General features: G+C 64.8%; 54 protein-coding genes (2 of these 54 running past the window's edge). 29 read left to right on the forward strand and 25 right to left on the reverse strand.

The annotated features are described in order from the left end of the window. The 4 genes from RAD04_RS30190 to recQ form a co-directional block, all read left to right on the forward strand. Positions 1-883: the 3' portion of an O-acetylhomoserine aminocarboxypropyltransferase/cysteine synthase family protein gene (locus RAD04_RS30190; RefSeq protein ID WP_461626716.1), read on the forward strand. 419 nt of this gene lie to the left of the window's left edge; only the last 883 of its 1302 coding nucleotides appear in the window; the start codon falls outside the window, past its left edge; it ends in the stop codon at positions 881-883. 12 nt (positions 884-895) lie between these two features. Further along, the gene (gene metA, locus RAD04_RS30195; RefSeq protein ID WP_461626717.1) at positions 896-1894 is read left to right on the forward strand and encodes a homoserine O-succinyltransferase MetA; all 999 of its coding nucleotides are present in this window, start codon (positions 896-898) and stop codon (positions 1892-1894) included. Between the two features lie 105 nt (positions 1895-1999). After that, positions 2000-2743: a polysaccharide deacetylase family protein gene (locus tag RAD04_RS30200; protein WP_461626718.1), complete on the forward strand. Its 744-nt coding sequence runs from the start codon at positions 2000-2002 to the stop codon at positions 2741-2743. Positions 2744-2912: 169 nt separating this feature from the next. Then, positions 2913-4778 carry a DNA helicase RecQ gene (recQ, locus tag RAD04_RS30205; RefSeq protein WP_461626719.1) on the forward strand — a complete coding sequence of 622 codons (1866 nt, stop codon included), beginning with the start codon at positions 2913-2915 and terminating at the stop codon, positions 4776-4778. A 215-nt stretch (positions 4779-4993) separates the two neighbouring features. Here recQ and RAD04_RS30210 read toward each other — a convergent pair whose 3' ends face one another. Continuing rightward, positions 4994-6010 carry a 1-aminocyclopropane-1-carboxylate deaminase gene (locus RAD04_RS30210; RefSeq protein ID WP_461621309.1) on the reverse strand — a complete coding sequence of 339 codons (1017 nt, stop codon included), beginning with the start codon at positions 6008-6010 and terminating at the stop codon, positions 4994-4996. A gap of 158 nt (positions 6011-6168) precedes the next feature. On the opposite strand from RAD04_RS30210, the gene RAD04_RS30215 reads away from it, so the two are divergent. The 3 genes from RAD04_RS30215 to RAD04_RS30225 all read left to right on the forward strand — a co-directional run bounded on the left by RAD04_RS30215 (position 6169) and on the right by RAD04_RS30225 (position 8509). After that, positions 6169-6633 carry an Lrp/AsnC family transcriptional regulator gene (locus RAD04_RS30215; RefSeq protein ID WP_461626720.1) on the forward strand — a complete coding sequence of 155 codons (465 nt, stop codon included), beginning with the start codon at positions 6169-6171 and terminating at the stop codon, positions 6631-6633. Positions 6634-6676: 43 nt separating this feature from the next. Further along, positions 6677-7840, forward strand: a complete 1164-nt coding sequence (locus RAD04_RS30220) for a PLP-dependent cysteine synthase family protein (RefSeq protein WP_461626721.1) — start codon at positions 6677-6679, stop codon at positions 7838-7840. Between the two features lie 108 nt (positions 7841-7948). Then, on the forward strand, positions 7949-8509 hold the full coding sequence (locus tag RAD04_RS30225) for a carboxymuconolactone decarboxylase family protein (RefSeq protein WP_461626722.1): 561 nt from the start codon (positions 7949-7951) through the stop codon (positions 8507-8509). Positions 8510-8525: 16 nt separating this feature from the next. Here the strand turns inward: RAD04_RS30225 and RAD04_RS30230 are convergent, their stop codons facing one another. Together RAD04_RS30230 and RAD04_RS30235 are read right to left on the reverse strand one after the other, a co-directional pair. Beyond that, on the reverse strand, positions 8526-10109 hold the full coding sequence (locus RAD04_RS30230) for a sensor domain-containing diguanylate cyclase (protein ID WP_461626723.1): 1584 nt from the start codon (positions 10107-10109) through the stop codon (positions 8526-8528). Between the two features lie 233 nt (positions 10110-10342). Beyond that, the gene (locus RAD04_RS30235; protein WP_461626800.1) at positions 10343-11215 is read right to left on the reverse strand and encodes a hypothetical protein; all 873 of its coding nucleotides are present in this window, start codon (positions 11213-11215) and stop codon (positions 10343-10345) included. 218 nt (positions 11216-11433) lie between these two features. Here RAD04_RS30235 and RAD04_RS30240 point away from each other — a divergent pair, with 218 nt between their 5' ends. Beyond that, the gene (locus RAD04_RS30240; RefSeq protein ID WP_091966051.1) at positions 11434-11679 is read left to right on the forward strand and encodes a hypothetical protein; all 246 of its coding nucleotides are present in this window, start codon (positions 11434-11436) and stop codon (positions 11677-11679) included. 9 nt (positions 11680-11688) lie between these two features. Here the strand turns inward: RAD04_RS30240 and RAD04_RS30245 are convergent, their stop codons facing one another. Beyond that, a complete protein-coding gene (locus tag RAD04_RS30245; protein ID WP_461626724.1) occupies positions 11689-12624 on the reverse strand; it encodes an alpha/beta hydrolase in 936 nt (311 codons plus the stop codon). 119 nt (positions 12625-12743) lie between these two features. On the opposite strand from RAD04_RS30245, the gene RAD04_RS30250 reads away from it, so the two are divergent. Next, entirely contained in the window at positions 12744-13631 is an 888-nt protein-coding gene (locus RAD04_RS30250; RefSeq protein ID WP_461626725.1) for a branched-chain amino acid aminotransferase, read from the forward strand. 104 nt (positions 13632-13735) lie between these two features. Here RAD04_RS30250 and RAD04_RS30255 read toward each other — a convergent pair whose 3' ends face one another. Both RAD04_RS30255 and phaR read right to left on the reverse strand, forming a co-directional pair. After that, positions 13736-14353 carry a class I SAM-dependent methyltransferase gene (locus RAD04_RS30255; protein WP_461626726.1) on the reverse strand — a complete coding sequence of 206 codons (618 nt, stop codon included), beginning with the start codon at positions 14351-14353 and terminating at the stop codon, positions 13736-13738. Between the two features lie 285 nt (positions 14354-14638). Further along, entirely contained in the window at positions 14639-15235 is a 597-nt protein-coding gene (gene phaR, locus RAD04_RS30260) for a polyhydroxyalkanoate synthesis repressor PhaR (protein WP_461626727.1), read from the reverse strand. A 317-nt stretch (positions 15236-15552) separates the two neighbouring features. On the opposite strand from phaR, the gene RAD04_RS30265 reads away from it, so the two are divergent. From RAD04_RS30265 to yddG, 3 genes are all read left to right on the forward strand, one after another. Next, a complete protein-coding gene (locus RAD04_RS30265; RefSeq protein WP_461626728.1) occupies positions 15553-16731 on the forward strand; it encodes an acetyl-CoA C-acetyltransferase in 1179 nt (392 codons plus the stop codon). 252 nt (positions 16732-16983) lie between these two features. After that, complete coding sequence (gene phbB / locus RAD04_RS30270; RefSeq protein WP_461626729.1) at positions 16984-17709, forward strand: acetoacetyl-CoA reductase; 726 nt, start codon at positions 16984-16986, stop codon at positions 17707-17709. Positions 17710-17823: 114 nt separating this feature from the next. Next, positions 17824-18693 carry an aromatic amino acid exporter YddG gene (gene yddG / locus RAD04_RS30275; RefSeq protein ID WP_179732221.1) on the forward strand — a complete coding sequence of 290 codons (870 nt, stop codon included), beginning with the start codon at positions 17824-17826 and terminating at the stop codon, positions 18691-18693. 49 nt (positions 18694-18742) lie between these two features. Here yddG and RAD04_RS30280 read toward each other — a convergent pair whose 3' ends face one another. Both RAD04_RS30280 and gloB read right to left on the reverse strand, forming a co-directional pair. Further along, a complete protein-coding gene (locus RAD04_RS30280; protein WP_104465135.1) occupies positions 18743-19165 on the reverse strand; it encodes a cupin domain-containing protein in 423 nt (140 codons plus the stop codon). A gap of 37 nt (positions 19166-19202) precedes the next feature. Then, positions 19203-19970 (reverse strand): hydroxyacylglutathione hydrolase, encoded by a 768-nt coding sequence (gloB, locus tag RAD04_RS30285; RefSeq protein WP_461626730.1) that lies wholly within the window; start codon positions 19968-19970, stop codon positions 19203-19205. A 108-nt stretch (positions 19971-20078) separates the two neighbouring features. On the opposite strand from gloB, the gene RAD04_RS30290 reads away from it, so the two are divergent. Continuing rightward, positions 20079-20825 (forward strand): methyltransferase domain-containing protein, encoded by a 747-nt coding sequence (locus tag RAD04_RS30290; protein ID WP_038972812.1) that lies wholly within the window; start codon positions 20079-20081, stop codon positions 20823-20825. Positions 20826-20918: 93 nt separating this feature from the next. On the opposite strand, the gene RAD04_RS30295 is transcribed toward RAD04_RS30290, so the two are convergent. Together RAD04_RS30295 and prmC are read right to left on the reverse strand one after the other, a co-directional pair. Next, entirely contained in the window at positions 20919-21707 is a 789-nt protein-coding gene (locus RAD04_RS30295) for a DUF4167 domain-containing protein (protein ID WP_461626731.1), read from the reverse strand. 460 nt (positions 21708-22167) lie between these two features. Continuing rightward, complete coding sequence (gene prmC, locus RAD04_RS30300; protein ID WP_461626732.1) at positions 22168-23064, reverse strand: peptide chain release factor N(5)-glutamine methyltransferase; 897 nt, start codon at positions 23062-23064, stop codon at positions 22168-22170. A gap of 91 nt (positions 23065-23155) precedes the next feature. Here prmC and RAD04_RS30305 point away from each other — a divergent pair, with 91 nt between their 5' ends. Further along, on the forward strand, positions 23156-23581 hold the full coding sequence (locus RAD04_RS30305; protein ID WP_091966062.1) for an HIT family protein: 426 nt from the start codon (positions 23156-23158) through the stop codon (positions 23579-23581). A 26-nt stretch (positions 23582-23607) separates the two neighbouring features. On the opposite strand, the gene RAD04_RS30310 is transcribed toward RAD04_RS30305, so the two are convergent. The 4 genes from RAD04_RS30310 to RAD04_RS30325 form a co-directional block, all read right to left on the reverse strand. Next, the gene (locus RAD04_RS30310; protein ID WP_461626733.1) at positions 23608-24306 is read right to left on the reverse strand and encodes an ABC transporter ATP-binding protein; all 699 of its coding nucleotides are present in this window, start codon (positions 24304-24306) and stop codon (positions 23608-23610) included. Next, positions 24303-26141, reverse strand: coding sequence for a branched-chain amino acid ABC transporter ATP-binding protein/permease (locus RAD04_RS30315; RefSeq protein WP_461626734.1), 1839 nt, complete (start codon positions 26139-26141; stop codon positions 24303-24305). Before RAD04_RS30315 ends, RAD04_RS30310 begins: the two co-directional genes overlap by 4 nt. A gap of 3 nt (positions 26142-26144) precedes the next feature. Then, entirely contained in the window at positions 26145-27020 is an 876-nt protein-coding gene (locus RAD04_RS30320; protein WP_461621325.1) for a branched-chain amino acid ABC transporter permease, read from the reverse strand. A 100-nt stretch (positions 27021-27120) separates the two neighbouring features. After that, on the reverse strand, positions 27121-28455 hold the full coding sequence (locus tag RAD04_RS30325) for a substrate-binding protein (protein WP_461626735.1): 1335 nt from the start codon (positions 28453-28455) through the stop codon (positions 27121-27123). A gap of 390 nt (positions 28456-28845) precedes the next feature. On the opposite strand from RAD04_RS30325, the gene RAD04_RS30330 reads away from it, so the two are divergent. Both RAD04_RS30330 and RAD04_RS30335 read left to right on the forward strand, forming a co-directional pair. Next, on the forward strand, positions 28846-29325 hold the full coding sequence (locus RAD04_RS30330) for a hypothetical protein (RefSeq protein WP_461626736.1): 480 nt from the start codon (positions 28846-28848) through the stop codon (positions 29323-29325). A 121-nt stretch (positions 29326-29446) separates the two neighbouring features. Continuing rightward, positions 29447-29917 (forward strand): MarR family winged helix-turn-helix transcriptional regulator, encoded by a 471-nt coding sequence (locus RAD04_RS30335; protein ID WP_461626737.1) that lies wholly within the window; start codon positions 29447-29449, stop codon positions 29915-29917. An 8-nt stretch (positions 29918-29925) separates the two neighbouring features. On the opposite strand, the gene prfA is transcribed toward RAD04_RS30335, so the two are convergent. From prfA to RAD04_RS30350, 3 genes are all read right to left on the reverse strand, one after another. Continuing rightward, positions 29926-31011 carry a peptide chain release factor 1 gene (prfA, locus tag RAD04_RS30340; RefSeq protein WP_461626738.1) on the reverse strand — a complete coding sequence of 362 codons (1086 nt, stop codon included), beginning with the start codon at positions 31009-31011 and terminating at the stop codon, positions 29926-29928. A 57-nt stretch (positions 31012-31068) separates the two neighbouring features. Next, positions 31069-33336 (reverse strand): phosphoenolpyruvate--protein phosphotransferase, encoded by a 2268-nt coding sequence (ptsP, locus tag RAD04_RS30345; protein WP_461626739.1) that lies wholly within the window; start codon positions 33334-33336, stop codon positions 31069-31071. Between the two features lie 376 nt (positions 33337-33712). Further along, positions 33713-34969: an aspartate kinase gene (locus RAD04_RS30350; RefSeq protein WP_461626740.1), complete on the reverse strand. Its 1257-nt coding sequence runs from the start codon at positions 34967-34969 to the stop codon at positions 33713-33715. Positions 34970-35116: 147 nt separating this feature from the next. On the opposite strand from RAD04_RS30350, the gene RAD04_RS30355 reads away from it, so the two are divergent. The 4 genes from RAD04_RS30355 to RAD04_RS30370 all read left to right on the forward strand — a co-directional run bounded on the left by RAD04_RS30355 (position 35117) and on the right by RAD04_RS30370 (position 38108). After that, complete coding sequence (locus RAD04_RS30355) at positions 35117-35584, forward strand: PH domain-containing protein (RefSeq protein WP_018320543.1); 468 nt, start codon at positions 35117-35119, stop codon at positions 35582-35584. A 14-nt stretch (positions 35585-35598) separates the two neighbouring features. Beyond that, positions 35599-36372 carry a bifunctional 2-polyprenyl-6-hydroxyphenol methylase/3-demethylubiquinol 3-O-methyltransferase UbiG gene (gene ubiG, locus RAD04_RS30360; RefSeq protein WP_161966326.1) on the forward strand — a complete coding sequence of 258 codons (774 nt, stop codon included), beginning with the start codon at positions 35599-35601 and terminating at the stop codon, positions 36370-36372. A 97-nt stretch (positions 36373-36469) separates the two neighbouring features. Next, positions 36470-36751 carry a GIY-YIG nuclease family protein gene (locus RAD04_RS30365; RefSeq protein WP_461626741.1) on the forward strand — a complete coding sequence of 94 codons (282 nt, stop codon included), beginning with the start codon at positions 36470-36472 and terminating at the stop codon, positions 36749-36751. Between the two features lie 457 nt (positions 36752-37208). After that, positions 37209-38108: an EamA family transporter gene (locus RAD04_RS30370; protein ID WP_461626742.1), complete on the forward strand. Its 900-nt coding sequence runs from the start codon at positions 37209-37211 to the stop codon at positions 38106-38108. Here RAD04_RS30370 and RAD04_RS30375 read toward each other — a convergent pair. Genes RAD04_RS30375 through RAD04_RS30390 form a run of 4 tightly spaced genes read right to left on the reverse strand, consistent with a single transcriptional unit; the run spans position 38105 to position 40579 of the window. Further along, entirely contained in the window at positions 38105-38587 is a 483-nt protein-coding gene (locus RAD04_RS30375) for a DUF1178 family protein (protein WP_461626743.1), read from the reverse strand. The genes RAD04_RS30370 and RAD04_RS30375 overlap by 4 nt on opposite strands. Further along, positions 38584-39462, reverse strand: a complete 879-nt coding sequence (locus tag RAD04_RS30380; RefSeq protein ID WP_461626744.1) for a carbon-nitrogen hydrolase family protein — start codon at positions 39460-39462, stop codon at positions 38584-38586. The genes RAD04_RS30375 and RAD04_RS30380 overlap by 4 nt, the downstream gene beginning before the upstream one ends. Next, positions 39459-39734, reverse strand: a complete 276-nt coding sequence (gene grxC / locus RAD04_RS30385; protein ID WP_461626745.1) for a glutaredoxin 3 — start codon at positions 39732-39734, stop codon at positions 39459-39461. Before grxC ends, RAD04_RS30380 begins: the two co-directional genes overlap by 4 nt. Positions 39735-39769: 35 nt before the next feature. Beyond that, complete coding sequence (locus RAD04_RS30390) at positions 39770-40579, reverse strand: ComF family protein (RefSeq protein ID WP_461626746.1); 810 nt, start codon at positions 40577-40579, stop codon at positions 39770-39772. A 225-nt stretch (positions 40580-40804) separates the two neighbouring features. Here RAD04_RS30390 and RAD04_RS30395 point away from each other — a divergent pair, with 225 nt between their 5' ends. After that, positions 40805-41674: a methyltransferase domain-containing protein gene (locus tag RAD04_RS30395; RefSeq protein WP_461626747.1), complete on the forward strand. Its 870-nt coding sequence runs from the start codon at positions 40805-40807 to the stop codon at positions 41672-41674. Between the two features lie 133 nt (positions 41675-41807). On the opposite strand, the gene mutT is transcribed toward RAD04_RS30395, so the two are convergent. Beyond that, positions 41808-42218, reverse strand: coding sequence for an 8-oxo-dGTP diphosphatase MutT (mutT, locus tag RAD04_RS30400; RefSeq protein WP_018320552.1), 411 nt, complete (start codon positions 42216-42218; stop codon positions 41808-41810). Between the two features lie 136 nt (positions 42219-42354). Between mutT and RAD04_RS30405 the strand changes: the two genes are divergently transcribed. Continuing rightward, positions 42355-43680, forward strand: a complete 1326-nt coding sequence (locus RAD04_RS30405) for a TadE/TadG family type IV pilus assembly protein (protein ID WP_461626748.1) — start codon at positions 42355-42357, stop codon at positions 43678-43680. Positions 43681-43871: 191 nt separating this feature from the next. Here RAD04_RS30405 and argJ read toward each other — a convergent pair whose 3' ends face one another. Then, the gene (gene argJ, locus RAD04_RS30410) at positions 43872-45113 is read right to left on the reverse strand and encodes a bifunctional glutamate N-acetyltransferase/amino-acid acetyltransferase ArgJ (RefSeq protein ID WP_461626749.1); all 1242 of its coding nucleotides are present in this window, start codon (positions 45111-45113) and stop codon (positions 43872-43874) included. 130 nt (positions 45114-45243) lie between these two features. Continuing rightward, positions 45244-46158 (reverse strand): peptidylprolyl isomerase, encoded by a 915-nt coding sequence (locus RAD04_RS30415; protein WP_018320555.1) that lies wholly within the window; start codon positions 46156-46158, stop codon positions 45244-45246. Between the two features lie 352 nt (positions 46159-46510). Here RAD04_RS30415 and secA point away from each other — a divergent pair, with 352 nt between their 5' ends. Further along, the gene (gene secA, locus RAD04_RS30420) at positions 46511-49351 is read left to right on the forward strand and encodes a preprotein translocase subunit SecA (protein ID WP_461626750.1); all 2841 of its coding nucleotides are present in this window, start codon (positions 46511-46513) and stop codon (positions 49349-49351) included. A 385-nt stretch (positions 49352-49736) separates the two neighbouring features. Here secA and RAD04_RS30425 read toward each other — a convergent pair whose 3' ends face one another. Beyond that, complete coding sequence (locus tag RAD04_RS30425; protein WP_461626751.1) at positions 49737-50180, reverse strand: MarR family winged helix-turn-helix transcriptional regulator; 444 nt, start codon at positions 50178-50180, stop codon at positions 49737-49739. Between the two features lie 37 nt (positions 50181-50217). Between RAD04_RS30425 and RAD04_RS30430 the strand changes: the two genes are divergently transcribed. The 6 genes from RAD04_RS30430 to RAD04_RS30455 all read left to right on the forward strand — a co-directional run. Beyond that, entirely contained in the window at positions 50218-50469 is a 252-nt protein-coding gene (locus RAD04_RS30430; protein WP_461626805.1) for a hypothetical protein, read from the forward strand. After that, a complete protein-coding gene (locus RAD04_RS30435) occupies positions 50360-51544 on the forward strand; it encodes a substrate-binding domain-containing protein (protein ID WP_165637814.1) in 1185 nt (394 codons plus the stop codon). The genes RAD04_RS30430 and RAD04_RS30435 overlap by 110 nt, the downstream gene beginning before the upstream one ends. 166 nt (positions 51545-51710) lie before the next feature. Next, a complete protein-coding gene (locus tag RAD04_RS30440; protein WP_461626752.1) occupies positions 51711-53225 on the forward strand; it encodes an amidase in 1515 nt (504 codons plus the stop codon). Positions 53226-53257: 32 nt separating this feature from the next. After that, positions 53258-54115, forward strand: a complete 858-nt coding sequence (locus RAD04_RS30445; RefSeq protein ID WP_028141883.1) for a branched-chain amino acid ABC transporter permease — start codon at positions 53258-53260, stop codon at positions 54113-54115. 2 nt (positions 54116-54117) lie between these two features. After that, positions 54118-55335: a substrate-binding protein gene (locus tag RAD04_RS30450; RefSeq protein ID WP_461626753.1), complete on the forward strand. Its 1218-nt coding sequence runs from the start codon at positions 54118-54120 to the stop codon at positions 55333-55335. A gap of 6 nt (positions 55336-55341) precedes the next feature. After that, positions 55342-55863 carry the 5' end (the start) of a branched-chain amino acid ABC transporter permease gene (locus RAD04_RS30455; protein WP_461626754.1) on the forward strand. Its footprint extends 579 nt past the window's final position, so the window shows 522 of its 1101 coding nt (coding positions 1-522); its start codon is at positions 55342-55344; its stop codon lies beyond the right edge, outside the window.

The following is a 55863-nucleotide window of genomic DNA, read 5'->3' on the forward strand; positions in this document are numbered from 1 at the left end:
CGACGAGAACACCCGCGCAGTGTTCGCCGAGACCATCGGCAATCCCGCAGGCAATGTCTGCGACATCGAGGCGCTGGCGAAAATCGCGCATGCGCATGGCGTGCCGCTGATCGTCGACAACACCGTCGCAACCCCGATCCTGCTCAAGCCGTTCGACTACGGCGCCGACATTGCGGTGCATTCGCTGACCAAGTTTCTCGGCGGCCACGGCACCACGCTTGGCGGCGCCATCGTCGATTCCGGAAACTTCCCCTGGGCGAAATACGCCGACCGTTTCCCGGCCTACAACAAGCCCGACGCCTCCTATCACGGCCTCGTCTATGCCGAGCGCTTCGGCCGCACCGCCTATATCGAGCGCGCGCGCAGCGTCTATCAGCGTACCATGGGCTCGGTGCTGTCGCCGTTCAACGCCTTCCTGCTGCTGCAGGGCATCGAGACCGTGGCGCTGCGCATGGAGCGCCATGTCGAGAACGCGCGCAAGGTCGCCGAATTCCTCCACAAGGATCCGCGCGTCGCCTGGGTCAATTACACCGGCTTTCCCGACAGCCCCTATTATCCGCTGGTGCAGAAATATCTCGATGGCAACGCCTCCTCGCTGTTCACCTTCGGCATCAAGGGCGGGATGGAGGCCGGCAAGTCCTTCTATGACGCGCTGAAGCTGATCACGCGCCTCGTCAATATCGGCGATGCCAAGTCGCTGGCCTGCCATCCGGCTTCGACCACCCATCGGCAGATGTCGGCAGAGCAGCAGCGCGTTGCCGGCGTGCTGCCGGAGACGATCCGTCTGTCGATCGGCATCGAGCATGTCTCCGACATCATCGAGGACATCGACCAGGCCCTGGACAAGGCCTGTCGGGCGGCGCGCCTCGAGGCCGCGGAGTAGGCGGTCTCGCGAATGACGATCTTGATCGACAGGGATCAAGTCATCTCGAGCCCGGCGCTGGTGCCGGCCGAGCGCGATCTCGCGCGCGATCACGGCGCCGAACTCACGATCGGGCTCGTCAACAACATGCCGGATCCGGCGCTGAAGGCGACCGAGCGTCAGTTCTTGAAGCTGCTTCAGGCTGCGGCCGGTCCGCGCCGCATCCGCTTCCACTGCTTCTCGCTGCCCAGCGTGAAGCGTTCGCCGGAAGCGAAGTGGCATGTCGAGAGCGAATATTCCGACCTTTCCGATCTGAAGCGCCAGAAATTCGACGGGCTGATCGTGACAGGCGCAGAGCCCATCGCGCCCGAACTCGACCAGGAACCGTACTGGCGCGACCTCTCCGACCTCATTGACTGGGCCAAGACCAATACACGATCGACCATCTGGTCGTGCCTTGCCGCGCATGCGGCGGTGCTGCACCTCGACGGCATCGAACGGCGGCGGCTGCCGGCCAAATGCCACGGCATCTTCGATTGCGACGCCGTGACCAGCGATGCCCTGACGCGTGCCGCGCCGGCCCCTTTGAAGGTGTCGCATTCTCGCCTGAACGAGCTCGCGGAGAGCGACCTGGTGCAGGCCGGTTACCAGGTACTGACACGCTCGGCCGAGGCCGGCGTCGACGTTTTCGTTCGCCAATATGCCAGCCGGTTCGTGTTCTTCCAGGGGCATCCGGAATATGACGCGCTGTCGCTCCAGCGCGAATATCTGCGCGACATCGGCCGCTACCTTGCGCGGGAGCGCGAGAGCTATCCGCGCCTGCCCGTGAGCTATTTTGACGCAGCGACGGAAGAGAAATTGGTCCGGTTCGAGAAGAAGGCGGCGCACCAGCGCCACCCGGCGCTCACCAACGAATTGCCCGGGCTGAATTTGCGCGCCGATATCGGCGCTGGCAGCGCGGCCGCGGTGCTTTTCCGCAATTGGTTGCAATATCTCAGTGTGGAAGCCGAAGCGCCGGTCCTTGCGCGTTAGCCGAAGGATGTTGGTTCCGCGTTAGGATTACCCAGGCGTTAGGCTTGCCTCGACCAGCGCGCGAATGTTTCAGTACAGACATACGGAATCACGGGAAACGCAGTCGTGTGGTCGGCACTCCAGGGACGCGTGAGCAATCGGCTGGCCCGGCATTTCCGAGCCGCGCCGCACCGGCTGCCCGCGCATGCGCCGATCGTGAGCTTCACCTTCGACGATGCCCCGGATAGCGCTGCAGGCGAAGGCGCCGCGCTCCTGGAAGAGCATGGCGGCCGCGGTACGTTCTATCTCGCCGGCAGCCTGATCGGCCAGCCGTCGGACCATTGGCACGGCCTGTCGGATGATGCGATCGTGCGGCTTCACCGCGCCGGTCACGAGATTGCCTGCCACACTTTCTCGCACCAGAGCTCGGCCAGGCTCGACGAGGCCGCGATGGCGCGCGAGATCGAGCGGAACCGCACTTATTTTCGCAGTATCGATTCCTCGATCAATCTGGAGAACTTCGCCTATCCCTATGGGATCGCCTCGGTCTGGCGCAAGCCGCAGCTCGCCAAGGCTTTCCGTTCTGCGCGCGGCATCCTTCCCGGCGTTAACAGCGACGTCATCGATCTCCAGTTCCTGCGTGCGTCGCCTTTGGTCAATTGCGAGATCGACAAGGCGGGCGTCGATCGCTATTTCGACGAGGCGGTGACGAGCGGCGGGTGGCTCATCTTCTACGGCCACGACGTCGCGGACGCGCCCAGCCCCTATGGCTGCACCCCCGATCTGATGCGGCATGCGCTGGAGGCCGCACAGAGACGTAGCATGCCCATTGTAACCGTTGCCGAGGCGCTGCGGCGAATCGGGGCGTAGGTGTTTCAGCTCTCCCCGCTTGGGGGAGAGGCTCACCCCAACCCTCTCCCCGTAAGAACGGGGAGAGGAAGTGGAAGCAGCGGTGTGCCCCTCAAACGGCCTTGCCACGCCCGCGCCAGCATGCGACTGGCCTTGTGACGAATCTCACGGCCCTGGTTCCAGCCCTCTCATGCCAGCCCCTTCCACCGCCCCGCGACCTGCGCCGGCCAACGGCCGCGACGCGCTGTCGGTGCTGCATTCGGTATTCGGCCTGCCGGGCTTTCGCGGTTCGCAGGGCGAGATCATCCGGCACGTCACCGACGGCGGCAATTGCCTGGTGCTGATGCCGACCGGCGGCGGCAAGTCGCTGTGCTACCAGCTGCCGTCCCTGCTGCGCGAAGGCTGCGGCATCGTGGTGTCGCCGTTGATCGCCCTGATGCGCGACCAGGTTGCCGGCCTGCTCGAGGCCGGCGTCAACGCCGCTGCGCTGAACTCGTCGCTGACGCTGCAGGAGGCCTCCGACATCGAGCGGCGCCTGCTCGCGGGCGATCTCGATCTGCTCTATGTCGCGCCGGAACGCCTGGTGACGCCGCGCTGCCTGTCGCTGCTGGCGCAGGCCAAGGTGGCGCTGTTCGCGATCGACGAGGCGCATTGCGTCTCGCAATGGGGGCACGACTTCCGCCCCGAATATGTCGGCCTCTCCATCATCGCCGAGCGCTTCCCCGACGTGCCGCGCATCGCGCTGACCGCGACCGCTGACGAGTTGACGCGCAAGGAGATCGTCGCGCGGCTTCAGCTCACCGACTCGCCGCAATTCGTCTCCAGCTTCGACCGGCCCAACATCCGCTACGAGATCGTCGACAAGCGCAGTGCGGTGTCGCAGCTGAAGGAGTTCATCGGGGAGCGGCATGCCGGGGACGCCGGCGTGGTCTATTGCCTGTCCCGCAACCGTGTCGAGGAGGTCGCCGCCGCGCTCGACGAGGCCGGCATTGCGGCGCTGCCCTATCACGCCGGGCTCGACAGCCAGGTGCGCTCGCGCAACCAGGACCGCTTCCTCAACGAGGACGGCATCGTCATCGTCGCGACCGTCGCGTTCGGTATGGGCATCGACAAGCCCGATGTGCGCTTCGTTGCCCATCTCGATCTGCCCAAGAGCATCGAGGCCTATTACCAGGAGACCGGCCGCGCCGGTCGCGACGGCAAGCCGTCGGCGGCCTGGATGGCCTACGGCCTCTCCGACATCGTGCAGCAGCGCCGCATGATCGACGAATCCAGCGCCTCCGACGAATTCAAGCGGGTCTCGATCGGCAAGCTCGATGCGCTGGTCGGCCTTGCGGAAACGGCGCACTGCCGGCGCCGGCGGCTGCTCGCCTATTTCGGCGAGATCGTGATGGGCGAGAGTTGCGGCAATTGCGACAATTGCCTGACGCCGCCGAAGATGCGCGACGGCAAGGTGCTGGCGCAGAAGCTGTTGTCCTGCGTCTATCGTACCGGGCAACGTTTCGGCGCGATGCATCTGATCGATGTGCTGGTGGGACGCCTGACCGAGAAGGTGACGCAGTTCGGCCACGACAAATTGTCCGTGTTCGGCATCGGACGCGAACTCAACGAGAAGCAGTGGCGCACCGTGCTGCGGCAATTGGTGGCGATGGGCCATTTGCAGAGCGACAGCGAAGCCTTTGGCGCGCTGAAGCTGACCGAGTCCGCGCGGGGCGTGCTGCGCGGTGAGACCGAGGTGTGGCTGCGCGAGGAAGCGCCCGGCACGCGCACTCGCGCAAGCCGCGGCAAATCCCGTCGCGGCGACCTCGCGCCTGCGACCAGCGCGCCGCAAGGCGATGTCGATCCCGAACTGCGTGCGCGGCTGCGGTCTTGGCGTTCAGACATTGCGCGCGAGCGCGGCGTGCCGGCCTATGTGGTGCTGCACGATGCCACCATCGACGGTATCGTCCGGGCCTGGCCGACGACACTCGACGAGCTTCGCAACGTGCCCGGCATCGGCGACAAGAAGCTCGAGCATTACGGCGACGAGCTGCTGCAGATCGTCAGGACAAGGTAGGGGGCGGGGAGGGTGTTGGTGCGCCCAACTCCCTCAACACGTCATCCCGGACAAGCGCGCCTAAAGCGTGCGCAGATCCGGGATCCTTAACCACAGGACGAAGTTGCTACCACACGCTGGCAACTACGAGACTTCGCAAAACTATTGCTGCGGCGTATGGGTCCCCGCGTTCGCGGGGACGACAGCGGTGTACGAGGTGCGAGCTACGCCCTCGCTCACCCATTCCGGAACGCATATGCGTACCCGTTCAGCGCGGGCGCGCCGCCGAGATGCGCGTACAGGATCTTCGCGCCCTTCTCGAAATAGCCCTTCTGCGCGAGGTCGATCAGGCCCTGCATCGACTTGCCCTCGTAGACGGGGTCGGTGATCATGCCTTCGAGACGCGCGGTGAGGCGGATCGCTTCCTTGGTCTCTTCCGAGGGCACGCCGTAGGCGGGATAGGCGTAGTCCTCGATCAGCACGACGTCGTCAGCGACGAGTTCCTTGCCGAGCTCGACGAGTTTTGCCGTGTTCTGCGCGATCTCGAGCACCTGCGATTTCGTCTGCGCCGGCGTGAAGGACGCATCGATGCCGATCACCTTGCGGGCGCGGCCGTCGGCGGCGAAGCCGACCAGCATGCCGGCATGGGTCGAGCCGGTGACGGTGCAGACGACGATGTAGTCGAACTTGAAGCCGAGCTCCTTCTCCTGCTTGCGCACCTCTTCGGCGAAGCCGACATAGCCGAGGCCGCCGAACTTGTGCACCGAGGCGCCGGCGGGAATGGCGTAGGGCTTGCCGCCCGCGGCCTTCACCTCGTCGATCGCCTGCTCCCAGCTCTTGCGGATGCCGATGTCGAAACCGTCGTCGACCAGGCGCACGTCGGCGCCCATGATGCGCGAGAGCATGATGTTGCCGACACGGTCGTAGACCGCGTCCTCGTGCGGCACCCAGGCTTCCTGCACCAGGCGGCACTTCATGCCGATCTTGGCCGCGACGGCGGCGATCATGCGGGTGTGGTTCGACTGCACGCCGCCGATCGAGACCAGCGTGTCAGCGTTGGAGGCGATCGCGTCGGGGATGATGTATTCGAGCTTGCGCAGCTTGTTGCCGCCATAGGCGAGGCCGGAATTGCAGTCCTCGCGCTTGGCATAGACCTCGACATTGCCGCCGAGATGTTTTGACAGCCGCTCCAGCTTCTCGATGGGCGTGGGGCCGAAGGTCAAAGGATAGCGCGGAAATTTGTCCAGCTTCATGGGTCATCCCGATTGGCGTTGGTGTTGGCAGCTGCCTAGCATTGCGTCGGAAAAATGTGCTCTCGAATATTGCGCCCATATTGCGCGACTTCTTGCGCAAATAGCGCCAAGTTCTAATAATTCTTCCAGAATATCATCCGTTAATGGAAGTTCCTTTCATGGCTGCTCGGCTCGACCGCACCGATCTTAAGATCTTGAGATTGCTGCAGAATAACGGTCGGCTCAGCAATGCTGAGCTGGCCGAAAATGTCGCAATCAGCCCTGCCACCTGCCACCGCCGCACCCAGCGGCTGTTCGAGGATGGCTTCATCGCCGCCGTGCGCGCCATGATCGCGCCGAAGAAGGTGGCGAAGGGCACGCTGGTGATGGTGGGGGTCGTGCTCGACCGCTCGACGCCGGAGAGCTTCGCCGTCTTCGAGCAGGCGATCGCCAGGCTGAAATTCGTGCTCGACTGCCACCTCGTCGCCGGCGACTTCGACTATTTCCTCAAGATCCGCGTCGGCGACATGGAGGATTTCAACCGCATCCATGGCGAGCAGCTGATCGCGCTGCCCGGCGTGCGCCAGACCCGCACCTTCTTCGTGATGAAGGAGGTCGTCGACAACGCGCCGCTGGAATTTTGAGCGCGCCCTTGATGCGCAATGCGTGTCGTGAGAGATTCGCTCGATGCAGACATTTCCCTTCCGCCAGCACAATCCGGCCGGGCCGGCCTATCGGCGCGGCTGGGTCGACGAGGCCGTGGCCGCGATCGAGGCCGACCAGTGCCGCACCGCCGACACCCATCTGATCCGGCTGATCGTGCCGGCGCTATCCGGCATCGACATCTATCTGAAGGATGAGTCCACCCATCCGACCGGCAGCCTGAAGCACCGTCTGGCGCGCTCGCTGTTCCTCTACGCGCTCTGCAATGGCCACATCCGCGAAGGCACGCCCGTGGTCGAGGCGTCGTCGGGATCGACGGCGGTGTCGGAGGCCTATTTCGCGCAGATGATCGGCGTGCCCTTCTACGCCGTGATGCCGCGCACGACCTCGGCCGAGAAGATCGCCGCGATCGAGCATTATGGCGGCAATTGCCATCTGATCGACGACGGCCGCGCGCTGTATGCGAAAGCAGCCGCGCTCGCCGCGCGCCTGAACGGCCACTACATGGATCAGTTCACCTTCGCCGAGCGTGCAACGGACTGGCGCGGCAACAACAACATCGCCGAATCGATCTTCACACAATTGCAGGGCGAGCCGCGTCCGCTGCCGGACTGGATCGTGATGGGCGCAGGCACCGGCGGCACCTCGGCCACCATCGGGCGCTATCTGCGCTATCGCCAGTATCCGACGCGGCTCTGCGTCGCCGATGTCGAGCATTCCGCCTTCTTCGATTGCTTTCGCTCGCAGGACCGGTCGCGTGTGTGCGACCGCCCGTCGCTGATCGAGGGCGTCGGCCGTCCGCGCTGCGAGCCCTCCTTCGTGCCTGGTGTGGTCGACCGGATGATGAAGATCCCGGATGCGGCCACGATCGCGGCGATGAACGTGCTGTCGCGCCGGCTGCGCCGCCCGGTGGGCGGGTCCACCGGCACCAATTTCCTGGCGCTGTGCCGGCTTGCCTCGGAGATGCGGCAGGCGAACGTCACGGGATCGCTGGTGACGCTGATCTGCGATTCCGGCGAGCGCTACCGGCAGACCTATTACGAGCCCGAATGGCTGAAGGCGCGCGGGCTCGATCCGGCGCCGTTCGAGGCCAATTTGTCGTCGTTTCTCGCGACAGGGGAGCCGCTGACGCTCGCCGTTGACGATTTCGCAAATCCCCAGAGCGCACGAAGCCCCGAGGCGACATAGTCGAATTTGTCGGAACGCCCGCGCGGCGTGCGATGTCACGGCAACTTCACTTGCGTTGCGCGCACCTGCGGGCAAGCCTCACCCCTTCTCAACGAGGAGGTCTCCGCCGTGCGCCTTCCCATTCTCGATCCCAAGGATCTGACCGACGAGCAGAAGCCGCTCTATGACGACATGCGAGCCGGCATCAAGGACCACTTCAAGGGTTTTGTGAACATGCGCGATGACGGCGCGCTGCTCGGGCCCTGGAATCCCTGGGTCCGCGAGCCGCGCTTCGGCAAGCCGGTGTGGGAGTTGGTCAAGGCGATCGCGTCAAATCCGCTGCTGCCGGCCCCGGTGCGCGAGGTCGCCATCCTCGTCACCGGCTCGCATTTCCGCTCCGGCTACGAGCTCTATGCCCATGTGCTGGTCGCTGAGCAGCGCGGCCTGTCCGACGAGAAGCTCGCGACCATCGTCGCCGGCCAGCGGCCGGTCGATCTCACCAGGCAGGAGGCCGTCGCATATGACGTGGCGTCCGCGCTGGTCGGTGGTGGCGTGCTGCCGGAATTGACCTGGCGCGCCGCCGTGAAGGAGTTCGGCGAGCACGGCGCGGCCGAGCTGTCCTATCTCGTCGGCGTCTATTGCATGGTCTCCGTCACGCTCAATACGTTCGACGTGCCGGTGCCGGATTGACGGCTGCGTCCTTCGATCATTCCGCCGCCTTGCTTGCAGGCGGCGGGGGCGCGAAGGCGATGCAGCGATTACGGCCCTCGGCCTTGGCCTGGTAGAGCGCATGATCGGCCGCGCCCATCAGCGCGTCGATGCCGGACATGCTGACCGCGGCCTCGGCGATGCCGACGCTCACGGTGAGGCCGAACTGAATTTCGCCGGCGACGATTTGCGCGCTCATCACGCGTTTGCGGATGCGATCGGCGACAGTCCTCGCGCGCGACAGGCTGGTCTCGGGCAGCAGCACCGCGAACTCTTCGCCACCGATGCGGCCGACGATGTCCGACTTGCGCTTGCCGTCGAGGCATGCTGCCGCAACCGCCCTGATCGCGGCGTCGCCCACGGCATGGCCGTAGCGATCGTTGACCGACTTGAAGTGGTCGATGTCGAGCATCAACACCGAGACAGAGCGATAATAGCGCTGAAACCGGCTCCATTCCGCATCGAGGTTCTCGAGGAAGTGGCGGCGGTTGTAGAGGCCGGTGAGCGGGTCGGTGGTCGCCAGCGTCTCCAGCATCGCAGCCTTTTCCGTCAGGTCGGTGATGTCGACATAGGTCAGCATGCGGCCGCCGTTCGACATCGTGGTGCAATGGGCCCTGATGCGCCTTCCGTCCGGCGTCTGCAGGTCACGCACATGGTCGCCGGCCATGACCTCTGCGACGCGCCGCGCTGGAAATCTCGCGAGCTCGTTGGTCGGAAGATTGGGCGCACTGGCACGGTGCATGCGTCGGACAAGCGACGAATAGGCCGGCCGGTCCGCCGCCTCGGCTTCACTGACCTCCCAGAAGCGCCGCATGCGCCGGTTCATGAAGGTGGCATGCAGGTCGGGGTCGAGAAGCAGCACCCCGTCCTGAACATTCTCCAGCGCATCGCGCAGCAGCTTCAGCTCGTCCGAGGCGCGAACGATGTCGGTGACGGGGGTATAGGTCAGCATGCGTCCGCCATCGGGCAGGGGCGTGACCTGTACGCGCACGACATCGCCATTGGTCCGGCGCAGATCGATCGGCGTCGGATCGCCCGCCTCGATCACACGGACGCGTTCCGCCACCAGGGCATCGAGCTCGGGGTCGGGCACCTCATAGGCACCGGTGTCACGGCCGTGATGGAGCAGCGTGAGGATGGATGGATTGCTGTCGGCGACCTCGTCGGGCAGGCGCCACATCTGACGAAACGACCGGTTGATCAGGCGCGCCCTGAGGCTGGAGTCCAGCAGCACGATGCCGGTGGGCACATGATCGAGCGCGGCACGCAGCGCCAGCATCTGGCTGCGCATCAGCGCATCGGATGAGCGACCGCGCTCCTCGCCGGCGACGCGCTCGACGCTGCCCGATTGCTCGAAGGCGACGCCGACCTGACGGTCCGATCGCCAGATCACGCGGCAGGTCAGGATCTCGCGCCCCGCGAGCCTGAGCTGGAAGCGCTCGGGCACCCCGAGGCCGCTCTCCATCTCGAGCGTCGCCGCCTCCTCGGTCAGCCGCCGCACGACGCAATCGATCGACGACTGGCCGAAATTGAAGAAGATCTTCCCAGCAAGCAACGTCCGTTCCGGGACCAAGTGGGACATTCGCAGCCTCCCGCGTGACTCCAGCCCAGTCTGTCGCAAGCATATTGCCGAGAGGTAACCGGATGGGCGCTCGGGCGAGAGGACTAACAAGCAGTCCATGGCCCGGGAAGGGCCGCTGACGGCCCGCGGCGAATGCGAAAGTCCTTCATCGTCAATGCCGGGCTATTGCGACCGCTGTACCGATGTCCGGAAAACGGGGGATTCGGTTTACCTGCTATCCACCATGATCCCAGTCAGTTGCGGACCGCATAGAGCGGCGTTCGCAACGTCACCTGATAGGATGGCTTCGGCATCCAGGCGATCTGCGCGGTGATGCCGAACAGGCGGTTGTCGTTGTCGTCCATGCGATCGAGGTCGAGGCGCAGGAACGGTTGCGTGAAGGGCTCCGCCAGGGTCCGACCCGCGAGCTGCGCGCCGCCGAACGACTGCATGCCGAGGCGTCCGGTGAACTTCCAGTTGCTCGGCCATTGGTAATAGCCGCCGGCATAGAAAATCGTGTTCGGCCGGATGCTGGCGAACGGGCTGGCGATGGTGGTGTAAGTGTATTGCATGCCGGCCAGCCAGCCCCGCGTCTCGTCCTCGTCGAGCGCGTAGTCGAATTCCAGGATGTTGTTGAACGAATTGGTCATGCCCTGCTCGTTCGGCACCGACTGCGTCAGGGTCGATTGCAACGTGATGGTCGGGATCGTTCCGCCATTCTGCTGATAGAGGTCGGCCTGCACGCCGATGTTCCAGCTCGTGATGTCGAAGGTCGACCAGCCGCCGCCGATGTCGGTCGTCGAGCCCGACACGCCGCCGTAAAGCGAGACGCGGTCGTTGACATCGACGGTCAGCGGCAGGTCGACGGCAATCGATTTCGCGGCCGGCAAGCCGTTCGACAGCGTTGCGCCTCTGCGCACCGCCAGGGCCACGAGCGCGGCCGACAGTGACGTGTTGCCGAAGCCGAGCCCGAGCGTGCCCGCCGGAATCGTCGCATAGGTCGTGCGCAGATCAAGGTAGATGTTTGGGACCGCCGGCTTTGCCGGTGCGTCCTCCTCGGCTTCGGTGGAGAAGGCGTCGCTGGCCGATATCGTCAGACAGGCCAGTCCCATCGCGATAGCGCGCAAAGCCTGATGATGCGATGGGCTGTGATGGGACACGTGACAATCCGACGCGTGGGGACTGTGTGGCGAAATCGTGTGTGCTAGATGGAACGTGATCGCTCCAATGGTCAAGCGCTATCCGCAAACGATGGACGGCATCGATGCGCGCGGCTACCCTGTCGTGATTGCACCGATACGCTTCGCCGGCCAGAGTGCAGGCCGGACTATGGAGGACGACAGCCATGACCACGTCACGCCGCATCCTGCTCGCCGGAATGGCGGGGCTCGCCGTCGCTCCGACCGCTGTCGCGGCCGCATCTGCGCCAGTGCCCGATGACACGACGGTTGCCGAAGAGCGCTTCGCGCGCATGATCGCCGCGGCGCATGCGCCCGACGTCACCTGCGCCCGGCAGGCCGAACGTTATGCGGACGCGCATTGGCCTGACTATGTCGTGGCAGCCAGGGCCGTTATCGATGCGCGCGCCTGATTCGCGCTCTTACCTCGCAACCGCACGCCGCACCTGCTCGCCGATCTGCGATAGCACCAGCTGCGCCTGCGGCAGGATCGCGCCCATGGCGTGGAAATTGTGCACCATGCCGTCGTGGCAGACATGCTCGACGGCGACGCCTGCGGCGAGCAGCTTGCGGGCATAGGCATTGCCTTCATCGCGCATCGGATCGTACTCGGCCGTGTGGATGATCGCGGTCGGCAGACCCGCGAGCCGTGTTGCCCGCAAGGGAGAAACGCGGGGGTCGGCGGTGTCGATACCGTCAGGCAGATAGTCGGAAAGATCAGCCTCGATCGTGACGCGGTCGATCAGATGGCCCTCTGCAAAGGCCTCGCGTGAGGGCGAGGTTTCCTCGAAATCCAGCACCGGGCAGATCAGGCATTGTGCGGCGATGGCAAGGCCCGCGGTCTGCGCCGCTTCCTGGCACACGATCGCCGCGAGCGTTGCACCGGCGGAATCGCCGCCGACCACCAGACGGTCCGCATCGATGCCGAGCGATTCGGCCTCGCGTGCAACCCATTCGGTGGCAGTGATCGCGTCGTCGACGGCGGCAGGAAATTTGTGCTCCGGCGCGAGCCGGTAGTCGACCGAGACGAGACGGCAGCCGGTGGCATGCGCCAGCGCCGCCGCGATGCGATCATGCGTGGCAATGCCGCCCGCGACGAGGCCGCCGCCATGGAAGAACACGAAGCCCGGCGCACGCTCATCGGCATTTGCGGGCGTGTAGAGCCGATAGGGCAGTTCGCTGGCGCGGCCGGGCAGCATACCGTCGCGCGCCGTCACATCCGGCGCATCGGTGCGTGCGAACTGCATCAGCTTCGCCAGCGATTGCCGCCGCGCCTCCACGCTCGGCCGGCCCCTCGCCCGCGGCCCAGCCGCAGCCATCATGGTCAACAAGCGCTTTGCGAGCGGATCGAGCGGCATGCTGCCTCCTTCTTCCCGTGCGGGAGAGGGTAGCCCACCACTTCCGCGCAGGGAATCATTTAGATGTTGCGTCCAATAGTGGCGCTATAATGCGACAGCACGCCAAGGGGAGGCCTGATATGGCCGAGATCAGGAAGCCGATCGAATATTCGCCGAGCTGGACCTTCTTCGAGGGTAAATGGCACGACGGCAATGTGCCGATCATGGGCCCGCGCACGCATGCGGCCTGGCTCGGCTCGATCGTGTTCGACGGTGCACGCGCGTTCGAGGGTGTTGCGCCCGATCTCGATCGTCACGTCGCCCGCGCCAATCAATCCGCGATCAATTTTGGCCTGAAGCCGGTGGTCGATACCGGCACCTGGCTTACGCTCGCAACCGAAGGCATTGCCCGCTTTGCGGCCAATGCCGAGCTCTATGTCCGTCCGATGTATTGGGCGCAGAACGGCTCGGGCGGCGGCGTGCTGTTCGACCCAGAGACCACCAATTGGTGCCTGTGCATCTACGAGGCGCCGATGCCCAAACCCGTCGGCAACGCCATCACCCTGTCGCCATTCCGCAGGCCCACAGCCGAATGCGCCCCGGTCGAGGCGAAGGCGGCCTGCCTCTACCCGAACAATTCACGCGCGCTCGCGGAAGCCGCCTCGCGCGGCTTCCAGAACGCGCTGATGCTCGACATGCTCGGCAACGTCGCCGAGTTCGGCAATTCCAACGTGTTCATGGCCAAGGACGGCGTGGTCTATACGCCGGTGCCGAACGGCACCTTCCTCAACGGCATCACGCGCCAGCGCGTCATCACCCTGCTTCGCGGCGACGGCGTCACCGTGGTCGAGAAGACGTTGCGCTATGCCGACTTCCAGGCTGCTGACGAGATCTTCTCCACCGGCAATTTCGCCAAGGTCGCCCCGGTGATCCGCATCGACGAGCGCGAGCTGAAGCCTGGCCCGTTCTACGCCAAAGCGCGCAAGCTCTATTGGGACTTCGCGCATGCGGTGAAGCTGGCGGCGTGATCCGCACTTTCCGCCGTCATGCCCGGGCTTGTCCCGGGCATCCACGTTCTTCCTCGCGTGTCGTGATGCGTGGATGGCCGGGACAAGCCCGGCCATGACGAGACCTACTTCTGCCGCCTGAACCGGCTGAACTGAAACGCCTGCGTCGAATTCCACGGCGTATGATGCGTCTCGCGTTGCGTCTCGACCAGTTCGAACTCCGGCCCGAACTCTGCAGCAAGGCTGCCGCTGTCATGGCGTTGCACCGGCAAGCCGCTGCATTTCTCCGGACCATCGGGCGCAAAGGTCGCGATGATGATCTGGCCGCCAGGCGCAATCGCCGATCGCAGCCGCTCGACGTAAGCCGCCCTGTCACGGGGGTCGGTCAGGAAGTGAAACGCCGCGCGGTCGTGCCACACATCGTAAGTCCTGGCCGGCCGCCAAGTCGTGGCGTCGGCAACGATCCAGTCGACCGCGGAAGAGGCCTGACCGATTCGCGTCTTCACCGCGTCGAGCGCGTTGGCGGAGAGGTCCAGCACGGTGAGATCGCGATATCCGTCTTGAAGAAGAGCATCGACCAGCCGCGAAGCGCCCCCGCCGATATCGATGATCGCCGCGTCGTGATCCGGATTGGCCGCGCGGATCATGTCGCGCGAGATGGTCGGACGGTCCTGAAACCAGCTGACCTCGGCCTCGCCCTTGGTGGCGTAGACGTTGTCCCAATGGATGGTGCGGTCGGACATGGCAGCGATGGGCGGAGAGGATCCGACAGCCGCGGTCGGCGATGACGGAATGTTACAAGTGTTCGCCCGACCGAGCAAGTCCGCTTCGGGGATGCCGAAATTACTCAGCTCTTTCAACCCCGTTTCTACTGTGCATGGGGTTGTTTTTCAGGTTTTAGGCTGGAGGGGCTCCCATACCTGTCCAACGTCGTCCCTGCCTGGTGCGCCATTGCGCACGGGGGCCGGGACGACAATGGAGTTGGTGGCGTCGAACGCAGGCCGACGCGCGAGCCCGACCGGGAAGGCCTACTCGTCCTTCTTCGACATGCGCTCGAGGCGTTCCTGCATGTCCTTCATCTGCTGGCGCAAATCGTCGATGTTGTTGTCCTTCGGCGCCTCGGCGTTCGCGTCGGGCTCCGGCTCCGTGCCGGTCGCCGGGCGGCCCGCATTGGGAGCAAACGGCTTGAACATCGAGAAGGTCTGCTGGAACAGCTCCATGTTACGGCGGACTTGTTCTTCCAAAGGAGCAAAAGGAGTACCGGACAGGGTGTTGGCGATCTGCTTGCGGAACTTCTCTTGCTCCTGGGTCAGGGTCGCGATCGACTGCTCCAGATATTTCGGCACCACCATCTGCATGCTGTCGCCGTAGAAGCGGATGAGCTGGCGCAGGAAGGTGGTCGGGAGCAGGTTCTGGCCGGCCTTGTTCTCCTGCTCGAAGATGATCTGGGCGAGCACGGAGCGGGTGATGTCGTCGCCGGTCTTGGCGTCATAGACCAGGAAATCTTCGCCATCCTTGACCATCGCGGCGAGGTCTTCCAGCGTCACGTAGGTACTCGTTCCGGTGTTATAGAGCCGGCGGTTCGCGTATTTCTTGATGGTTGTGGGTTGGTCTGATTTCGCCATGGGCTCTCACTTGCAAGCACGGAGAACGGGAACCCGGCGGGCCATGCCGCAGGGCGGGAAGAGTACGCAACGCAACAAAATAAGCATTTTCAAAGGGGTCACGCTACCGTTTTGTGCGGCACGGTTAATCGCAGAGCAAAATCATGCTTGCGAAAGCGCCAAGAACGCTATTTTGAATGCGCTGCGGCATGAATTCGGTCGCCGGCCGATTGACATGCCTCAACGACGTTAACAGGATGGCTGACGAGACTGGCGAGCCGTTTTCTCAAAGCCCCGCCTGCCCCCTTTCAAGAAACCTCAAGCCTCAGGAGATGCCCATGTCAGACGATGTCGTCATCGTCAGCGCCGCCCGCACCCCGGTCGGAAGCTTCAACGGAGCGTTCGCGACCCTTCCCGCCCACGATCTCGGCGCCATTGCCATCAAGGCCGCGCTGGAGCGCGGTGGCATCGAGCCCGGTCGGGTCTCGGAAGTCATCATGGGTCAGATCCTGACCGCCGCCCAGGGCCAGAACCCGGCCCGCCAGGCCTCGATCGCCGCCGGCATTCCGGTGGAGAGCCCGGCCTGGGGCGTCAACCAGCTTTGCGGCTCCGGCCTGCGCACGGTCGCGCTCGGCTACCAGGCGCTGCTCAACGGCGATTCCGAAATCGTGGTCGCCGGCGGCCAGGAATCCATGAGCATGGCTCCGCACGCCCAATATCTGCGTGGCGGCGTCAAGATGGGTGCCGTCGAGTTCGTCGACACCATGATCAAGGACGGCCTGTGGGATGCCTTCAACGGCTACCACATGGGCAACACCGCCGAGAACGTCGCACGGCAGTGGCAGATCACCCGCGCCCAGCAGGACGAGTTCGCGGTCGCCTCGCAGCAGAAGGCCGAAGCGGCGCAGAAGGCCGGCAAGTTCACCGACGAGATCGTTCCCGTCACCATCAAGACCCGCAAGGGCGACATCGTCGTCAGCGCCGACGAATATCCGCGTCACGGCGCCACGCTCGACGGCATGGCCAAGCTCAAGCCCGCCTTCGAAAAGGACGGCACGGTCACTGCGGGCTCGGCATCCGGCATCAATGACGGCGCCGCCGCCGTGGTGCTGATGACCGCCAAGCAGGCCGCCAAGGAAGGCAAGAAGCCGCTCGCGCGGATCGTGTCCTGGGCGCAGGCCGGCGTCGATCCGAAGATCATGGGTTCGGGCCCGATCCCGGCCTCGCGCGCCGCGCTGAAGAAGGCCGGCTGGAATGTCGGCGATCTCGACCTGATCGAGGCCAACGAGGCCTTCGCGGCGCAAGCCTGCGCCGTCAACAAGGATCTCGGCTGGGATACCTCCAAGGTCAACGTCAACGGCGGCGCGATCGCGATCGGTCATCCGGTCGGCGCGTCCGGCGCACGCGTCCTGGTGACGCTGCTGCACGAGATGCAGAAGCGCGATTCGAAGAAGGGCCTCGCCACGCTGTGCATCGGCGGCGGCATGGGCATCGCGATGTGCATCGCGCGCGACTGAAGATAGCTGACATGCAGCTTACGCGCAGTTTGCGCGTGCGCTGCACACGTCAGTGAGTGCGTTGCACGCGACTAAAAAGGCAGCGGTTGCAAATCAAATATTCTTCGCAATCTTGCAGGCCTCGACTAAATACAAACGCCCGGCTCAACGCCGGGCGTTTTGTTCTTGATGTCCGTCAAACCAACCGCATAATCCAACGTTAAAAAAAGTCGCTTCAGAAACGTCCGAAGAGTCCAAGGGAAGGAATACGACATGGCACGTGTTGCATTGGTCACGGGTGGTACGCGGGGCATCGGTGCTGCGATCAGCAAGGCACTGAAAGCGGCGGGATACAAGGTTGCGGCGAGCTACGCCGGCAACGATACGGCGGCGGAGAAGTTCAAGGCCGAGACCGGCATCGTCGTCTACAAATGGGACGTCAGCAGTTTCGATGCCTGCGCCGAGGGCGTGAAAAAGGTCGAGGCCGATCTCGGGCCGGTCGAGGTGCTCGTCAACAACGCCGGCATCACCCGCGACACTGCCTTCCACAAGATGACGCTGGAGCAGTGGAACGCGGTCATCAACACCAATCTCGGCTCGCTGTTCAACATGACGCGTCCGGTCATCGAGGGCATGCGTGCGCGCAAGTTCGGCCGCATCATCTCGATCTCGTCGATCAACGGCCAGAAGGGGCAGTTCGGTCAGGTCAATTATTCCGCGGCGAAGGCCGGCGACATCGGCTTCACCAAGGCGCTCGCGCTGGAGAATGCCAAGGGCGGCATCACCGTCAATGCGATCTGCCCTGGCTACATCAACACCGAAATGGTGCAGGCGGTGCCGAAGGACGTTCTGGAGAAGAACGTGATCCCGCAGATCCCGGTGAGCCGGCTCGGCGAGCCCGAGGAGATCGCCCGGGCGGTCGTGTTCCTGGCGGCCGACGAGGCCGGTTTCATCACGGGCTCGACGATGACCATCAATGGCGGCCAGTATCAGGCCTGATAGGACGCCAAGCCTTCAGGTCAAAAGCCTGTAGCTTCAGGCGCGACAAGGCGTTAGTGAAGACGACAATGCCCGGCCTCGCGCCGGGCATCGTTGTCCTCAGAGCCTTCGTCAATGACCCCGCGCACAGCCACGCTGATCGGATTGACCGCGATCCTGATGTGGTCGCTGCTGTCGGTGATGACGGTGGCGACCGGAACGATCCCGGCGTTCCAGCTCGCCGCGATGACCTTCGCCATCGGCGGCCTGGTCGGCCTGCTCACCTGGATCGGCCGCGGCGAGGCGGCGAAGAGCCTGCGTCAGCCGCTGGTCGTCTGGGCTGTCGGCGTCGGCGGCCTGTTCGGCTATCACGCGCTGTATTTCCTCGCGCTGCGCTTCGCGCCGCCAGCCGAAGCCGGCTTGCTGAATTATCTGTGGCCGCTGCTGATCGTGCTGTTCTCGTCCTTTCTGCCGGGCGAGCGGCTCGCCCTCCATCACATCGTTGGCGCGATGCTCGGCCTCGTCGGCACCGTGCTGCTGTTCGCCGGCAACACTTCCGGCTTCGCGGCGGGGCAGGTGCCGGGATTGGCCGCGGCCTTCATCGCCGCGTTCGTCTGGGCGGCCTATTCGGTGCTGTCGCGCCGGCTCAAGGCCGTGCCGACCGATGCGGTCGCCGGATTCTGTCTGGCCACCGCCGTGCTTGCCGCGCTGATGCATGGCCTGCTCGAGACCACCGTCTGGCCGGAGACCACGCTGCAATGGCTCTCGGTGATCGCGCTCGGCATCGGTCCGGTCGGTGCCGCGTTCTACGCCTGGGACATCGGCATGAAGCGCGGCGACATCCGCGTGCTCGGCGCCGCCTCTTACGCGACGCCGTTGCTCTCGACCGGCTTCCTCATCGCCGCCGGTTTCGCCAAGGCCAGCGCCAACATCGCGATTGCTGCGATCCTGATTGCCGGTGGCGGTTTGATCGCCGCGAAGGATATGGTGCTGCGGAAGCGGTGATTGTCATTCCGGGGCGCGCGAAGTGCGAACCCGGAATGACGGTGCGAGCCTACGGCTCCCAGCCCTGTGGTGCGAGCTCGAAGCCTGCGAATTCGAATGCCGGGGCCACGGTGCAGCCGACCAGCGTCCACTCGCCCGTCGTCTCCGCGGATTGCCAGGCCTGCGCCGGCACGATCGCCTGCGGCCGGTCTCCATTCGCAAGGTCACTGCCGAGCCGCACCTGGTGCTGCGAGCAGCCGTCATGGGCGATGCGCAGCATCAAGGGACTGCCGGCGTAATAGTGCCATGTCTCGACCGCATCGACGCGATGCCAGTGCGAACGCTCGCCGCGTGCCAGCAGGAAGTAGATCAGGGTCGAGCGCGAACGCCCGTTGGCGTCCGTGGTCTGGTCGCGAAACGTCTCGCGATAGTGGCCGCCCTCGGGATGCGGACGGAGTTCGAGGCGCGCGATGATCTCGGCTGCAGTCGGCATCGATCCAGTCAGGACTTTCTTCTGCAGGACTTGTTCTTCAGGATTTGTTCTTGCGTTCGCGCAGCTCGCCGAACACCGCGGCGGCGTCCGCGCCCTTCATGTGCAGCCTCGCCGCGACCTGTGGCTCATCGGCGCGCAGGAACACGTTGGCCCGCTTCTCGTCGCCAAGCAGCGTGGGAATGGTCGGCTTGTTCTCGGCCCTGAGCCTCGTCACCTCCGCTGCGCGCGCCTGGAGCGCCGCATTGTCGGGATCGACGGTGAGCGCGAACTTGACGTTGGAGGCCGTGTATTCGTGGCCGCAATAGAGCTTGAAGTCGTCGGGCAGGGCACGCAGCTTCAGAAGCGAATCCCACATCATCGGATAGGTGCCCTCGAACACGCGGCCGCAGCCGATCGAGAATAGCGTGTCGGCGGCGAACACCGTCTTCTCGGTGTCGAACACGTAGGAGATGTGGTCGAGCGTGTGGCCGGGCGTCTCCAGCACGCGCGCCAGCAGATTGCCGATCTTGATCACGTCGGCATTGGCGACACGCAGATCGACGTCCGCAATTTTCGTGGTCTTGTCGTGCGGCGCGACGACGCGGCAGTTGTATTTCTGCTTGAGTTCGGCGACCCCGCCGACATGATCGCCGTGATGATGGGTGATCAGGATGTCGGTGAGCTGCCAGCCCTCGCGCTCCAGCGCCGCCAGGATGGGGTCGGCCTCAGGCGCGTCGATCGACGCCGTCGCCTTGGTTTCCACATCGTGGATCAGATAGCCGAAATTGTCGTTTAAACAGGTGAAAGTACGAATTTCGGCGGCCATGTCATCTCCATCGGGCTCAGCCCCGCCAGACAAATATGGCGTTAACGTTGCGCAGGCAATGCAATATTCCGCGCGCGGCCGCGGTCTCGCGCATGTTACATTGCCGTCATGACCATCGACGTCGTCGACCTCCGCGAGTTCTATTCCCGCCGCCTCGGGATCGTGGCGCGGCAAATGATCAATCGCGGCATCAGGGAACGCTGGCCGAGGGCGGAGGGCCACCGCGTGCTCGGCCTCGGCTATCCCACCCCCTATCTGGGGTTGTTCCGCGAAGACGCCGAGCGCTGCCTCGCCTTCATGCCGGCGGCCCAGGGCGTCCTGAAATGGCCGACGGGACGGCCGGCGCTGGCCTCGCTGGTCGACGAATTCTCGCTGCCGCTCCCCGACGCCGCGGTCGACCGCATCCTGCTGGTCCACGCGCTGGAGATGTCGGACGATCCGGCCGCGCTGCTGCGCGAGGTATGGCGCGTGCTGTCGCCGTCCGGGCGCGTGATCGCCGTGATCCCGAACCGGCGCGGGGTGTGGACCCGCACTGACAGCACGCCATTCGGTCACGGCCGGCCCTATTCGCGCTCGCAGATCACCGATCTGCTGCGCCAGACCTGGTTCACGCCGACCGCCTGGGGCGAGGCGCTGTTCATGCCGCCCTATGCCGGCGGCTGGGTGCTGAAATCGGCGCAGATGTGGGAGCGCGCCGGTGCGGCACTGTCGCTGCCCTTTGCAGGCGTCCATATCGTGGAGGCAACCAAGCAGGTCTACCGCGCGATCCCCGCCAAGCGCGAGCGGGCACGGCTGATTCCGTCGCTCGCGAAGCCCGTGCTGGTGCCATCCTCGACGACGGTGACGCGCAGCTAGGTCACAAGCGTTGCCGCGACCGATGGTCGTCAAAAACAAATCGTCCCGGCAAGGCCGGGACGATTCCAGATCAGTCGATCAGAAGAAGCTCACTTACTCGCTGGGCGCGAGATCATCGCCGGATGCGGCCGGAGCTGCTTCGCGCTCGGGGCGCGGGCCATGCGGCCGGCGCCGCCGGCGCGGGAAGCGTTCGCCACCGCCGGCTCCGCCCTCGAAACCGGCCTGGCCGCCATTCGCGCCGCCGTTCACCTGCGGCTGCGCGCCGGTGATGAAGGAGGGCAGGCGATCGACGCTGCCGGTGTCGGTGACGACGGGCTGCGGCTGATTCTGCGGTTGCGGCTGGGGCTGATATTGCGGCTGCGGGCGATGGTCGCGCTCGCGGTGCTCGCGCGGTTGCTGCTGATCGCGCTGATAGGGCTGGTTGTCGCGCTGCTGATGATCACGCTGGTGATGATCGCGCTGGCCGTCGCGGTCGCGCGCGAAGGGCTGCTGCTGTTGCGGCTGCGGGACGAAGCCCGGCTCCTGGCCGAAATTCGAGAAATTCTCGCCGTCGTCGTCGCCGTCGTCGCTGTTGCTGCTGATCGGCTCGTCACCGCGCGGCTGCTGGTTCTGGCGGAACTGTTCCTGGGCCGCGGCGATCAGGCGGAAATAATGCTCGGCGTGCTGGTAGTAGTTCTCGGCTGCAACGGGGTCGCCCGAAGAGCGCGCGTCGCGTGCGAGCTGGAGATACTTTTCAGCGATGTGCGAGGCGGTGCCGCGGATCTTGATGTCGGGTCCGTTGGACTCGTAGACCCGGGTCATCGGGTTCTGGCTGCGCCGGTTGTTGTTGTTATTGTTATTGTTGCGGTTGCGCATCCGCTGCTTGTTCTGACCGTTTCTCATGTCCTGCCTTTAATTCCAGCCCTAAACGTTGCACGCATTACGATTGCTAGGAGTGACCTGGTGACAGCGGTTCACATCGCTCGCGCGCACCACGCGCAAGAGCGGATCGAACCCTGCCGATGTTCGTCGACCGTCGCGTTCAACAAGGACGCGTTCCCCACCCGCCAGCACTGATCGCCAGCGAACCCATTCATTTTGCCTGCCGAAACAAGCCCAGCTGTGTTGCGTAAGTCTTCAAGCGCAATATCAGGCTTTCGTTCACTTTGCGGTCGGAGAGCAGCGCAGCTCCACTGGCTATCGCGCTTCACAGGACCTGCGGCTTGGAACCTTTATCAGTAAAGCTCTCGCCCGAGAGCCCGGCTTTCGCCCGTAGGTCTACGGGGCCGGCACCGATGTGTTGATCGGAACGTAGTCGTTCCCAAGGGATATTCCAAGAGCTTTTTGCAAGCCAATCCGGCTTTTATGGGGGCATTTTTCGGGCCGAAACGGCCCGCGGAATGCCCGCCAGGTCGGCCTTGGGTGGCCTGTCCACCGTTAACGCGCCAGCTATCATCAAGGTTTCAATATTTCTGGCCTGCCCCTGTCCGGCCTCGACGATCAGCGCTCCGCCGGGGGCGAGACGCTCGGCGGCCTGCGGGATCAGGGCGCGATAGGCGTCATATCCGTCATTGCCGCCGTCGAGCGCCAGATGCGGATCGTGGTCGCGCACCTCGATGCTCAGTCTCGGGATTTCGGCGGAGGGAATATAGGGCGGGTTCGAGACGATGAGGTCAAACGGGCCGCGCAGCGCCGTCAGATAGGAGCAGGCGACGAAGCCGGCGCGGCCGGCGAGGCCCAGGGCGGCCGCATTGTCGCGCGCCGTATCGAGCGCCGTCGGGCTTACATCGGTGCCGACGCCAAACGCGTCGGGAATCTCCCACAGCAATGCGAGCAGGATGGCGCCTGATCCGACACCGATATCGGCGATTCGCGGGCGCCGCCCCGAAATCGCCAGCCCGCGGAAGATCTCGAGCGCCAGTTCGACGACGGTCTCGGTGTCCGGCCGCGGTACCAGCGTCGCCTCGGACAACCGCAACGGCATGCCCCAGAAGTCTCGCACGCCCAGAATGCGGGCCACCGGCTCATGCGCGAGCCGGCGTTGCGCGTATCGTTCGAGCTGCGTGGTCTCCTCAGGCGTGAGTTGTCGTGATGCCTGCGTCACCATGCCGGTCAGATCGAGCTCCAGCGCGGCGCCGACGAGAAGGCGCGCATCGAGGGCCGCCTCCTCGATGCCGGCCGCTTGCAGCCGTGCCGCGAGCGCGCGCCGCGCACTCTCGACATTATGTCCGGGAACGTTATTTGTCGCCAATGGAGCCATCCTGCCTGCCATCGTGGATAGATCGGCCGGTTCGCTTGCGTCAACGGAAAGGAGCGCGTTTGATCGCGCCTCGCAAGCGACGGAGGGGTCGATGACGGCCTATGACGATCAGAACGTCTTCGCAAAGATCCTGCGCGGCGAGATTCCCTGCTTCGAGGTTTTCAGGGACGAGCGCAGCCTGGCCTTCCTCGACATCATGCCGCGCGCGCCCGGGCACACGCTGGTGATTCCGCGGGCGCCGGCGCGCGGCATCCTGGATATTGCGGAGGACGACCTTGCCGCCGTCGCCCGGACGGCCAAGCGAATCGCGATTGCGGCAATGAAGGCGTTTGACGCGGAGGGTATCATCCTCCAGCAGTTCAGCGAGCCGGCCAGCGGGCAGGTGGTGCTTCACCTGCACATGCACGTCATGCCTGTCAGGGCCGGCGTCGACCTCTTGCCGGCGCAGACCCGCAAGGAAGATATGGCCGTGCTCGCCGATCACGCCAAACGGATGATCGCGGCGCTTGGCGGCTGAACCTGACAGCCGAGCTCGGCGGGTGGCTAGACGCCGAGATAGCGCTGCAGCAGCTCCGGCTGGGCCTTGAGCTCCTGTGCCGGGCCCTCGTGCACGATATGACCGTTGTTGATGATGTAGATCCGGCTCGCCAGCGCCAGCGTCGCCGCCAAATTCTGCTCGACCAGCACGATGGTCTGGCCGGCCGCCGCCAGCTCGCGGCAGGCCTTGACGAGATCGTGGACGATGACGGGCGCGAGCCCCTCGAACGGCTCGTCCAGCAGCACGATCTTGGGATCTCGCACCAGCGCCCGCGCGATCGCGAGCATCTGCTGCTCGCCGCCGGAGAGCTCGGTGCCGCGGTTGTTGCGCCGCTCCTTCAGCCGTGGAAACATCTCGTAGATGCGGTCGAGCGGCCAGCGCTTCGGCGCGGTAATCCCGGCAAGGACGATGTTCTCCTCCACCGACAGGCTGCCGAAGATACGGCGCTCCTCGTGCACGAGCTGCATGCCCGCCTGCGCGATTCTGTGGCTCCTGCGTCCGGCGATGTCGATACCGTCGAACTTCACGCTGCCGCTGCGCGGCGTCACGACGCCCATCAGGCTCTTCAGCGTCGTGCTCTTGCCGGCGCCGTTGCGGCCGAGCAGCGCCACCACCTCGTGACGTTCGACGTGCATGGCGACGTCGAACAGGATGTGGGAATCCCCGTAATAGCTGTTCAGGCCGTTGACCTCGATCAGGCTCATGCGGCGATCTCCCCGTGCACGCCGCCGAGATAAGCCTCCTGCACCGCGGCGTTGGTCCGGATTTCCTCCGGTGTGCCGTCGAGCAGCACCTTGCCCTCCTGAAGCACCGTCACGCGCTCGACCAGCTCGAACAGCGAATCCATGTCGTGGTCGATGATGATCATGGTGCGGCCGCGCGCGATCGATTTGAGCAGCTTGACGGTCTCGACCCGCTCGCGCGGGCTCATGCCCGCGAGCGGCTCGTCGAGCAGCAGCAGCCGCGGCGAGGTCGCGAGTGCGAGCCCGATCTCGAGCCGGCGCTTCTCGCCATAAGCGAGTTCGGCGACCGGCGTGTCGGCGCGGCGGGCCAGATTGACCAGAGCGAGCGTATGCTCCACCTGCTCCGTCAGGCCTTTGACGCTGGAGAGCTTGCGGAAGAGATCGAGGCGGAACTTTCCACGCAGCTCGGCGAGCGCGGCGATCGTCAGGTTCTGCCGTACCGTCAGCCCGGTGAAGAGCTGGTTGACCTGGTAGCTCTTGGTGAGCCCGAGCTGGCAAACCTCGGTGACCTTCAATCCCGTGATGTCGCGCCCCTCGAACACGATCTGGCCGGAGGTCGGCGCGATCTCGCAGGTCAGCATCTTGAAGAAGGTCGACTTGCCGGCGCCGTTGGGGCCGATGATGCCGCGCAGCTCGCCTTGATTGACGCTGAAATCGATGTCGCTGTTGGCGACGAGGCCGCCATAGCGCTTGGTGAGACCGGTGGCTTTCAGGATGGGCCCGGAATAAGCGGGGTGCGCGACCTCCTTGGCCTGCATCGGCGCCGGCGCAAGGTGCAGTGTCGTCTCAGTGTCCGGCTCGGCCTCCGTATCGCTCCGCTTACGCCTGCCGGAGAGAAGGCGATAAAGGTCCGCAAGACCGCCGATGATGCCGCCGCGCAGGAAGCAGACCAGCAGCACGAACACGACGCCAAGCACCAGCTTCCAGGCGGCACCTAAGCCCAGCGCGGATTGGAGGAAATCCTGAAGGAACAGCCAGACGGTCGCGCCGACCAGCGGCCCGAACAGCGTGCCTCGGCCGCCAATGGCGGTCTGCATCACGAGCTGGCCGGACGTGTCGAAAGTGAAGGCGTCCGGCGGCATGAAGGCCTGGAGCACGCCGAGCAGGCCGCCGGCGAAACCGGCGTAAGCGGCTGCGATCACGAAGGCCGTCAGCTTGTAGCCGTGGATGTTGTGGCCGACCGCGGTGGCGCGCAGCGGATTGTCCCGGATCGCGCTGAAAATGGCGCCGACCGGCGAGCGCACGATCCTGAGCGCGATGATGACGCCGATGAAATAGCACAGCGCGATGAACTGATAGAGCGACCAGCCGTTGGTGAAGTGAACGGTGGTGAAGCCGAGATTGAAGCTCGGCGTCGGCACGCCCGGCAGGCCGTTCTCGCCGCCGGTGAAGTCGGAGAGCGGGTTGAACTCGACGAAGAAGAACACTTCCGCAATCGCGACCGTGATCATGGCGAAGTAGATGCCGGTGCGGCGGAGCGCGATCAGGCCGATCAGGTAGCCGGTCGCAGCCGCTGCGATCATGCCGATGATCAGCGCGCCCAGCACGTTGCCGAAGCCGGCGCGGGTCAGGAGGTAGGCGGCGACGAAGCCGCCGGTGCCGTAGAAGGCGGACTGGCCGAACGACAACAGGCCGGTGAAGCCGAACAGGATGTCGAAGCCGAGGCCGAACAGGCCCCAGACCAGGATCCGGTTCACGGTGTTGGGCGCGAAGCCGAGATGGGGCAGCACGAAGGGAGCCACGATCAGGCCGATGGCCGTCAGCGTCTCGATCAGGAAGGGGCGTTGCTTGAGCATCACTTACTCTCGGCCCTGGACGCCGAGCAGGCCATGCGGTCGCACCACGAGCACGAGCGTCATCGCCGCAAACAGCATCACATAGGCGTAGCCGGGGTTGAACATGGAGGTGACGCTGATGATCTCGCCGGCGATCAGGCCGCCCAGGATCGCGCCTGGGAACGAGCCGACGCCGCCGATCACCACCACCACGAAGGTCTGGACCAGGATGTCGTCACCGATGCCCGGCGTCAGCGACACCACCGGCGCGTTGACGATGCCGGCAAAGCCGGCGGCCATCGCGCCGATGCCGAACACCACCATGAAGACCCGGTAGACATTGATACCGAGCGAATCCACCATCACCGAATCCTCGATGCCGGCCCGCACGATCATGCCGAGCCGGGTCCGGTAGAGGATGATGAACAGCGCACCGAGTGCGATCGCGACGATGCCGACCACCGCGAGGCGGTAGGTTGGATAGAACATGAAGCCGAGATTGGTGATGCCCTGGAATATCGCCGGCGGCGGGACCAGCTGCGACTGGCTGGAGAAGATCAGCCGGATGACCTCGACGAAGCAGATGCCGAGCCCGAACGTCACCAGCAACTGATCCTCGTGCGGCCGATGATAGAAATGGCGAATGATGACGCGTTCCATTGCAACGCCCAGCAGCATCACGAACAGCGAGCCCGCGATCACGGCAAGGATGAACGATTCCGTGTACTGATAGGCGACGAACCCGGCATAGCCGCCGATCATGAACATCGCGCCATGCGCGAGGTTGAGCACGCCGAGCGTGCCGTAGATAATGGTCAGGCCGGAGCTGATCAGCGCGAGCAGCGCGCCGAGCGCGAGCCCGTTGAAGAGCTGCGAGACGAGGTTGGGCCAACTAATCATGCAATGATCACGGTTGTGGCGCGTTCCGGCGGTGCGCAAAAAAGGGTGACGCCGCAGGAGCCGGAAGCGACCTACGGCGTCACAGAGGATTAGCGCGAGCTCAGCTGTAGTCGCCGGGATGGCAGCCGAAGGCGTCCGGCTTCTGCATCAGGCCTTCGCCGGGGACGACCTCGACCACATCGTACCAGTCCTCCTTGGTCTTCATGTCCTTCTGCTGCTTGCCCTTGACGATGATCACCGGGCGGACGCACTGATGGTCCTCGGGGCGGTAATGCACGTCGCCGACCAGGGATGGCAGCGTCTCGCCCTTCTCATAGGCCTTGATCACGTCGGGCGGGTTGAAGCTGCCGGCCTGCTCGCACATGCGGGCCCAGTGCGCGAAGCTGACATAGGCGTTCTCCGCGCCCCATTCCGGCTTGTAGCCGTACTTCTTCTCGAAGGCCTCGTTGAACATCTTGGCGAGCGGAAACTTGTCCTCGAGCGTCCACCAATAGTCGGTGGCGGCGTAGACGCCCTGCATCAGCCCGCCGGTCTCGCGCGCGATGAAGGGCACTTGGTAGGGGACGACCAGCTTCATCTTGTCGAGCACGCCGAACTGCTTGGCCTGCTGGGTCGACAGCACCGCATCGTGGCCCCAGTTGACGTTGATCAGCACGTCGGCGCCGGAATTCGCGACGTTCAGCAGATACGAGGAATAGTCGGGCGCGCCCAGCGGCGCGACCTGGTTGGTCACGGTGGTCCAGCCGGCGGACGCAAGGAAGTCCTGCATCGACTTGGTGACGGTGTGACCGTAGGTGTAATCAGGCGTGAGATACGCAGCCTTCTTGCCCTTGCCGAACTCCTTGACCATGACGGGGCCGATCGCCGCCGCGGCGGTCTGGCCGAAGAAATTCTGGCGGAAGCCGTAGCGGACGCAGTCCTTGCCGGTGGTGTCGTTCGAGCCGGAGATGCCGCAGACGAAGATCACCTTCTCGCGCTGGGCGAGCTTGTTCAGCGCGACCGCAACGGCGCTCGAGGTGCCGCCGGTGATCATGATCGCCTTGTTCTCGCTGATGAAGCGCTGCTGCGCCTGCACCGCCTCGTTCGGCTTGGCCGCGGAATCCGCGACGCCGAATTTCAGCTCCTTGCCGAGCACGCCCTTGCTGGTCTTCGGCGAGATCTTCTTGATCAGGTCGTGACCGCTGTTGATGTGCTCGATCGCGAGCTGATAGCCCTTGAGCTCGTCCTCGCCCTGCACGGCATAGGTGCCGGTGCGCGGCACCGAGATTCCGATGAAGGCGCTGGAACCCGAAACGCCCGCGGGATAGGAGCCGACGGCCGGCTTGTCCTCGGCGAAGGCCGGTATCGCGGGCAGCACCGAGCCGCCGATGAGGCCTGCCGTGGTCTGGAGCAGGCCGCGGCGCGAGAGGCCACGGCGAATGAGATGGTCAGTCATGATCGTTTCCTCCGGATATCGTTCTTGTTTGCAGGCAAAAGACGACCTGTCCGGCGGCAACCGGCCTCGAAAGGCCTGCCTGCACCGGGCACGTCACATCCGCGTGTAGCTCCTGGACGTAAACATTGCTTGTGAACTCCTTCTGTCAATTTCGCCTTTGGTCGAACGGCGAAAATTATCGCGTGAAAACATATCGGATCACGATATATATTAGTCTTTGTGAGTACGAGATTGGCGGGTTCGGCGAGAGAGATGCCGCGGCAGACGACAGTAGCGGGTACCCGGAAGCGACGGTCCTGGCCGCAAGAGGCGGAGCGGCAGGAGGCGGCGTGGGCTGCCGGGGAGGGAAGCGACCAGCGCACATCGCCGCAGTCCGGCGATGCCTCGCGCATGCCGGAGCCGCGCAACCGGTCCGCCGGTCAGCGAGGGCCGGCCGTCGGCTCCGTTCAGGCCAAGCGCACGCCGGTGCCGATGCAGAGACTGAGCGTGCGGGCCCAGAATGTCCTGAAGGAGCTCGCGGTCGAGCTCACCGGCGAGCAGCCGCCGAAGGGGACCTGGTCGCCCTCGCGCGAGCTGCTGCTCGCGCTGACGGCCGAGCGGCTAGCGACGACGCGCAATTGCGGTCCTCACACGATGCGGGAGATCGTCGACTGGGCGCAGGGCTGCGGCGTGACCATCAAGCCGGTGATCCCGCCCGGCGGCTCGCTGTCGCAGATGTGGGGTGAGTTGATCACGAATGCATCCGAAGGCGCGTTGACCAGCGCCGAGATCGCCAGTGCGCTCCAGCGCTCGATCAGGCGGAAGAGCGTTCGTATTCCGATCGCGTTTCAGGTCATCCTGGTGAAGATCCTGCTCTCCAACTTCGAATAGAAGGGCTGCAAGCCCCTCCTATATTTGTGCATCTGCGAGGCCCGTCGGTGGTTCCGCCCGGCCTTCCTTGCTAGTCTCGGCAGCGCCCGCTCGCCTGCGGGCGGAGGTCGAAAGGCACGGAATGGCTGACGCGAAGCGGAAGACCGGACGCACGGCGCGCGCTGCGCCGTCGAGAGGCGGCGCGATGCGCGAGGCTGACTACGCCGCGCTCGCCCAATTCCGCTACCAGCTGCGCACTTTCCTCGCCTTCAGCGAAGCCGCGGCCCAGAACGCCGGGTTGACGCCGCAGCAGCACCAGGCGCTGCTGGCGATCAAGGGATTGGCCGACCCCAACGGCGCCAACGTCGGCGACATCGCCGGCTTCCTCCTGATCCGGCACCATACGGCGGTGGAGCTGGTAGACCGCATGGCGAAGCTGAAGCTGATCACTCGGGAAGCCGATCCCGAGGATGCAAGGCGCGTCCTGGTCAAGCTGACTGCCAAGGGCGAGCAGAAGCTGCGCTCGCTTTCGCGCATTCACCTGGACGAGCTGAGCGCCGCTGCACCCGCGTTGGGCAAGATCCTGCGCTCGTTCCTGGCAAAGGTGCGCTGAGGCCGGGATCAGGCCGCCGCGCCCTGTGCGGCGAGCTGCGCGGCCTGGTGCTCGGTGGTCAGCGCGTCGGTCAACTCGCCAAGCGCTTCGCCCGCGATCACCTGCGGCAGCTTGTAAAGCGTCAGGTTGATGCGGTGGTCGGTGACGCGCCCTTGCGGAAAATTGTAGGTGCGGATGCGCTCGGAGCGGTCGCCTGAGCCGACCTTCTCCTTGCGCTCGGCCGACCGTGCCGCATCGACGCGCTGGCGTTCGGCGTCGTAGATGCGCGAGCGCAGGATGTTCATGGCGGAGGCGCGATTCTTGTGCTGCGAGCGGCTGTCCTGCATCATCACCACGATGCCGGTCGGGATGTGGGTGATGCGGATCGCCGATTCGGTCTTGTTGACGTGCTGGCCGCCCGCTCCTTGCGCGCGCATGGTCTCGATGCGCAAATCGTCGTTCTTGATGTCGACGTCGACGTCCTCGACCTCTGGCAGCACGGCCACCGTCGCGGCCGACGTGTGGATGCGCCCCTGCGTCTCGGTGTCCGGCACGCGCTGCACACGATGCACGCCGGATTCGAACTTCAGCTTGGAGAACGCGCCGCGGCCCTGCACCTCCGCGATGATTTCCTTGTAACCGCCGACGGTGCCTTCGCTGGCCGAGATCACCTCGACCTTCCAGCCCTGCAAGGCAGCGAAGCGCTCGTACATCCGGAACAGGTCTCCGGCAAACAGCGAGGCCTCGTCGCCGCCGGTGCCGGCGCGGATTTCCAGCACCACGTTGCGGTCGTCCATGGCGTCCTTGGGCAGCAGCGCGACGCGAATCTTCTGGACCAGCTCCTCGATTTTCGGCGTGAGCTCGTCGCGTTCGGCTTCCGCCATGCCGCGCATCTCGGCATCGGTCGCGGGATCGGCGATCAGCGCTTCGGTGTCGGCGAGCTCCTTGACCGCGGCACGATAGGCCTTCACCGCCTCGATCAGCGGGGTGATCTCGGCGAGCTCGCGCGTGATCTGCACGTAGCGCTCGGAGGCGAGCTGTCCCAGCGATTCGGCCTCGAGAGAGGCATGATGTGCAAGGAGCACGTCCAGTTTGGCTTCGGGGAGTGACGACATCGGTTCAGTCTCAAATGGCGGAAGGAGGCGAGGCGGCAGGGAGCGGCGACAGGCTCGCTACAACGCCAAGCCTTCGGCCTCGGCAAATTCCGTCAGCTTCTGCCGGATCGAGACGCTGCCCGCCGGCGCGTCCAGGAGCGGACCGAGCATGGCTTCGGCCTTCTTGGCATCGAGGTCGATGACCATGGCCTTGACGGGGCCGAGCGCGGTTGCCGACAGCGACAGCGAGCGGTAGCCCAGCGCAATCAGCGCCAGTGCGCCAAGCGGCTTGGACGCCATCTCGCCGCAAAGGGAGAGTGACTTCTGCGCCGCCTGCGACTTGCGCGCGATCTCGCGCAGCGCGCGCAGGATCGGCGCCGACATGGTGTCGAAGCGCTCGGAGACCTTGGCATTGCCGCGGTCGACCGCGAACAGGAACTGGAACAAATCGTTGGAGCCGACCGAGATGAAGTCGACCTTCTTCAAGAGCTCGTCGAGCTGATAGAGCAGCGCGGGGACTTCGACCATGGTGCCGATGTCGATGCGCTCCGGCAGCGTATGGCCGTGCTGGCGCAGATAAGTCAGCTCGCGTTCGACCAGCGCCTTCGCCGAATCGAATTCTCCGACCTCCGAGATCATCGGGAACATGATGCGCAGCGCGCGGCCGCCACCGGCGCGCAGCAGCGCGCGGATCTGGCCGCGCAGCAGGCCGGGACGATCCAGCCCGAGCCGGATCGCGCGCCAGCCGAGCGCGGGATTTTCCTCGATCACCGCTTCCATATAGGGCAGCGCCTTGTCGCCGCCGATGTCGAGGGTGCGGAAGGTGACGGGCTTGGTGCCGGCCGCATCCAGCACGGTGCGGTAGAGCGCCAGCTGGTCGCTGGTGCGCGGCAGGCTCTGGCCGACCATGAATTGCAGCTCGGTGCGGAACAGGCCGATGCCGGCGCTGCCGGTGTCCTCGATATGCGGCAGGTCGATGGCAAGGCCTGCGTTGATCATCAGCTCGACCTTCTGGCCGTCCCTGGTGATGCAGGGCAGGTCGCGCAGCGCCAGATATTGCGCCTGGCGGCGGGCGCGGAAGCGCACGCGCTCGGCGAAGGCCGCCTCGACTTCCTGCGAGGGGCGCACATAGATCGAACCGGAGGTGCCGTCGACGATGATGGCATCGCCGGGATCGGCAATGCCGGGCGCGTTCGGCACCTCGCCGACGGCGGGGATGCCGAGCGCGCGCGCCACGATCGAGACGTGGGAGTTGGCGGTGCCTTCCTCCAGCACGATGCCGCGCAGGCGCTTGCGGTCGTAGTCGAGCAGCGCCGCCGGGCCCATCGCGCGGGCGATGACGATGGCGTTGTCGGGCAGTTGCTCGCGCGAGGGTGCGTGGTCCTGGCCGACCAGCTGCCGCATCAGGCGGTAGCCGAGATCCTCGAGGTCGTGCAGCCGGTCGCGCAGATAGGGGTCGGTCGAGCGCAGCATGCGCGCGCGGGTGTCAGACTGCACGCGCTCGACCGCGGCTTCCGCAGTCAGGCCGGTGGCGACCGCCTCGTGCAGCTTGTGCGACCAGCCCTGGTCGTTGGCGAACATGCGGTAGGCTTCCAGCACCTCGCGATGCTCGCCGCCCTCGGCGACGTCGCCGCGCTCCAGCATGCGGTCGAGATCGGCGCGGAGCTTGGCGAGCGCGGTGTCGAGCCGCTTGATTTCCTTGGGCAGGTCCTCGGCGATGTAGTCCTTGATGACGACGCGCGGCTCGTGCAGCACGACATGGCCGAGCGCGATGCCCTCCGACAGGATCGCGCCGACCTTCTGCGCGGAATGGCGCGCGGCCGGCTCCAGCCCCGGCTGGGCCAGCGCGGACAGCTCGCCGGAGGCGATCAGCTCCGCCAGCACCATGGCGGTGGTCTGCAGCGCCTCGAGTTCCTCCTCGACATAGTTGCGCTTGGCGCGGTTCTGCACCACCAGCACGCCGAGCGTGTTGCCGGCCCGCAGGATCGGCACGCCGAGGAAGGAGTGGTAGATTTCTTCGCCGGTCTCCGGACGGAACGAGAAGGCCGGGTGGGTCTGCGCATCGCTCAGGTTGAGCGGCGTCGCCTCGCTGGCGACGAGGCCGACCAGGCCCTCATGGGCGCTCAGCACGGTGTGATGCACTGCCTCGCGGTTGAGGCCTTCGGTGGCGTAGAGCTCCAGCGTGTTGTCGATGCGCAGCACATAGACCGAGCACACCTCGGCCACCATGTTGGCGGCGATCAGCACCACGATCTTGTCCAGCCGCTCCTGGGCCGAGACCTGCTCCGCCATGGTTTCGCGGAGCCGTCTCAACAAGACGCGGGGACCTCCCGACGCGCTCCGCATGTCCCGTCAATCTCCTCCGTCTGCCCGGCCCGGCGGTATCGGCCGGCGGCTGGCCTAAAATTCCAGAAAAACAACCAATTTGTTTGTCCGGCGCCGGCACAAGCCCAAAATCCACTTGAGATTTAGCGCTTGCACCGAGTCAGCACCGCCCTGAACTGGGACACAGTCTGCGGCAGCCCACCCTGTTCGCCGTATAGCGAATTGAGGCTTGTTTTGCCAAGCAAAACGCCTGCCAAACGCGAAGGTGTGTACACCTTCGCGTTTGCTGCGACCGCTAAGAGAAAATTAGTCCAGGCATGGTCCGGAAAAGTGCGAAACGCTTTTCCGGTAAGACCATGCTCAAACAACAACCTGAAGCCGCGACGATGGTCGCGTTTCAGGCCTGATCGAGACCGTAGAGCGTGTGCAGGGTGCGCACCGCAAGCTCGGTATAGGCGGTGTCGATCAAAACCGAGAATTTGATCTCGGAGGTTGTAATGGCCCGGATGTTGATATTCCGCCCGGCGAGGGCCGAGAATGCCTGGGCGGCGACGCCAGCATGGCTGCGCATGCCGCTGCCGATCACCGAGATCTTGGCGACGTCGGTGGCGGTATCGAGCCGCGCATAGCCGATCTTGCCCTTGGCGGCGGTAATCGTGTCCTTGGCGCGGGTATAGTCGGCCGCCGGCACCGTGAAGGTGAGGTCGGTCGTCTTGCCGTCCTCGGAGACGTTCTGCACGATCATGTCGACGTTGATGTTGGCATCCGCCAGCGGGCCGAAGATCGAGGCGGCAACGCCCGGCTTATCCTCGATCTGGCGCACCGAGATCTGAGCCTCGTCCTTGGAGAAGGCGATACCAGTGACGACGTGGCTTTCCATGATCTCCTCCTCGCTGCAGATCAGCGTGCCGGGCGGCTGGTTGGCATGCGGGTCGATATCCTCGGGCTTGTCGAAGCTCGAGCGGACAAAGATCGGCATGTTTTGGACCATGCCGAGTTCCACCGAGCGGACCTGGAGCACTTTTGCGCCCTGGGAGGCCAGTTCCAGCATGTCTTCGAATGCGATCTTGTCGAGCCGCTTGGCCTTCGGCACGATTCGCGGATCGGTTGTGTAGACGCCGTCGACGTCGGTGTAGATGTCGCAGCGGTCGGCCTTGACGGCGGCGGCGATCGCCACGGCCGAGGTGTCGGAGCCGCCGCGGCCGAGCGTGGTGATGCGATTGGTCTTCGGGTCGATGCCCTGGAAGCCGGCGATGACCGCGACTTCCTTGCGATCCTTGAAACGGCTGATGATCTCGCTGCCGTCGATGTCCTCGATCCGGGCCGAGGCGTGGGCGTCGCTGGTCTTGATCGGGATCTGCCAGCCCTGCCAGGAGCGGGCCTGGATGCCCATGCCCTGAAGCACGATGGCGAGCAGGCCGGATGTCACCTGTTCGCCGGAGGCGACGACGGCGTCGTATTCGCGCGCGTCGTGCATCGGCGAGGCCTCGGTGCACCAGGCCACCAGCTCGTTGGTTTTGCCGGACATCGCCGAGACGACCACGGCCACTTCATGGCCGGCGTCGACTTCACGCTTCACGTGGCGTGCGACGTTGCGGATACGTTCGATGTTGGCGACGGATGTGCCGCCGAATTTCATCACGAGGCGGCTCATGACGACGCGTGCATTCCCTCATAAGGATAAGTATGGTGACCCGCGCGAGGCGATGCCGCGGACCCGACCGCGCGTATACAGAGGGGCGGGGCCGGGGGCAAGCGGGTTCCTGCTGCGGCCAATCCGGGCAATGGGTTATCAGAGGTTATGGCGCGCTATATTGACGAAATCCTGCAGCCCGGCGAGCGGGTGCTGTATTCGACCAATGCGCACTGGATTTTCTATTTTCCGGCCATCCTGGCCTGGATCGCGGCTTTCGCCCTGTTCGTCCTGTCAGGGCAGACCACGGTCAATGGGCTCCTGATTCTCTGTCTCATCGCCTCGGGCGTGGTGGCTCTGGCGGCCCTGTTCTGGACCGTGAAGGGCTGGTTCCACCGCTTCACCACCGAGACCGACGTCACCAACCTCAGGATTGTGCACAAGACCGGCTTCATCAAGCGCCGCACCTTCGAGATGGCGCTGGACAAGGTCGAGAGCGTCGATGTCAATCAGACGATTCTTGGACGTATTCTCAACTACGGCGACGTGACCATCAACGGCGTCGGCGAAGGTCGCGAAACCATCCGGACCATCGCCTCGCCGCTCGCCTTCCGTAGTTCGATCACCACGCGGTAGGACCGCGCGTAACCATGAGCATGCAGCAAAATACTTCCCTCTCCGCCAGCCCGCAGCCGGGTTCGACCGTCGACGCCGCCGAGATCGCAAAGTTCTCGAAGCTCTCAGCGGAGTGGTGGGACCCCAACGGCAAGATGGCGCCGCTGCACCGGATCAACCCGCTGCGGCTCGGCTACATCCGCGATGCCGCCTGCCGCAAGTTCGAGCGCAACGTGCGCAGCCTCAACTGCCTCGGCGGGCTTCGCGTGCTCGATATCGGCTGCGGCGCCGGCCTGTTGTGCGAGCCGCTGTCGCGGCTCGGAGCGCAGGTCATCGGCGTCGACCCTTCCCAGAGCAACATCGCCGCGGCCAAGCTGCACGCCGACAAGGGCCATCTTGCGATCGACTACCGCTGCACCACGGTGGAGGAGATCGACCCGCGCGAGCGCTTCGACATCGTGCTGGCGATGGAAGTGGTCGAGCACGTCGTCGACGTTGGCGTCTTCCTGAAGCGCTGCGCGGCGATGCTGAAGCCGAACGGCCTCATGGTGGTCTCGACGCTGAACCGCAACTGGAAGAGCTTCGCGCTCGCCATCGTCGGCGCCGAATACGTCCTGCGCTGGCTGCCGCGCGGCACCCACGAATGGAATAAGTTCGTCACCCCCGACGAGCTGACAAAATACCTGCTCGACAATCGCCTCGTCATCACCGAGCAGACCGGCGTGGTCTACTCACCCTTCGCCGACAAATGGACTCTCTCGTCCGACATGGACGTGAACTACATGGTGGTGGCGGAAGGGATGGTGTGATGTTCCGAACTGGTCATTCGCGGGCGGTGTCGTCCCTGCGAAAGCAGGGACCCATAACCACCGGCCTCAGTAATTAGCCAACACCGGCGCTCCGAGCATGTACCACGTCTACATCCTCGCCAGCCGCCATCACGGAACACTCTACATCGGCATCACCAACTCGCTCCAGAAGCGCCTTGAAGAGCACCGCGCCGGCAAGGGCTCGGAGTTCGTCAAGCGATACGGGGTGTATCGGCTTGTCTACACCGAGGCGTATGAGCGGGCGGACGAGGCGATTGCCCGCGAAAAACAGCTCAAGCGCTGGAAGCGCGACTGGAAGATCGAGCTGATCGAGCGCGATAATCCCGAGTGGCGGGATCTAAGTGATCTGTTGGTTTGACGGTGTGACGCGGCCCAGAAAATGCTGTCGTCCCTGCGCACGCAGGGACCCATACCGCGTGATCTATCGGTGGGTGCGGTGTTGGATGCGCAGGCTGGCAGCCTTCACAAAACTTCTCCCTGGGGTTATGGGTCCCTGCGTGCGCAGGGACGACACCGAGTTTGTGACGTGACCTCAGCGATCTCTTGGTTGACCGCGTGACGCCGCCAGCAAACGCTGTCGTCCCTGCGCACACAGGGACCCATACCGCGGAATCTATCGGTGGTGGACGGTGTGAGATGCGCGGGTTGGCAGCCTTCGCCAAACTTCTCCCTGGGGTTATGGGTCCCTGCGTGCGCAGGGACGACACCGAGTTTGTGGCGAGAGCATCGCTCCCATGACGTCCGTGCGGTTGACCGCGCTGGCCTCAACTTGCAGGTTGGCCGCAGTTATTTCCCGCTAATGCCCCACCCACCCCATGCTCACCATCGCCAGCCTCTGGATTCCCTTCACCCTCGTTGCTGCGCTCGGCCAAGTCGCGCGCAATGCGATGCAGCGGTCGCTGACGAAGCCGCTGGGGACTTGGGGCGCGACCAATATCCGCTTCCTGTTCGGCTTCCCGTTTTCGGTGCTGTTCCTCGGCGTGGTGCTGGCGGTCACCGGCGATCATCTGGGCATGCCGCCGACCGTGTTCTGGCCGTGGCTCTTGCTCGGTGCACTCAGCCAGATCGTCGCCACCGGCCTGATGCTGCTTGCCATGAACGATCGCTCCTTCGTGGTGACGACGGCGTATCTGAAGACCGAGGCGATCCAGACCGCGATCTTCGGCTTCGTCTTCCTTGGCGATCACCTGACCTGGCTGAAGGTGCTGGCGATCGTGATCGCGACCGTCGGCGTCGTCATCACCGCGCTCAGGCCCGGCGGCGAGAAGAGTTTTGCCGAATTGAAGCCGACCATCACCGGCCTCGTTGCAGCTGCGGCGTTCGCGCTGTCTGCGGTTGGCTTTCGCGGCGCGATCATCAACGTGCCCGGCGTCTCATTCGTGACCTCGGCCTCGTTCACGCTGGTGCTCGGCCTGTTCGTGCAGACGCTGGTGCTGACGATCTATCTGCTCTGGCGCGCGCCAAAGGTGCTGCAGGCGATCCTCGGCCTGTGGAAGCCGTCGATGCTCGCGGGCTTCATGGGCGCCTTCGCCTCACAATTCTGGTTCCTGGCGTTCGCGCTGACGGCCGCCGCCAATGTCCGCACGCTCGCTCTGATCGAGGTGCTGTTCGCGCAAGCGGTGGCGTATTATTCGTTCAAGCAGCCGATCGCGCCACGCGAGCTTGCAGGTATCGCGCTGATCATCATCGGTGTGGCGGTGCTGGTGGGGGCCTAATTCCGGTCTTCCGGCAATGTCGGCAGCGGCGACACCTCGATGCCCTCGTCGATCAGCGACTTCGCCTCCTCCGGCGAGGCCTCGCCGTAGATCGGACGGTGCTCCTTGTCGCCGTAATGCATCGCGCGGGCTTCATTGGCGAAGCGCTCGCCGACATTGTCGGCGTTCTTCACGATGTGATCGCGCAGCTCCTTCAGCTTGCTGCGCAGCTCTTTCTCCTGCGCCAGCATCAGCGAAGTCGGTCCTGATGGTGCTGCCTCGGGCGTGGGGGCAGCCGCCGGTTCCGGCGGTGGCGCCGCGCGCCCACGGCCCTTCTTGCCGACGATGCGCGGCGCCATGATCGCCTTGTCGACCTTGGCGGATCCGCAGATCGGGCAGGTCACGAGCTTGCGCTTCACTTGCGAATCATAGGCCGACGAGCTCTGGAACCAGCTCTCGAACGCGTGGTTTCGATCGCAATGGAGCGCGTAGCGGATCATGCTGATCCTCGCACGAGGTGCAAATGATCCGGCCCGGCCTTGGGATCGGACACGCCGAAGCGGCGGCCGTGCTGGAGCGAGGGAATCGCGCGGCGTGCGGTCTCGACCTTGGCGGGGTCGATCCTGGCCATGATGATGCCGGGCTCGACGTCGCCCTCGGCGAGGATCTCGCCCCAGGGATCGATGATCAGCGAATGGCCATAGGTCTCGCGCTTGTTCTCGTGGGTGCCTGCCTGCGCTGCGGCGAAGATGAAGCAGCCGGTCTCGATCGCGCGCGCACGCAGCAGCACGTGCCAGTGCGCCTCACCGGTCTTGCGGGTGAAGGCGGACGGGACGGTGATGAAGTATGCGCCGCTCTCGGCGAGGGCGCGGTAGAGCGCGGGGAATCGCACGTCGTAGCAGATCGTCAAGCCCACGCGGCCCCAGGGCAAATCGGAGATCACCGCGGTCTCGCCTGGCTGGTAATTGGCGGATTCGCGATAGCTCTCGCCGTCTGGAAGCTCGATGTCGAACATGTGGATCTTGTCGTAGCTCGCGAGCACATTGCCCTCGGGCCCGATCAGGAAGGAGCGGTTGACCGCCTTTTCGGCTGAGAAGCGCAGCGCCAGCGAGCCGACATGGAGATGGATCTTCAGTTCCGCCGCGAGCGCCCGGTAGGCCTTCAGCGACGTGTCGTCCTCTTCGCTCTGCAGATGCTCGAACAACGCCTTGCGGTTCAGCTGCATCATGTTGCTGACTTCGGGCGTCTGCACGTAGTCGGCGCCATCGGCCGCCGCCCGCCGGATCAGCTTCGTGGCCTGTTCGAGGCTCGGCCCGGGCATCAGACCCGTGCGCATCTGCACCATGGCTGCCGTAAACGTGCGGTTCTCGCTCATGAGTTGGCCTTCACATCTTCCAGCATGCCGTCGAGCTTGCCTTCGCGGTCGAGTGCGTAGAGATCGTCGCAGCCGCCGACATGAGTTCCACCGATCCAGATCTGCGGGAAAGTCGAGCCCTCACCGGCGCGGTCGTACATCTCCTCCCGCCAGGAGGGGTTCTTGGCGACGTCGAATTCGGTAAAGGTCGCCTTCTTGCGGGTCAGCAAGGACCTCGCCGCGGAACAATAGCCGCAGCCCGGCCTGGTGTAGATCTCGACAGCAGCAGTCATGGCGTCCGGCGCTCTCATGTCATGAAGTCATTGAATTATATGGGACGGGGGCCGGTCTCGACAACCCGGGCGAAGACCAGCACGTCGACCTGGGCGGCTTTGGCCCGGAGCAGGACCCGCGCGCAGGCATCCAGCGTCGCCCCCGACGTCAGGACGTCGTCGATCAGGACAATGCGGCGGTCCTGGACTTCAGCCTGACGGTCGGGGAATACCTGGAACGCGCCCTGCACATTGGTGGCGCGCTGGGCCCGCGACAGGCCGATCTGCTGCTCGGTGGCGCGCACCCGGCGCAGCACCTCAGCCCTCGCCTTGACCCCGCTCTGCCGTTCGATGATCTGCGCCAGGGCCCCGGACTGGTTGTAGCGGCGGCGCCAGGCCCGCCGCCAATGCAGGGGCACCGGCACCAGCATGTCGGCCCCGGCCAGCAGCTCGCCGCCGGCGCGCGCCATCCAACGGCCCATGGCGGGCGCCAGATCGGTGCGGTCCTGGTATTTCAGCGCATGCACCAGCGTGCGCGCGACGTCGTCATAGCGCACCGCTGCGCGGGCGCGCTGGTAGGCCGGCGGGGTCGCGATTGCCTCCATCGACAGCATGTCGGGGCCGGGATCATAGACGAAGGGAATGCCGAGCCGCGGGCAATAGGGCCGCTCGATGAACGACAGCCGCGCCCAGCACGAAGCGCAAACGCCCTCGCCCTCGACCGGTTCGCGGCAGGACACGCACTGCGTCGGCAGCGCGATGTCGAGCGCGAGCCGTGCCGCGCGCGACAGCGCGTGACGGCCGGCCGTCCATGCGGCCCGAAAGGGGCCGGCGATGGAACGGGTGGGGGCGGCGTCGGCGTCCATGAGGGGAGGCTACCGTTCCGAGGTTCAGGGCTCAAGCCACGCTCTCGTGCCCCGGACGCAGTGCAGCGCCCCGGCGATGCGAAGCATCGTCCGGTGCGGTGCGCTGCAGAGCCCGGGGCCCATCTCAAGGCATCGTCCGGTGTTGGTTTCTGGGTCCCGGCTCTGCGCAGCAGCGCAAGAGCGCTGCGGCGCGTCCGGGACACGAGAGCGATTGCCAGAGCCAGCATGATCAGCGTAACCAGCGGCATGGCCCAGACCCCGCAAACCCCGCCTGCTTTGTTCGATCGCGCCTTGCTGCAATCGCGGCAGCGGCGCGCGCAGGCGCAGGGCGAGGTGACATTCCTTCTCGATCGTGTCGCTGAGGACATGTCCGATCGATTGGCTGCGGTGATGCGGGAGTTTCACGCCCCGGCCGATCTCTGGACGCCCGGTGAGGGGCTGGCGGAATTGCGTGCGCGGCTGCCTTCCCTCCAACGGATCGCGCTCGATGCTGCGGGTTCAGAGACGCTGCCCTTCGCGCCCGAAAGCCTCGATCTCGTCGTCTCCGCGCTGGCGCTGCAATTCGTCAACGACCTGCCGGGCGTCCTCGCGCAAATCCGCCGCGCGCTGAGGCCGGACGGCCTGCTGCTCGCGGCGATGATCGGCGGCGACAGCCTGACCGAGCTGCGCCAGGCCTTTGCCGCCGCGGAAGCCGAATGCGAGGGCGGCGTTTCGCCGCGCGTCGCGCCGTTCGCGGATCTGCGCGACATCGGCGCGCTGCTGCAGCGGGCGGGCTTTGCACTGCCGGTGACCGACGTCGACCGCGTCGTGGTGCGCTACGCCAATGCATTCGCGCTGATGCAGGATCTCCGGCGCATGGGCGCTGCCAATATGCTGATCGAGCGGCGGCGAACACCGAGCCGGCGCGCGACGCTGCTGCGGATGGCCGAGATCTACACTGAGCGCTTTGCCGATGCCGACGGGCGCATCCGTGCGACCTTCGACATCATCTGGCTCTCCGGCTGGGCCCCGCATGCGAGCCAGCAGCAGCCGCTGAAGCCGGGATCGGCGAAAGCGAGCCTGGCGGAGGCGGTGAAGAAGGCGGGGAAGGAGTGATGCGTCTCCCGGACGCGCTGCAGCGTGAAACGCTGCTGCGCAGAGCCGGGACCCAGCTCCGCGGCCAGCGTGGGCCCCGGCTCTGCAGCGCATCGCTGAAGGAGCGCTGCGCTGCGTCCGGGGCACAGCGTGCTCACATCAACAAATCAATCAAATGCGGGATCAGCGGAATGTCCGCGGGCGGCATCGGATAGTCGCGCAGCTTGTTGGCACGGACCCAGGCAAGGGTCTGGCCTTCGCGTGGCGTCACCTGTCCCTCCCAGCGCCGGCAGATGTAGAGCGGCATCAGGAGGTGGAAAGTCTCGTACCCGTAGCTCGCGAAGGTCAGTGGGGCCAGGCACGGCTCGGCGACGGTGATGCCGAGCTCCTCGTGCAGCTCGCGGATCAGGCTCTGCTCCGGCCGCTCGCCCACCTCGAGCTTGCCGCCGGGAAACTCCCAGAGGCCGGCCAGCGTCTTGCCCGCGGGGCGCTGCGCGATCAGGACGCGCTTGTCGGCGTCGATCAGCGCGCAAGCCACAACCAGTGTCAGTTTCAGATCGGCCATACGTGATGTCGCTCGCTGAAGATCATCCGCAACGGTTTATTAACCCTTTGCGCCCCGTGTTTCCGAGATTCCCATAAGTCATATTTAATCGACGGTTCCTAGAGTGGAAACGCTTAAACCACTCCGGGCCCAAGCCATGCGCGCTACGCTTTCCACCATCATCCGCCGGTTCGTCCAAGACCGGCGCGGCAATATCGCGGTGATCTTCGCGCTCGCCTGCGTCCCGTTGATCACAGCGGTCGGCTGCGCGGTCGACTACTCGCGCGCGACGCAGACCCGGGCCAAGCTTCAGGCCGCGGCCGATGCTGCCAGCGTCGGCTCGATCGCCAAGGCATCGCCGGCCTTCAAGGCCGCCGGTGCCATGACGTCGGATGGGTCGATTTCCGTCGGCGTCACCGACGCCCAGAACATCTTCGACGCCAATCGCGCCAATCAGACCGGCTACACTCTCAACAGCGTCACGCCGACCGTGGTCAAAACCGGATCGACCGTCACCTCGACCGTTGCGTTCAACGCCACCATGAACACCATGTTTCTCGGCCTGATCGGCAAGTCCGCGCTGACGCTGACCGGTACGTCGAAAGCGACGGCCAGCATGCCGCTCTATATCGATTTCTACCTGCTGCTGGACAATTCGCCTTCGATGGGTGTCGGCGCCACGCCGACCGACGTGCAGACGATGGTCAACAACACATCGGACAAGTGCGCTTTCGCCTGCCACGACCTCAAGGACAAGAACAATTACTACGACCTTGCCAAGAAGCTTGGCGTGACCACCCGGATCGACGTGCTTCGGACCGCAACGCAGTCGTTGATGGATACGGCGAGTGCGACCCAGACCTATTCAAACCAGTTCAGAATGGCGATCTACGATTTCGGCGGCGCCGCAAGCACGCTCGGCCTGCGCAATCTGTTTTCGTTGTCGGGCTCTCTCTCCAGCGCCAAGACGGCGGCGGGTAATATCGATCTGATGTCGGTGAACGGTCAGAACGAGAATAACGACCAAGACACGGCATTCACCGCGATATTCCCTGCGATCAACGGCGAGATCGGCTCCCCCGGAACCGGCACGTCCTCCAGCCCGCTCAAATATCTGTTCTTCGTCTCCGACGGGGTCGCTGACGAGAGCAACACCGGGTGCCTGAAACCGCTCTCCGGCACCACGCGGTGCCAATCTCCGCTCAATGCTGCGCTCTGCAAGACGATGAAGGACCGGGGCGTCAAGATTGCCGTGCTGTACACAACGTACCTCGCGCTGCCCACCAACAGCTGGTACATGAAATGGATCGCTCCGTTCAATACCGGCCCCTACGGGCCGTCGCCGAACAGCGAGATCGCGCAGAACATGCAGAGCTGCGCGTCATCCGGGCTCTATTTCGAGGTGAGCCCGACGCAAGGCATCTCGGACGCCATGAACGCGCTGTTCAAGAAAGCGGTCGCGGACGCGCGGATTTCAGGGTGATTTGAAGCACGGCTCTCGCGCTCTCTTACCGTCACCCCGAGGTGGCCGCTCCTTCAGCGGCCCTCGAAGGGCGACGGCCCGGCTCTCTCCACGCGGCTTTAGCGGTGGCCGTGCATCCTTCGAGGCTCCCGATGGGGCGCTCCGCGCCCCATCCCTCGCACCTCAGGATGACGGTCTGAGAGTAGGAGAAACTACGACCTGTAATCGCCGTTGATCGCGACATATTCCTTGGTGAGGTCGCAGGTCAGCACGCGGTCGCGGCCCTTGCCGAGGCCGAGCGAGACCTTGATCGCGATCTCCGGGGCCTTCATCGCTTCCGAGACCTGCGCCTCGTCATAATCCGGATCGCGCGCGCCGCTCTTGGCGACGCGGATGCCGTTGAAGGAGATCGAGAGCTTGTCGCGATCGGCCGGCTCGCCGGCCTTGCCGACTGCCATCACGACGCGACCCCAATTGGCGTCCTCGCCGGCGATCGCGGTCTTGACCAGCGGCGAGTTGGCGATCGACATCGCGATCTTGCGCGCGGAGGCCTTGGTCTTGGCGCCCTCGACGGTGATCTCGACCAACTTGCGCGCGCCTTCGCCGTCTCGGGCCACTTGTTCAGAAAGATTGGCGAGCACCTGGTTGAACGCCTTGACGAAGGCCTTCAGGCGCGGATCGCTGGCGCGGCTGATCTTCGGTGCGCCGTGCCCGGCGGCAGCGCCGGTGGCGAAGGCCAGCAGCGTGTCCGACGTGGACGTGTCGCCGTCGATCGTCACCGCGTTGAAGGTGTCCTCGACGCCGCTCTTGAGCAGCGCCTGCAAGGCCGCGGGCGCGATCGGTGCGTCGGTGAAGATGAAGGACAGCATCGTCGCCATGTCGGGGGCGATCATGCCGGCGCCCTTGGCCATGCCGTTGATGGTGACCTTGGCCTTGCCGAGCTTGACTGTCGCGGTCGCGACCTTCGGGAAGGTGTCGGTGGTCATGATCGCCTTGGCCGCAGCGAGGTAGTCGCCGGGCTCGGCGGCTTCAGCCAATCGGCCCAGCACGCCGTCGAACTTGGTTGCGTCCAGCGGCTCGCCGATCACGCCGGTCGAGGCCAGGAAGATTTCGCCCTCGCTGCATCCGACCGCCTTGGCGGCAATCTTCGCGGTCAGCGCGGTGGAGGTGCGGCCAGTCTTGCCGGTGAAGGCATTGGCGTTGCCGGAATTGACCACCAGCGCGCGCGCCTTGCCACCCTTCAGCTTGGCGCGGCACCATTCCACCGGCGCGGAGGGGCACTTCGACTTGGTGAAGACGCCGGCGACCGCGGTGCCCTTGTCCATCACCGCCAGCAACACGTCGGTTCGGTTCTTGTAGCGGATGCCGGCTTCGGCCGTCGCGAGACGAATGCCCGCAATGGTGGGCATGTCGGGAACTGTTTTCGGGGCGAGCGGGGAGACGGTGGAGGACATCGCGGGGCGCCTTGGTGGGATCTGAATATGCAGATGCCCGGCCCCTCTGTGCGAAGACGCGCTTCGCGCTTGGGGCCGGGCATCACAAAGGCTTAGATACTCTTCACGTCACCGGAGTGACAGCGAATTCTTACTTCTTTGCAGGGGGCGCCATCTTGCTGTCGGAGGGCTTGGCTGCGTCCGCCGGCTTGGCATCCGCCGCCGGCTGGTCCAGCCGCTCGACCTTGGCTTCGGTGCGCAGCTTGGCGACGTAGTCGGCTTGGGCCTTGCGGGTGACGTACTGCTCGATCTGGGCCTTGACCTGCTCGAAGTCCGGCGCCTTGCGGTTGCGCTTTTCCTCGACCTTGATGACGTGCCAGCCGAACTGCGACTTCACGGGGTCGGAGATCTTGCCGGGCTCGAGCGCGAAGGCGATCGCCGAGAATTCCGGCACCATCTGCTCCTTGGTGAAGAAACCGAGATCGCCGCCGTCGGCCGAGCCCGGATCCTTGGACTTCTTCTTGGCCAACTCGGCGAAATCGGCGCCCTTGTCGAGCTCGGCCTTCACCGCCTTGGCCTCGTCCTCGGTCTCGACCAGGATGTGGCGGGCGCGCACTTCCTGCTCGCCGGTGATCTGCTTGGAGGCCTCTTCATAGACTTTCTTCATGGCGTCGGGGGTGGTGGCGGCCTTGCCCTCGCCGGCGAGCAGGCTGTCCATCAGAAGCCGGTTGCGGGCGAATGCCAGGCGCTTCTTGAATTCCTCGCTATCGGCAACCTTCTTGTCCTCGGCAGCCTTGCTGACGATTTTCATGTCGATCAGGAAGGACAGGACGTTCTCGTCCTTGGTCGCCGGGTCCATCTGGGCGAGGCTCGGCCCGAGCTCCTCCTCGGCCATGGCGACGTCGCTCTTCTTGATTTCCGCGCCATTGACCTTCGCCAGCACCGGATCGTCGGCGGCCCGGAGCGGGCCTGCGAACGCCAGGGACAGCGCCAGAGCGAGGCTGCCAGCCAGGGCGGACGCACTGCGGAAACGCTGGCCGGTGGTTACCGGGAACGAGGTGGTCATGGAAAATCCTTATGTTGAAGCAGGGGGCTGCTCGAGCGGGGCGGACACTCGCCCAATACAGGGGGGCTTGGCAACGCGAAAAGTCTGTCAAAATGATGAATTAGCCGCAATGCGCCCGCCGTTGACAAGGCCCTGACCGGGCCATATCTCTGCCCGGTCGCGACCATGGCGATGGCGTTTATTTTGCTGCGTTTTTGGCCGTTGAACCCAGACTTGCCCAATTCCCACCCATATGGCGGATGACCCCCGCAGTCCGGGCTCTGACGCCGCGAAGCGTCACGGTGAGTTGATAGGCAGGCGGGTGACAACTTCTTAGGCCAACGCGGTTGAATCGCGAACACAGGAACCAGGCATGATCGGCGCGCTCGCCCGCAAGTTTTTCGGCTCCGCCAACGACCGGCGGGTGAAGGGATATCAGTCCCGCGTCAACGCGATCAACGCGCTGGAAGGAGAAGTCTCGAAGCTCTCCGACGAGGCGCTCAAGGCCCGCACCGCCGACTTCAAGAAACAGCTCGCCGAGGGCAAGACGCTGGACGACCTGCTGGTCCCCGCCTTCGCCACCGTGCGCGAGGCCGCCAAGCGCACGCTCGGCCAGCGCCATTTCGACGTCCAGCTGATCGGCGGCATGGTGCTGCACGAGGGCGACATCGCCGAGATGAAGACCGGCGAAGGCAAGACGCTGGTGGCGACCCTCGCGGTCTACCTCAACGCGCTCGCCGGCAAGGGCGTCCACGTCGTCACCGTCAACGACTATCTCGCCCGCCGCGACTCCGGCTGGATGGGCCAGATCTACGGCTTCCTCGGCATGACCACCGGCGTGATCGTGCACGGCCTCGACGATGCCGAGCGCAAGGCGGCCTATGCCTGCGACATCACCTACGGCACCAACAACGAATACGGCTTCGACTATCTGCGCGACAACATGAAGTACCGGCTCGAGGACATGGTCCAGCGCCCGCACTTCTTCGCCATCGTCGACGAGGTCGATTCCATCCTGATCGACGAAGCGCGCACGCCGCTGATCATCTCCGGTCCGCTCGACGACCGCTCCGATTTCTACAACACCATCGACGGCTTCCTGCCCAAGCTCGACAAGACCGACTACGAGGTCGACGAGAAGCAGCGCACGGTGACGCTGACCGAAGCCGGCATGGAGAAGATCGAGACCCTGCTGCGCGATGCCGGCCAGCTCAAGGGCGAGTCGCTCTACGACGTCGAGAACGTCTCCGTCGTGCACCACATCAACCAGGCGCTGCGCGCCCACACGCTGTTCACGCGCGACAAGGATTACATCGTCCGCGACGACGAGGTCGTCATCATCGACGAGTTCACCGGACGCATGATGCAGGGCCGCCGCTATTCCGAGGGTCTGCACCAGGCGCTGGAAGCCAAGGAGCACGTGCAGGTTCAGCCGGAAAACCAGACCCTGGCCTCGATCACCTTCCAGAACTATTTCCGGATGTACGAGAAGCTCGCCGGCATGACCGGTACGGCGTTGACCGAAGCCGACGAGCTGTTCGACATCTACAAGCTCGAAGTGGTTGAGATCCCGACCAACGTGCCGATCGGCCGCCTCGACGAGGACGACGAGGTTTATCGCACCCACAAGGAAAAATACGCGGCCATCCTCGCGGAGATCGAGCGGGCTAATTCGCGGCTTCAGCCGGTGCTGGTCGGCACGGCGTCGATCGAGAAGTCGGAAGTGCTGGCCGAGTTTCTGAAGCAGAACGGCTACAAGCAGATCGATTTCGGCAAGGAGAACGCGCTCGACAAGCTTTACGCTGCCGCCCGCGCCGGCAAGCCGGCGAAACTGTTCGCGGTGCTGAATGCGCGCTTCCACGAGCAGGAAGCCTATATCGTCGCGGAAGCCGGCGTGCCCGGCGCGATCACGATCGCGACCAACATGGCCGGCCGCGGTACCGACATCAAGCTCGGCGGCTCGCTCGAGATGCGCATCCCGAAGGAGACCGCAGGTATCGAGGACGAGGCCGAGAAGGCCAGGAAGATCGAGCAGATCAAGGCCGACGTCGAGCGCTTCCGCGAGATCGTGCTGAAGGCGGAAGAGATCGTCGAGGTCGAGCCGGCGAAGGGCAACAAGCCGGCCAAGACCGTGACCAAGCCCGGCGGCCTCTACATCATGGGTTCCGAGCGCCACGAATCCCGCCGTATCGACAATCAGCTGCGCGGCCGTTCCGGCCGTCAGGGCGATCCCGGCCGCTCGAAATTCTTCCTGTCGCTGGAAGACGATCTGATGCGCATCTTCGGCTCGGATCGCCTCGACAGCATGCTCCAGCGTCTCGGCCTGCAAGAGGGCGAGGCCATCATCCATCCCTGGATCAACAAGGCTCTGGAGAAGGCGCAGCAGAAGGTCGAGGCGCGCAACTTCGACATCCGCAAGAACCTCCTGAAGTTCGACAACGTCCAGAACGACCAGCGCAAGGTGATCTTCGACCAGCGCGTCGACCTGATGAAGGACGAGAGCGTCGCCGAAACCGTCACCGACATGCGCCACGCCTTCATCGACGACCTCGTCGCCAAGCATGTGCCCGAGCATGCCTATGCCGAGCAGTGGGACGTCGCCGGCCTGAAGGACGAATTGAAGCGCGTGCTCGATCTCGACCTGCCGGTCGACGACTGGGCCAAGGAAGAGGGCATCGCCGACGAGGAGCTGCTGACGCGCATCGAGACCAAGGCCGACGAGCACATGGCGGCCAAGGTCGCGCAATGGGGTCCCGACGTGATGCGTTACGTCGAGAAGACCATTCTGCTCCAGACGCTCGACCATCTCTGGCGCGAGCATCTGATCATGCTCGACCATCTGCGCCAGGTCATCGGCCTGCGCGGTTACGGCCAGCGCGATCCGTTGCAGGAGTACAAGACCGAAGCCTTCAACCTCTTCCAGGAGATGAGTGCGCATCTGCGCGAGGCCGTCACGGCGCAGCTGATGCGGGTCGAGATCGTCCCCCCCGAGCAGGAAGCTCCCGTGCTGCCGCCGATGGAAGCGCACAAGTTCGACCCGAACACCGGCGAGGATGAAATGGCGCTCGCCAGCGTCACGCTCGGCGCTCAGGCCAGCGATGCAGCGTTGCGCGATCCGAAGAACCCGGCATCCTGGGGCAAGGTCGGCCGCAACGAGGATTGCCCCTGCGGCTCAGGCAAGAAGTACAAGCACTGCCACGGGCGGTATGCGTAAGGCTTGAATGTCTTTGTGAGGCGCGGCGATAGCGCCTCATTCTCGACTGTCGTCGCCCGGCCAGTGCGCAATTGCGCACTAGGACCGGGCGACCCAGTACGCCGCGGCCTCTCGGCTCGACCACATCAGTCTCTGGAATACTGGATCGCCCGATTAAATCGGGCGATGACGGTTGAGTTTGTGGCGCGAAATCTCTCCACGTCGTCGTCCCTGCGAACGCAGGGACCCATACCGCGGAAGCTATCGAAGGCGCGCAGTCGTCGTACCGCGCACGAAACGCGTAACGACCAATCTTCGCCAAACATTTCCCTGTGGTGATGGGTCCCGGATCGGCGCGCGCTGAAGCGCGCTGGTCCGGGACGACGTGCTGAGAGAGCGTATGGTCCTAATTCGAACTATCGATCAAGCTCTCCAGCAGCCGCTTCAATTCGCTCGTCGACTTGTCGCCGTAGCTCTCGAGGATGTGCTCCTCCTGGTCGACCGCGAGCGAGTTGAGCCTTTTGCACAGCACCTTGCCGCGGTCGGAGATGAACATCAGCACCTTGCGGCGGTCGCCCGGGTCCTGCACGCGATAGACCAGCGTGTCGGAGACCATGCGGTCGATCATCTTGGTCAGCGTCGGATGGTTGAGCAGCACGGCGCCTGCAAGCTCGCCCATCGAATGGCCGTTGCCATCCGACAGCACCTTGAGGATGCGCCACTGCTCGACCGGCACGCCTTCCTTGCTCAACCTCAGTTCGAGCTGCCGGTTGATCTCCCGGTTGGCTTGCGCGAGCAGGTAAGCGAGGTGTTCGGTGATCGGGGTGTTTTCTTTCGACGGTTTTGCCACGGCTAAGACTTCGTCTTGACCCAATTGAGTGAATGTCTTGCAATCAATGCTGCATCTATATGCACTTCAATTCTTGAATATTCAATATTTTCAAAATAGGATCATTGCACAACAAAAGGGCGGAAGCCGCGGCCGCCTGCTCAATGTGCTTTCAGGTCTGGTGCCAGACAGGAGTTGGCGTGCGCGCGACGGTAAACTTCCCGGCTCATGGCGGTCCGGCGTTGCCACCGTCTTTGCTGTTCAGGAATCTGTCGTCCGCGGCAGCGGATTTCGACCTGTCGCCATTTGACATTCACGTCATGAAACGCCGCGGCGCCCGCAACAAGCTGCGCATCGGCAATTTCCTCACTTTCACCGGCTCGCCCGGAATCTGGGGCCCGACCTCCACCAACAGCGCCATGCTGGCGGTCGCCGAGATCAACAAGCGCGGCGGCATATTGGGGCGCGAGCTCGAGCTCTCGATCTACGATTCCGGCGGCCCGATCGAAGACGTCGTGCAACGCGCCGAGCAGGCGATCGCCTTCGACGAGGTCGACCTGATCATGGGCTCGCATATCAGCGCCGTCCGTGTTGCCCTGCGCAAGGTCACCGGCAACCGCATCCCCTACATCTACACTCCCGTCTATGAAGGCGGCGAGCGCACGCCGGGCGTGATGGCGATCGGCGAGACGCCGCGCTGGCAGAGCCGGCCGTCGATCCACTGGCTCGCGGACGTCAAGAAGGCGGCGCGCTGGTACCTGATCGGCAGCGACTATGTCTGGCCCTGGCAGTCGCATCGCGCGGTGAAGCGCTACATCAAGGAGGCGGGCGGCCAGGTCGTCGGCGAGGAATTCGTCCCGGTCGGCGAGGACAATCACGAGCCGCATCTGGCGCGCATCCGCGCCGCCAAGCCCGATGTCGTGCTGATCTCGCTGATCGGCACCGACAGCATCACCTTCAACCGCGCCTTCGCGGAAGCCGGCCTTGCGACCTCGACGCTGCGGCTTGCGGGCGCGATGGACGAGACCGTGCTGCTCGGCATCGGTGCCGACAACACCGAGAATTTGTTCTGCGCCTCCGGCTATTTCAACTGCATGGCCTCGCGTGCCAATGACGAGTTCCTCAGCGGCTATCAGGCCATGTTCGGCCCGCACGCGCCGCCGGTCGGCTCGGTCGGCCAGTCGAACTATGAAGGGCTGCGGTTCCTGGAGTCGGTGGCCAACCGTGCCGGCTCGCTGGCCTTTCGTCCGCTGCTGAAGGCCGCACGCAACACCGTTTACTCGGCGGGCCGCGGTCCCGTGGTTCTTCGCGACGGGCGCGCCGAGATGCCGATGTACCTCGCTGAAGCCGACGGTCTCGACTTCAAGATCATCAAGACGCTTTGAGAGGCGGCTGTTGATACGTCGCAGCGGCTTTGCGAAATAATACTTGAAAAGGAAAATATTTCCGTCTGTAATATCGCCGCGAAGCCGAACGGGCCGCGCTTGTGCAGGCGCGACCGCGAGACTTTCGTCCAACGCCAGGGATCAAGAAGCCTCAGAGGAGAGCGCCGTGACAGTTGTCCTTCCCACCCCCGCCCAACTTCGCAGTGTCGCCGAGCAATGCGGCCTTTCGCTCACCGATGATGACGTCACCTCGTTTCGTGGCCTGATGCAGGGCTCGATCGAGGCCTACAATCTCGTCGCCGCGATGCCGGACGAACTGCCCGAGGTGAAATACCCGCGCACCCCGGGCTATCGCCCCTCGGGTGAAGAGAACCCGCGCAACGCCTGGTATCGCAAGTCGACCGTGAAGGGCGCCGCCAGCGGCAAGCTCAAGGGCAAGACCGTCGCGCTGAAGGACAACATCATGCTGGCCGGCGTTCCCATGACGAATGGCTCGTCGACGCTGGAAGGCTATGTGCCCGATTTCGACGCCACCATCGTCACGCGCATGCTGGATGCCGGCGCCGAGATCGCCGGCAAGGTGCATTGCGAGCACTTCTGCCTGTCCGGCGGCAGCCACACCGGGTCCTACGGGCCGGTGCATAATCCGCACAAGATGGGCTACTCGGCCGGCGGGTCGTCGTCGGGCTCGGGCGTCGTGGTCTCGCTGGGCGAGGTCGACATGGCGATCGGCGGCGATCAGGGCGGCTCGATCCGCATGCCCGCCTCGTTCTGCGGCATCTACGGCATGAAGCCGACCTGGGGCCTCGTGCCCTACACCGGGATCATGCCGATCGAGATCTATGTCGACCATACCGGGCCGATGACGGCGACGGTCGCCGACAACGCGCTGCTGCTCGAAGTGCTCGCCGGCGACGACGGCTACGATCCGCGCATCAAGTCGCCGAAGGTCGAGGAGTACACCAAGGCGCTCGGCCAGGGCGTCAAGGGCATGAAGATCGGCATCGTCAAGGAGGGCTTTGAGCAGCCGACCGCCGAGGCCGCGGTGAATGAAAGCGTGCGCGAGGCGGCAAAGCGCTTCAAGGATCTCGGCGCGACCGTCGAGACGGTGTCGATCCCGATGCATCTGCTGGGCGGCGCGATCTGGACCCCGATCGGCACCGAAGGCCTGACCCAGACCATGATGTTCGGCGACGGCTATGGCCTGTCCCGCGGCGATCTCTATTCGACATCGCTGATGGATTTCCATCGCGGCTGGCGCCGCCAGGCCGATTCGCTGTCCGAGACCACGAAATTGTTCATGATGCTCGGCACCTACATCAACAACAATTTCGGTCCACGCTTCTACGGCAAGGCGCTCAACATCTCGCGGCGGCTGACCGCGGCCTACGACAAGGCGTTCGGCGACTACGATCTGCTGCTGATGCCGACCACGCCGATGAAGGCGACCAAGCTGCCGGAGCCCAATGCCAGCCGCGAGGAATACGTTGCCCGCGCCTTGGAGATGATCTCCAACACCGCGCCGTTCGACATTACCCATCATCCCGCGATGTCGCTGCCTTGCGGCATGGTCGATGGCCTGCCCGTCGGGCTGATGCTGGTCGGCCGGATGTTCGAGGAATCCACCATCTACCGCGCCGCGCACGCCTTCGAGCAGATCGGCGACTGGAAGAAGATGTGAGGCCCTGATGCAGCTCGACGGAAACGCCACGCATGGCTAACGCGTTCGTCGCAGCGTTCGAGATACTGAGCTTTGGCGCGATCATCGTCCTGATCGTGCTGGGGCTCGGGATCATCGCCAGCATGATGGGCATCTTCAACTTCGCGCAGGGCGAGTTCGTCCTGCTCGGGGCCTATATCACCTATCTCGCCTACGCCAAGGGCCTGCCGATCTGGGCCGGCATGGTCGCGGCGCCCTTCGTCGTCGGCGCGCTCGGCTTCGTGCTGGAGGCGTTGATCATCCGCCGCTTCTACGCCGCGCCGATCGTCGCGATGCTCGGCACCTACGCGCTCGGCCTGATCATCCGCGAATCCGTGCGCGGGCTGATCGGCGGCTTCTATCTCACCGTGCCCGAGCCGATCGGCGGTTCGATCGATATCGGCGCCATGCACATCTCGGCCTGGCGCTTCACCATCATCGTCATCACGCTCCTGGTGATGGCCGGCTGCTATCTCCTGCTGTCGCGCACCAACTTTGGCCTGCGCATGCGCGCCACGCTCGAGAATCCATCGCTGGCGCGGGCCTCGGGCATTTCCACGCCCCTGATGTACGGTGCCACCTTCGCATTCGGCTCCGCGCTCGCCGGCCTTGCCGGTGCGCTGATCGTGCCGGTGTTCAGCCTCTACGCCGATCTCGGCCTGCGCTTCCTGATCCAGGGTTTCGTCGCGGTGATGGTCGGGGGTGTCGGCTCCTTCATCGGGCCGGTCGCGGGCGCCGGTGTCATCGGCACGCTCAGCGCCGCGCTGCCCTGGGTGATGGCGCCCGTCGTCGCCGACGTCCTCGTCTTCGTGCTCGCCATTGTCTTCATCAAATTCCGCCCGCAGGGCCTCATCGCTGGAAAAGGGGTTTAGTCATGTTCGATCGCACTCAGCTCTCACGTCGCCGCTTCCTCTCCAATCTCGCCTTTGCCTCCGGCGCGGTCGCAACCGGGGTCGGAAGCTGGGTGATCCCGGCGCCTTGGGCCAATGCCGCCGAAGCACCGATCAAGGTCGGCATCGCGACCGATCTCACCGGCCCGATCGCCTATGCCGGCAACGCCGATGCCAACGTCGCCAAAATGGTGATCAAGGAGATCAACGCCGGCGGCGGCCTGCTCGGCCGTCCGCTCGAGCTCTACATCGAGGACACCGCCTCCAACGAATCCGTCGCCGTCGGCAACGTCCGCAAGCTGATCCAGCGCGACAAGGTCGACATGGTCCTGGGCGGTATCACCTCCTCGATGCGCAACGCGATCAAGGACCCCATCGTGGCGCGCGGCAAGACGCTCTACATCTATCCGCAGCTCTACGAGGGCAAGGAGTGCACGCCCTATCTGTTCTGCACCGGCCCGACGCCGGCGCAGCAATGCGACGAGTTCATCCCCTGGCTGATCAAGAACGGCGGCAAGAAATTCGCGCTGCCGAGCGCCAATTACGTCTGGCCGCACACGCTCAACGTCTACGCGCGCAAGGTGATCGAGGCGAATGGCGGCGAGGTCGTGTTCGAGGAATACTATCCGCTCGACCAGGTCGACTTCTCCGCGACCGTCAACCGCATCATTTCCAACAAGGTCGACGTGGTCTTCAACACCGTCATCCCGCCCGGCGTCGGCCCGTTCTTCAAGCAGCTCTATGAAGCCGGCTTCCTCAAGAACGGCGGACGGCTCGCCTGCGTCTACTATGACGAGAACACGCTCAACATCAATCAGGCCGCGGAGATCGAGGGACTCGCCAGCTGCCTCGACTATTTCAAGGTGCTGACCAAGGAGAACCCGTTCGACGCCAAAATCCAGGCGGCTTACGAGAAGGATTTTCCGGGCAACTTCCTGTTCGCCGCCGGCAGTGCCGCCACCGGCACCTATCGCGGCCTGAAGCTGTGGGAAGCCGCGGTCAAGGAAGCCGGCAAGGTCGACCGGGAGTCGGTCGCGGCGGCGCTCGACCACGCCAAGATCGCCGAAGGTCCGGGCGGGCCTGCCGAGATGGTGCCGGGCAAGCGGCACTGCAAGATGAAGATGTACACCGCGGTCGCCAAGGGCGGAAACTACGAGATCGTCGGGCGCAGCAACGGCCTCGTCGATCCCAAGGAATGCTGAAGTGGAATGCTGAAGTCGATGGGCGCAGTGAAGCAGGCGATCCCCGCCGAGATCGGCGGGGAGGCGGACGTCGCCGTGGATAGCGGCGGGACGACGGAACGAGCGTCGGCGCGAAAAGTGCTGCCGATCGTCGAGGGCGTCGTGGTGGTCGCGGCGCTGCTCGCGCCGCTGGTGCTGCAGGACTATCTCACGGTGTTTGCGACGCGCGTGATCATCCTCGCGCTGTTCGCGCTGTCGTTCGATCTGGTCTGGGGCTATGCCGGCATTATGAGTTTCGGCCAGGCCCTGTTCTTCGGCTCGGCAGGCTATGGCGTGGCGCTGCTCGCGCGCGACCTCGATATCACCAACATTTTCCTGGTGCTGCCGGCGGGCACCGTCATCGGCCTCACCTTCGCGCTGCTGCTCGGCGGCTTCCTGCTGCTGGGCCGGCACCCATCCAGCGTGATCTTCGTCTCGCTCGGTACGCTGACCGGCTCCTACGCCGCCGATCGCCTGGCGCGCGGCTGGTATTATCTCGGCGGCCAGAAC

This window comes from Bradyrhizobium sp. 25ACV, assembly GCF_054863005.1.

Bases quoted from the DNA above. Each gene is read 5' to 3' on its own strand.
- argJ (WP_461626749.1), bottom strand. From the start codon at position 45,113: ATGTCCTCCACCGTCTCCCCGCTCGCCCCGAAAACAGTTCCCGACATG.
- RAD04_RS30250 (WP_461626725.1), top strand. From the start codon at position 12,744: ATGGCCGAGATCAGGAAGCCGATCGAATATTCGCCGAGCTGGACCTTC.
- RAD04_RS30390 (WP_461626746.1), bottom strand. From the start codon at position 40,579: ATGGACGCCGACGCCGCCCCCACCCGTTCCATCGCCGGCCCCTTTCGG.
- RAD04_RS30450 (WP_461626753.1), top strand. From the start codon at position 54,118: ATGTTCGATCGCACTCAGCTCTCACGTCGCCGCTTCCTCTCCAATCTC.
- RAD04_RS30395 (WP_461626747.1), top strand. From the start codon at position 40,805: ATGATCAGCGTAACCAGCGGCATGGCCCAGACCCCGCAAACCCCGCCT.
- prfA (WP_461626738.1), bottom strand. From the start codon at position 31,011: ATGTCGTCACTCCCCGAAGCCAAACTGGACGTGCTCCTTGCACATCAT.
- secA (WP_461626750.1), top strand. From the start codon at position 46,511: ATGATCGGCGCGCTCGCCCGCAAGTTTTTCGGCTCCGCCAACGACCGG.
- RAD04_RS30210 (WP_461621309.1), bottom strand. From the start codon at position 6,010: ATGAAGCTGGACAAATTTCCGCGCTATCCTTTGACCTTCGGCCCCACG.
- gloB (WP_461626730.1), bottom strand. From the start codon at position 19,970: ATGGCCGCCGAAATTCGTACTTTCACCTGTTTAAACGACAATTTCGGC.
- metA (WP_461626717.1), top strand. From the start codon at position 896: ATGACGATCTTGATCGACAGGGATCAAGTCATCTCGAGCCCGGCGCTG.
- yddG (WP_179732221.1), top strand. From the start codon at position 17,824: ATGACCCCGCGCACAGCCACGCTGATCGGATTGACCGCGATCCTGATG.
- recQ (WP_461626719.1), top strand. From the start codon at position 2,913: ATGCCAGCCCCTTCCACCGCCCCGCGACCTGCGCCGGCCAACGGCCGC.
- phaR (WP_461626727.1), bottom strand. From the start codon at position 15,235: ATGGCGAAATCAGACCAACCCACAACCATCAAGAAATACGCGAACCGC.
- RAD04_RS30405 (WP_461626748.1), top strand. From the start codon at position 42,355: ATGCGCGCTACGCTTTCCACCATCATCCGCCGGTTCGTCCAAGACCGG.
- ptsP (WP_461626739.1), bottom strand. From the start codon at position 33,336: ATGCGGAGCGCGTCGGGAGGTCCCCGCGTCTTGTTGAGACGGCTCCGC.
- RAD04_RS30335 (WP_461626737.1), top strand. From the start codon at position 29,447: ATGGCTGACGCGAAGCGGAAGACCGGACGCACGGCGCGCGCTGCGCCG.
- RAD04_RS30370 (WP_461626742.1), top strand. From the start codon at position 37,209: ATGCTCACCATCGCCAGCCTCTGGATTCCCTTCACCCTCGTTGCTGCG.
- RAD04_RS30255 (WP_461626726.1), bottom strand. From the start codon at position 14,353: ATGTCCGACCGCACCATCCATTGGGACAACGTCTACGCCACCAAGGGC.
- RAD04_RS30315 (WP_461626734.1), bottom strand. From the start codon at position 26,141: ATGCTCAAGCAACGCCCCTTCCTGATCGAGACGCTGACGGCCATCGGC.
- RAD04_RS30330 (WP_461626736.1), top strand. From the start codon at position 28,846: ATGCCGGAGCCGCGCAACCGGTCCGCCGGTCAGCGAGGGCCGGCCGTC.
- RAD04_RS30350 (WP_461626740.1), bottom strand. From the start codon at position 34,969: ATGAGCCGCCTCGTGATGAAATTCGGCGGCACATCCGTCGCCAACATC.
- RAD04_RS30445 (WP_028141883.1), top strand. From the start codon at position 53,258: ATGGCTAACGCGTTCGTCGCAGCGTTCGAGATACTGAGCTTTGGCGCG.
- RAD04_RS30355 (WP_018320543.1), top strand. From the start codon at position 35,117: ATGGCGCGCTATATTGACGAAATCCTGCAGCCCGGCGAGCGGGTGCTG.
- RAD04_RS30375 (WP_461626743.1), bottom strand. From the start codon at position 38,587: ATGATCCGCTACGCGCTCCATTGCGATCGAAACCACGCGTTCGAGAGC.
- RAD04_RS30215 (WP_461626720.1), top strand. From the start codon at position 6,169: ATGGCTGCTCGGCTCGACCGCACCGATCTTAAGATCTTGAGATTGCTG.
- RAD04_RS30325 (WP_461626735.1), bottom strand. From the start codon at position 28,455: ATGACTGACCATCTCATTCGCCGTGGCCTCTCGCGCCGCGGCCTGCTC.
- RAD04_RS30310 (WP_461626733.1), bottom strand. From the start codon at position 24,306: ATGAGCCTGATCGAGGTCAACGGCCTGAACAGCTATTACGGGGATTCC.
- ubiG (WP_161966326.1), top strand. From the start codon at position 35,599: ATGAGCATGCAGCAAAATACTTCCCTCTCCGCCAGCCCGCAGCCGGGT.
- phbB (WP_461626729.1), top strand. From the start codon at position 16,984: ATGGCACGTGTTGCATTGGTCACGGGTGGTACGCGGGGCATCGGTGCT.
- RAD04_RS30230 (WP_461626723.1), bottom strand. From the start codon at position 10,109: ATGTCCCACTTGGTCCCGGAACGGACGTTGCTTGCTGGGAAGATCTTC.
- RAD04_RS30220 (WP_461626721.1), top strand. From the start codon at position 6,677: ATGCAGACATTTCCCTTCCGCCAGCACAATCCGGCCGGGCCGGCCTAT.
- RAD04_RS30380 (WP_461626744.1), bottom strand. From the start codon at position 39,462: ATGAGCGAGAACCGCACGTTTACGGCAGCCATGGTGCAGATGCGCACG.
- RAD04_RS30240 (WP_091966051.1), top strand. From the start codon at position 11,434: ATGACCACGTCACGCCGCATCCTGCTCGCCGGAATGGCGGGGCTCGCC.
- mutT (WP_018320552.1), bottom strand. From the start codon at position 42,218: ATGGCCGATCTGAAACTGACACTGGTTGTGGCTTGCGCGCTGATCGAC.
- RAD04_RS30290 (WP_038972812.1), top strand. From the start codon at position 20,079: ATGACCATCGACGTCGTCGACCTCCGCGAGTTCTATTCCCGCCGCCTC.
- grxC (WP_461626745.1), bottom strand. From the start codon at position 39,734: ATGACTGCTGCTGTCGAGATCTACACCAGGCCGGGCTGCGGCTATTGT.
- prmC (WP_461626732.1), bottom strand. From the start codon at position 23,064: ATGGCTCCATTGGCGACAAATAACGTTCCCGGACATAATGTCGAGAGT.
- RAD04_RS30320 (WP_461621325.1), bottom strand. From the start codon at position 27,020: ATGATTAGTTGGCCCAACCTCGTCTCGCAGCTCTTCAACGGGCTCGCG.
- RAD04_RS30265 (WP_461626728.1), top strand. From the start codon at position 15,553: ATGTCAGACGATGTCGTCATCGTCAGCGCCGCCCGCACCCCGGTCGGA.
- RAD04_RS30245 (WP_461626724.1), bottom strand. From the start codon at position 12,624: ATGCCGCTCGATCCGCTCGCAAAGCGCTTGTTGACCATGATGGCTGCG.
- RAD04_RS30365 (WP_461626741.1), top strand. From the start codon at position 36,470: ATGTACCACGTCTACATCCTCGCCAGCCGCCATCACGGAACACTCTAC.
- RAD04_RS30280 (WP_104465135.1), bottom strand. From the start codon at position 19,165: ATGCCGACTGCAGCCGAGATCATCGCGCGCCTCGAACTCCGTCCGCAT.
- RAD04_RS30295 (WP_461626731.1), bottom strand. From the start codon at position 21,707: ATGAGAAACGGTCAGAACAAGCAGCGGATGCGCAACCGCAACAATAAC.
- RAD04_RS30415 (WP_018320555.1), bottom strand. From the start codon at position 46,158: ATGACCACCTCGTTCCCGGTAACCACCGGCCAGCGTTTCCGCAGTGCG.
- RAD04_RS30305 (WP_091966062.1), top strand. From the start codon at position 23,156: ATGACGGCCTATGACGATCAGAACGTCTTCGCAAAGATCCTGCGCGGC.